The 57,671-nt window shown below is 46.8% G+C and carries 46 protein-coding genes; 30 read left to right on the plus strand and 16 right to left on the minus strand.

Annotated elements, in window-relative coordinates:
• The first annotated feature begins 25 nt into the window (after positions 1-25).
• Positions 26-181 (plus strand): hypothetical protein, encoded by a 156-nt coding sequence (locus KYK27_RS15085; protein WP_199111015.1) that lies wholly within the window; start codon positions 26-28, stop codon positions 179-181.
• A 193-nt stretch (positions 182-374) separates the two neighbouring features.
• On the opposite strand, the gene KYK27_RS15090 is transcribed toward KYK27_RS15085, so the two are convergent.
• Positions 375-1,904, minus strand: coding sequence for an AbgT family transporter (locus tag KYK27_RS15090; RefSeq protein ID WP_199111016.1), 1,530 nt, complete (start codon positions 1,902-1,904; stop codon positions 375-377).
• Positions 1,905-2,059: 155 nt separating this feature from the next.
• On the opposite strand from KYK27_RS15090, the gene KYK27_RS15095 reads away from it, so the two are divergent.
• The 5 genes from KYK27_RS15095 to KYK27_RS15115 all read left to right on the plus strand — a co-directional run bounded on the left by KYK27_RS15095 (position 2,060) and on the right by KYK27_RS15115 (position 6,014).
• Positions 2,060-2,956 (plus strand): LD-carboxypeptidase, encoded by an 897-nt coding sequence (locus KYK27_RS15095; RefSeq protein ID WP_199111018.1) that lies wholly within the window; start codon positions 2,060-2,062, stop codon positions 2,954-2,956.
• A 121-nt stretch (positions 2,957-3,077) separates the two neighbouring features.
• Positions 3,078-3,845, plus strand: coding sequence for a Zn-ribbon-containing protein (locus KYK27_RS15100; RefSeq protein ID WP_199111019.1), 768 nt, complete (start codon positions 3,078-3,080; stop codon positions 3,843-3,845).
• A 90-nt stretch (positions 3,846-3,935) separates the two neighbouring features.
• Entirely contained in the window at positions 3,936-4,901 is a 966-nt protein-coding gene (locus KYK27_RS15105; protein ID WP_199111021.1) for a GyrI-like domain-containing protein, read from the plus strand.
• Between the two features lie 146 nt (positions 4,902-5,047).
• On the plus strand, positions 5,048-5,587 hold the full coding sequence (locus KYK27_RS15110; protein ID WP_199111022.1) for a GNAT family N-acetyltransferase: 540 nt from the start codon (positions 5,048-5,050) through the stop codon (positions 5,585-5,587).
• Positions 5,588-5,633: 46 nt separating this feature from the next.
• Positions 5,634-6,014, plus strand: a complete 381-nt coding sequence (locus tag KYK27_RS15115) for a hypothetical protein (protein ID WP_199111024.1) — start codon at positions 5,634-5,636, stop codon at positions 6,012-6,014.
• A gap of 16 nt (positions 6,015-6,030) precedes the next feature.
• Here the strand turns inward: KYK27_RS15115 and KYK27_RS15120 are convergent, their stop codons facing one another.
• On the minus strand, positions 6,031-6,738 hold the full coding sequence (locus tag KYK27_RS15120) for an endonuclease III domain-containing protein (RefSeq protein WP_199111025.1): 708 nt from the start codon (positions 6,736-6,738) through the stop codon (positions 6,031-6,033).
• A gap of 220 nt (positions 6,739-6,958) precedes the next feature.
• On the opposite strand from KYK27_RS15120, the gene KYK27_RS15125 reads away from it, so the two are divergent.
• Entirely contained in the window at positions 6,959-7,651 is a 693-nt protein-coding gene (locus tag KYK27_RS15125) for an MBL fold metallo-hydrolase (RefSeq protein ID WP_199111027.1), read from the plus strand.
• A gap of 23 nt (positions 7,652-7,674) precedes the next feature.
• Here the strand turns inward: KYK27_RS15125 and KYK27_RS15130 are convergent, their stop codons facing one another.
• On the minus strand, positions 7,675-8,997 hold the full coding sequence (locus KYK27_RS15130; protein WP_199111029.1) for an alkaline phosphatase D family protein: 1,323 nt from the start codon (positions 8,995-8,997) through the stop codon (positions 7,675-7,677).
• 125 nt (positions 8,998-9,122) lie between these two features.
• Here KYK27_RS15130 and KYK27_RS15135 point away from each other — a divergent pair, with 125 nt between their 5' ends.
• The gene (locus KYK27_RS15135) at positions 9,123-9,764 is read left to right on the plus strand and encodes a DUF2238 domain-containing protein (RefSeq protein WP_199111030.1); all 642 of its coding nucleotides are present in this window, start codon (positions 9,123-9,125) and stop codon (positions 9,762-9,764) included.
• 1,062 nt (positions 9,765-10,826) lie between these two features.
• Here KYK27_RS15135 and KYK27_RS18460 read toward each other — a convergent pair.
• The 7 genes from KYK27_RS18460 to KYK27_RS15165 form a co-directional block, all read right to left on the minus strand.
• Positions 10,827-10,958, minus strand: a complete 132-nt coding sequence (locus KYK27_RS18460; protein WP_255532161.1) for a hypothetical protein — start codon at positions 10,956-10,958, stop codon at positions 10,827-10,829.
• Positions 10,959-11,058: 100 nt separating this feature from the next.
• Positions 11,059-11,772: an OmpA family protein gene (locus KYK27_RS15140; protein ID WP_199111032.1), complete on the minus strand. Its 714-nt coding sequence runs from the start codon at positions 11,770-11,772 to the stop codon at positions 11,059-11,061.
• A 310-nt stretch (positions 11,773-12,082) separates the two neighbouring features.
• A complete protein-coding gene (locus tag KYK27_RS15145) occupies positions 12,083-12,826 on the minus strand; it encodes an OmpA family protein (protein ID WP_233150467.1) in 744 nt (247 codons plus the stop codon).
• Between the two features lie 259 nt (positions 12,827-13,085).
• A complete protein-coding gene (gene accD / locus KYK27_RS15150) occupies positions 13,086-13,982 on the minus strand; it encodes an acetyl-CoA carboxylase, carboxyltransferase subunit beta (protein ID WP_199111136.1) in 897 nt (298 codons plus the stop codon).
• 158 nt (positions 13,983-14,140) lie between these two features.
• Positions 14,141-15,199 (minus strand): class I fructose-bisphosphate aldolase, encoded by a 1,059-nt coding sequence (locus KYK27_RS15155; RefSeq protein ID WP_162428567.1) that lies wholly within the window; start codon positions 15,197-15,199, stop codon positions 14,141-14,143.
• A gap of 276 nt (positions 15,200-15,475) precedes the next feature.
• A complete protein-coding gene (locus KYK27_RS15160; protein WP_199111034.1) occupies positions 15,476-16,690 on the minus strand; it encodes an amidohydrolase family protein in 1,215 nt (404 codons plus the stop codon).
• 107 nt (positions 16,691-16,797) lie between these two features.
• Positions 16,798-18,099, minus strand: coding sequence for an amidohydrolase family protein (locus tag KYK27_RS15165; protein WP_199111035.1), 1,302 nt, complete (start codon positions 18,097-18,099; stop codon positions 16,798-16,800).
• A 181-nt stretch (positions 18,100-18,280) separates the two neighbouring features.
• Here KYK27_RS15165 and KYK27_RS15170 point away from each other — a divergent pair, with 181 nt between their 5' ends.
• Complete coding sequence (locus KYK27_RS15170; RefSeq protein ID WP_199111037.1) at positions 18,281-18,964, plus strand: hypothetical protein; 684 nt, start codon at positions 18,281-18,283, stop codon at positions 18,962-18,964.
• A 47-nt stretch (positions 18,965-19,011) separates the two neighbouring features.
• On the opposite strand, the gene KYK27_RS15175 is transcribed toward KYK27_RS15170, so the two are convergent.
• The 3 genes from KYK27_RS15175 to KYK27_RS15185 all read right to left on the minus strand — a co-directional run bounded on the left by KYK27_RS15175 (position 19,012) and on the right by KYK27_RS15185 (position 22,701).
• Positions 19,012-20,031 (minus strand): M28 family peptidase, encoded by a 1,020-nt coding sequence (locus KYK27_RS15175; protein ID WP_199111038.1) that lies wholly within the window; start codon positions 20,029-20,031, stop codon positions 19,012-19,014.
• On the minus strand, positions 20,021-21,511 hold the full coding sequence (cysS, locus tag KYK27_RS15180; RefSeq protein WP_199111041.1) for a cysteine--tRNA ligase: 1,491 nt from the start codon (positions 21,509-21,511) through the stop codon (positions 20,021-20,023). Before cysS ends, KYK27_RS15175 begins: the two co-directional genes overlap by 11 nt.
• A gap of 107 nt (positions 21,512-21,618) precedes the next feature.
• Positions 21,619-22,701, minus strand: a complete 1,083-nt coding sequence (locus KYK27_RS15185; RefSeq protein WP_233150468.1) for an endonuclease/exonuclease/phosphatase family protein — start codon at positions 22,699-22,701, stop codon at positions 21,619-21,621.
• 365 nt (positions 22,702-23,066) lie between these two features.
• Here KYK27_RS15185 and rimP point away from each other — a divergent pair, with 365 nt between their 5' ends.
• From rimP to infB, 3 genes are all read left to right on the plus strand, one after another.
• Positions 23,067-23,540 carry a ribosome maturation factor RimP gene (rimP, locus tag KYK27_RS15190; protein WP_233150469.1) on the plus strand — a complete coding sequence of 158 codons (474 nt, stop codon included), beginning with the start codon at positions 23,067-23,069 and terminating at the stop codon, positions 23,538-23,540.
• A 7-nt stretch (positions 23,541-23,547) separates the two neighbouring features.
• Positions 23,548-24,801, plus strand: a complete 1,254-nt coding sequence (gene nusA, locus KYK27_RS15195; RefSeq protein WP_199111045.1) for a transcription termination factor NusA — start codon at positions 23,548-23,550, stop codon at positions 24,799-24,801.
• A 120-nt stretch (positions 24,802-24,921) separates the two neighbouring features.
• Positions 24,922-27,984, plus strand: coding sequence for a translation initiation factor IF-2 (gene infB, locus KYK27_RS15200; RefSeq protein WP_199111047.1), 3,063 nt, complete (start codon positions 24,922-24,924; stop codon positions 27,982-27,984).
• Positions 27,985-28,061: 77 nt separating this feature from the next.
• On the opposite strand, the gene KYK27_RS15205 is transcribed toward infB, so the two are convergent.
• From KYK27_RS15205 to mscL, 3 genes are all read right to left on the minus strand, one after another.
• Positions 28,062-28,403 (minus strand): hypothetical protein, encoded by a 342-nt coding sequence (locus tag KYK27_RS15205; RefSeq protein ID WP_199111048.1) that lies wholly within the window; start codon positions 28,401-28,403, stop codon positions 28,062-28,064.
• A gap of 96 nt (positions 28,404-28,499) precedes the next feature.
• The gene (locus tag KYK27_RS15210) at positions 28,500-29,459 is read right to left on the minus strand and encodes a DUF3078 domain-containing protein (RefSeq protein WP_199111050.1); all 960 of its coding nucleotides are present in this window, start codon (positions 29,457-29,459) and stop codon (positions 28,500-28,502) included.
• A 35-nt stretch (positions 29,460-29,494) separates the two neighbouring features.
• The gene (gene mscL / locus KYK27_RS15215) at positions 29,495-29,914 is read right to left on the minus strand and encodes a large-conductance mechanosensitive channel protein MscL (RefSeq protein ID WP_199111051.1); all 420 of its coding nucleotides are present in this window, start codon (positions 29,912-29,914) and stop codon (positions 29,495-29,497) included.
• A gap of 175 nt (positions 29,915-30,089) precedes the next feature.
• On the opposite strand from mscL, the gene KYK27_RS15220 reads away from it, so the two are divergent.
• The 18 genes from KYK27_RS15220 to KYK27_RS15305 all read left to right on the plus strand — a co-directional run bounded on the left by KYK27_RS15220 (position 30,090) and on the right by KYK27_RS15305 (position 57,094).
• Positions 30,090-30,872: an enoyl-CoA hydratase/isomerase family protein gene (locus tag KYK27_RS15220; RefSeq protein ID WP_199111053.1), complete on the plus strand. Its 783-nt coding sequence runs from the start codon at positions 30,090-30,092 to the stop codon at positions 30,870-30,872.
• Positions 30,873-30,899: 27 nt separating this feature from the next.
• Positions 30,900-32,399, plus strand: coding sequence for a lipopolysaccharide biosynthesis protein (locus KYK27_RS15225; RefSeq protein WP_199111055.1), 1,500 nt, complete (start codon positions 30,900-30,902; stop codon positions 32,397-32,399).
• A 13-nt stretch (positions 32,400-32,412) separates the two neighbouring features.
• Positions 32,413-32,862, plus strand: coding sequence for a dUTP diphosphatase (gene dut / locus KYK27_RS15230; RefSeq protein WP_199111056.1), 450 nt, complete (start codon positions 32,413-32,415; stop codon positions 32,860-32,862).
• A 114-nt stretch (positions 32,863-32,976) separates the two neighbouring features.
• Positions 32,977-33,984, plus strand: a complete 1,008-nt coding sequence (locus KYK27_RS15235; protein WP_199111058.1) for a sugar nucleotidyltransferase — start codon at positions 32,977-32,979, stop codon at positions 33,982-33,984.
• 7 nt (positions 33,985-33,991) lie between these two features.
• The gene (locus KYK27_RS15240; RefSeq protein ID WP_233150470.1) at positions 33,992-35,752 is read left to right on the plus strand and encodes a tetratricopeptide repeat protein; all 1,761 of its coding nucleotides are present in this window, start codon (positions 33,992-33,994) and stop codon (positions 35,750-35,752) included.
• Positions 35,745-36,488: a DUF4292 domain-containing protein gene (locus KYK27_RS15245; RefSeq protein WP_199111060.1), complete on the plus strand. Its 744-nt coding sequence runs from the start codon at positions 35,745-35,747 to the stop codon at positions 36,486-36,488. Before KYK27_RS15240 ends, KYK27_RS15245 begins: the two co-directional genes overlap by 8 nt.
• Positions 36,489-36,565: 77 nt before the next feature.
• Positions 36,566-37,798, plus strand: coding sequence for a murein hydrolase activator EnvC family protein (locus KYK27_RS15250; protein ID WP_199111061.1), 1,233 nt, complete (start codon positions 36,566-36,568; stop codon positions 37,796-37,798).
• Between the two features lie 662 nt (positions 37,799-38,460).
• Entirely contained in the window at positions 38,461-38,673 is a 213-nt protein-coding gene (locus tag KYK27_RS15255; protein WP_162428550.1) for a twin-arginine translocase TatA/TatE family subunit, read from the plus strand.
• A 20-nt stretch (positions 38,674-38,693) separates the two neighbouring features.
• A complete protein-coding gene (locus KYK27_RS15260; protein WP_199111063.1) occupies positions 38,694-38,912 on the plus strand; it encodes a twin-arginine translocase TatA/TatE family subunit in 219 nt (72 codons plus the stop codon).
• On the plus strand, positions 38,909-40,345 hold the full coding sequence (gatA, locus tag KYK27_RS15265; protein ID WP_199111065.1) for an Asp-tRNA(Asn)/Glu-tRNA(Gln) amidotransferase subunit GatA: 1,437 nt from the start codon (positions 38,909-38,911) through the stop codon (positions 40,343-40,345). The genes KYK27_RS15260 and gatA overlap by 4 nt, the downstream gene beginning before the upstream one ends.
• A 6-nt stretch (positions 40,346-40,351) precedes the next feature.
• On the plus strand, positions 40,352-41,893 hold the full coding sequence (locus KYK27_RS15270) for a lytic transglycosylase domain-containing protein (RefSeq protein WP_199111067.1): 1,542 nt from the start codon (positions 40,352-40,354) through the stop codon (positions 41,891-41,893).
• Positions 41,894-42,102: 209 nt separating this feature from the next.
• On the plus strand, positions 42,103-44,376 hold the full coding sequence (locus KYK27_RS15275) for an NADP-dependent malic enzyme (RefSeq protein ID WP_199111069.1): 2,274 nt from the start codon (positions 42,103-42,105) through the stop codon (positions 44,374-44,376).
• Positions 44,377-44,973, plus strand: a complete 597-nt coding sequence (gene ruvA / locus KYK27_RS15280) for a Holliday junction branch migration protein RuvA (RefSeq protein ID WP_199111070.1) — start codon at positions 44,377-44,379, stop codon at positions 44,971-44,973.
• Positions 44,974-44,985: 12 nt separating this feature from the next.
• Complete coding sequence (gene sprA, locus KYK27_RS15285) at positions 44,986-52,143, plus strand: cell surface protein SprA (RefSeq protein ID WP_246594267.1); 7,158 nt, start codon at positions 44,986-44,988, stop codon at positions 52,141-52,143.
• A gap of 62 nt (positions 52,144-52,205) precedes the next feature.
• On the plus strand, positions 52,206-52,586 hold the full coding sequence (gene gcvH / locus KYK27_RS15290; RefSeq protein WP_199111074.1) for a glycine cleavage system protein GcvH: 381 nt from the start codon (positions 52,206-52,208) through the stop codon (positions 52,584-52,586).
• Positions 52,587-52,602: 16 nt separating this feature from the next.
• Positions 52,603-52,977, plus strand: coding sequence for a VanZ family protein (locus KYK27_RS15295; RefSeq protein WP_246594268.1), 375 nt, complete (start codon positions 52,603-52,605; stop codon positions 52,975-52,977).
• A 41-nt stretch (positions 52,978-53,018) separates the two neighbouring features.
• Positions 53,019-54,293, plus strand: coding sequence for a M28 family metallopeptidase (locus KYK27_RS15300; RefSeq protein ID WP_199111078.1), 1,275 nt, complete (start codon positions 53,019-53,021; stop codon positions 54,291-54,293).
• A 146-nt stretch (positions 54,294-54,439) separates the two neighbouring features.
• Positions 54,440-57,094, plus strand: a complete 2,655-nt coding sequence (locus KYK27_RS15305; RefSeq protein ID WP_199111079.1) for a S8 family serine peptidase — start codon at positions 54,440-54,442, stop codon at positions 57,092-57,094.
• Positions 57,095-57,671: the final 577 nt, after the last annotated feature.

Raw genomic sequence — 57,671 nt, forward strand, 5'->3', positions numbered from 1 at the left:
CTCAAACTATAGACAAACTATAACTATGAGAAAGATTTCAGTCTTTGGGTTGAGCGCCTTTGCTTTGTTGCGGTGCCGTGAGGCAGCCCGAGGCACGAGGGTAGCAGGAAAGCAGCAGCGCGATGCCCGAAGACGGGGCCTCCCGGTCGTGAGGGCACCAAAGCCAACTATAACACTGTAGGTACCTAGAGCTCCCAGGATTGAAGCATATTTGAAAGCAAGGCTTGGTTCAAATAGTAAGTATAGGCAACTATAGGCAAAGCCGTTGGTAAGCTTGTCCCTGTCGCACCAGCAGCGGGGTATACGAAATGACAAAACAAAACCGCCGGAAAGCATGGTGGTTTCCCGGCGGTTTTGTTTTGTCATTTTATTATTTACTTCGGCATATACAACTCGGCTCCCGGGCCAATTGGCAGCCCCAACAATATCCAGATAATGAACATGATGATCCAGCCGATCAGGAAGGTAATGGAGTATGGCAACATGGTGGAGATCACTGTACCGATTCCTGCTTTCTTATCATAGCGCTGTATAAAAGCCACAATTAAGGCGAAGTACGACATCATTGGAGAGATAATGTTGGTAACACTATCGCCGATGCGGTACGCTACCTGCGTAAACTCCGGCGTATAGCCGAGCAGCATGAACATCGGGATGAAAACCGGCGCCATAATAGCCCACTTAGCTGATGCCGAACCCATAACCATATTGATAGAAGCTGCTACCAGGATAAACATGATCATCAGTGGAATACCGCTCAGACCCATTGTTTTAAGCACTTCAGCACCATTAATGGCTAATATAAGCCCCAGGTTTGTCCAGTTAAAGTAGGCCACGAACTGCGCTGCAAAAAACACCAGTACAATATAAGAGCCCAGTGTCTCCATTGACTTGGCCATGCCGCGCATTACATCGCTGTCATTCTTTATAGTTTTAGCACCTATGCCATACGCAATACCAGCCACGCCAGCCAGTATAAAGATAAACGCAACTATACCCGACATGAACGGTGAATGAAGGATCTCACCAGTTTCAGGGTTGCGTAGGTAACCATTTTCCGGAATCAAGCCGCCGAGTATAAAAGCTACCATCAGCAGCACAGCTATGCCAGCGTAAAGTATGCCTCGCTTTTCCTGTGTATTCAGGCGGTCAATACTTTCAGGTTTCTCATCGCCGGTATATTCACCAAGTCTAGGTATAACTACTTTTTCAGTTACCCAGGTACCTAAACCAGCAATCAGGAACGTAGACACGAACATGAAATAATAGTTGGCAGCTGGATTAACCGCATAGTTCGGATCGATGATCCTGGCTGCTTCTGTGGAAAGACCAGCCAGCAACGGATCTATGGTACCGAGTAACAGGTTGGCACTATAACCACCCGATACACCTGCAAATGCCGCAGCCAGACCAGCCAGTGGATGACGGCCAGCCGCCAGGAAAATGATAGCCGCCAGTGGCACCAGCAGCACATATCCAACCTCTGATGCGGTGTTAGACATAACGCCCGCAAATACGATTACAAATGTAAGCAGCCGCTTTGGCGAAGCCAGCACTACTAGGCGCAGTACTGCCCCAATCAGGCCTGTTCCCTCGGCAATACCGATCCCCAGCAACGACACCAGTACCGTACCCAGCGGCGCGAAGCCAGTAAAATTGGTTACCATGCGTGTCAGGATCATGTGCAGCCCTTCGGCAGAGACCAGGTTAACAGGCGCTACCGTTTCGCCGGTACCGGGGTGTACTACGGCCATATCAAAAAGGCTGGCTACCCATGAGAGTATAATTACCAGCAACGCAAAACCTGCAAATAAAGTGGCAGGATGTGGAAGGGCATTTCCGATACGTTCTATCACAGACAGAAACCTGTCGATGCCGGATTTTTTTTCTTGTAGTGCAGGCATAAAATAAGGTGAATGATGTGCGGCCTGCGCAGAAAAAGAAGCTGCTTCCGGCCAGATAGATTTAATTTAGCTCCTGAATTTCCTTAAAAACCCTGACACCTGCAAACTTTCCGGGAAATCCCTAACTTGGCAGCTGCTTATAGTTTACACTTTTTATGATACTACCCCTGCAACCCGGCGACCGCATCGCCATTATTTCTACAGCCCGAAAAATCACCACTCAGGAGCTTGCGCCAGCCATCCGGACATTTGAAAACTGGGGTTTACAGGTGGTTCTGGGCCAAACGATAGATGCTAGCTATAACCAGTTTGCCGGCGACGATGCGCTTCGTTTGCAGGACTTCCAGCAGATGCTCGACGATGAAACTATAAAAGCCATCGTCTGCGCACGCGGCGGTTACGGCACCACCCGCATCATCGACCAGGTAGATTTCTCGAAGTTCCGGAAGCAGCCAAAATGGGTAGTTGGATTCAGCGACGTTACTACCATACACAGCCACATCCATAACCTGGGCATCGAAACTATACACGCCATTATGCCAGTGCTCTTTGGCCGCGAAGAAACGATTGATTCTGTGGAAACCCTGCGTAAAGTGCTCTTTGGCGAAAGCTTAAACTATAGTTCAGCGCCACATGCTTTTAACCGAACCGGCACTGCCCAAGGCCAGTTGGTAGGCGGAAACCTATCCATGCTGCACACGCTTACCGGCACAAAATCCGATATCAGCACCGAAGGTAAGATCCTGTTTCTCGAAGACCTTGACGAATACCTGTACCACATCGACCGCATGCTGGTGCACCTCGACCGCAGCGGCAAACTTCACAACCTGGCCGGGCTTATAGTTGGCGATATGAGCGACATGAAAGACAACACCATTCCCTTTGGCAAAACAGCTTACGAAATTATTTTAGAGCATACCGGCAGGTACAATTACCCTGTCTGCTTCGATTTCCCGGTTGGCCACGAGCCGCTGAATTTAGCCTTGGTGTGCGGAAGAGAAGCTGTGCTGGATGTGAGTGAATCGGGTGCGAAGTTGGAGTATGTTTTATAGTTTGAAAATGCTATATTGAGGTAGAACTATGATGATAAACTATAAAGCCAACTACATACATAGTGCAGATAAGCGTATGTTGTCGTTTATCCGGTAGTTACCTATAAGCAAAAAGTATAAAATGTACGTTCAAGAAGTAGCAATAGACATAAAAACTGAAGCCAATAAGGATGAACTTGTTGACGAGTTCAATTTGCTTATGTCTCACTTCCGCAGTAACGGACAGACTCAAGGTAAAATAGAATCCCAGTTTATCGACCACAACAGGATAGTTTGCTTGCCTTTCTCTCATGAAAAGAATTCTCTGAACAGTGAGTTTCATAACTTTTATGTCAATAGGCAGATTGAGAAGTTAGAAAACATCTGTGGATCAGAACTTCAGGTAAGAACAGTAGGCAAAACCTATGAAAGCTACCAAGGTACTTGTAAGTGTGAAAAGCCGAGGCTTTACATTCTTATCACTAACTACATTACAATTCAATCACCAATAACCTGTGGTACTTGTAACCAAGCAGTTCCATTATACAGACTTCCCAAGTACTCTGACTTTGGGTATATGCCTATCTTGAGTTGGGAGTCGAACTACCAGAGCTGTGATACCTTACAAATGAATTGTGAAGTTGGAGAGCGTTGGGCCTTAAACCAAATGCAGGAATTGAGCTCCCAACTTTCTAAGCAAGGGCTGGAGATTTGTAAAAGAGTAGAAGAGTTAACAGGTATTACAACTTATTATTACCTATTCAACTACAGGAAAATAAAAGGAGACGAATTATCTAAACCATGCCCAAAGTGTGGCAAGCAATGGAATTTAAATAAACCGTTGCATGGGTTCTATGACTTTAAATGTGATACTTGCAAATTAGTGTCAACAGTAACTTCAAACACTTAAAAATACCAGCAGGTAACAAGGTGCAGCATTTATGCTCGGCTCCGCCTCGCCCATCAGCTGCACAAGACGTTAGCTGTTATGGAAAAGTAAATGAATAGCACGATCAGATTGAAAAAAGAACAGTCTTTAAACGAATATTTTTTCAGAATCAACAGAGCCATTGATTATATTAAATCCAATCTCGACGAAGATTTATCACTCGATAAACTGGCAGAGGTTTCGAACTTCTCAAAATTTCACTTCCATCGCATTTTCAAGGCCTTAACAGGCACTACATTAAATAACTTTATCAAAAACGCCCGGGTACAAAGGGCTATGTTTTACCTAATCAATAATCCTTGTACCCCTATTTCAGATATTGCCTATCAAAGCGGCTTTGCTACTGAAACTTCATTCTTTAGGAGTTTTAAAGAAGTGCATGGTATTACTGCTACTGAGTTTAGAGACAGCCACCAAAAAGAAAATAGCAAGAATTGTAAGCAAGACAGCAACATAGGTAGTCTGGAAAAAGAAACACAACAGTACCTTGCCTCCAAAATTTATAACCTAAAAACTATGAGTATGGACAATGGCAAAGCTATTGAAGTAGAAGTGAAAGAATTATCTGAATTACATGTGGTGTATGTAAGGAATCTCAATATCCGCCTGCATGATAGCGAAACATTTGGAAAAATGTTCGACGCACTGATGAGGTGGGCAGCTCCAAGGGGGCTGGTCAATTTCCCTGAAACTAAAGCGTTAACTGTTTATAGAAGTAATCCTAACTTGGAAGGTATGATTCAGGCGGATGTTTGCCTGACAGTGCCGGAAGAGACTGAAGGTGAAGGTTTCATCGGGAGAACGACCCTATCAGGTGGTATGTATGCGGTCGTGCATAAAGAAGCAACGATGGCCGAATGTTTTTCAACATGGGATTATATTTTTGAAGATTGGTTTCCAGCTAATGGGTATCAACCAGATAATAGAAATTTTTACATAAACCACTTGAATGAGGCGGAGAAGCATCCACAAAAGCTGCATATATTTGATATGTGCATACCTGTAAAACCATTATAACCACGACAAGTAACAAGGTATAAAAAGGAGCAGCTGAAACATGTAAAGCTGGCTTTAGTCCTATTTAGACTCAATATTAGGTTTAAAGGGTTTTGCAAATAAAGCTGCCTTTTTTATACAGGACTTAACTCCGCCACAATCTAACTATGCCCAACTATAGATCATTCGAAACAGAGCGTCTCTTGCTTATACCAAGCACCGAAGACGATGCTGCTTTTGTGCTGGAACTGCTGAACACACCCAAATGGCTGCAATATATTGGCGACCGGAAAGTGCATACCCTGGAAGCTGCAAAGGAGTACATCAGGAACAGGATGCTGCCGCAGTATGCAAAGTTAGGCTACGGCAACTATACGGTTACCCGGAAAGATGATGGGGCAAAACTCGGTAATTGTGGCCTTTACGACCGCGAAGGGTTGGAAGGAATAGATATTGGGTTTGCGTTTTTGCCCGAACACGAAGGCAAAGGTTATGCCCGGGAGGCTGCCACAGAAGTTAAGCGCGCTGCCATAGAAGTTTTTGGTCTGAACCGCATCGGTGCCATTACAGTTAAAGAGAATACCTCGTCGCAGAAGCTACTGGAGAAGCTCGGCTTACGATTCCTGAAAACGGTACAGTTGCCCAACAGCGATGAGGAACTGCTATACTATGAACTTATAGTTACACCTGCTCCAGTTATAGTTTAGAATTCCGGAACGTCCTACTACCAAACCATTCAATCTGTAAACCACTATGCTGAAATACTTTTTACTCTGGTTTCCGATGATCGTGCTGGCTGTAATAAACGGAACGGCACGCGACCTTTGGTATAAGAACTATGTGGGCGAATTAGCTGGCCGGCAGATCTCAACTATAACACTCCTTTTGCTTTTTGCAGTTTACATCTGGTTTGTAATTAAAACGTATCCACCAGCTACTTCGGAGCAAGCCCTAACTACAGGAATCCTCTGGCTTGTTTTAACACTTATCTTCGAGTTTGGGATGGGATATATGACAGGGAAAACGTGGGCACAGATGCTGGAAGACTACAACCTTATGCAGGGTCGCATCTGGGTATTGATTCCGATCTGGGTTGGCACTGCACCTTACCTGTTCTATAAGGTCCTGAGATAGAAACTATAGTTTACCGTTACGCTGCTTTGTCAATTCCCTTAAACCGCACATCCTGGTAATAATTGCAGATGTTATGCAGCACGCATTCTTCGCATTTAGGCGCAAAAAATGTACAGACGCGTTGCCCGTGGCGCAGCATGTGCACATGGAAGTTGAATAGCTCTACCGGATCTTCGGGGAGCATGTGCAGCAGCAGGTCATGGGCTTTGTTGGCGGTGACTTTGGCTCCTATCAGCCCCACCCGCTGGCTTATCCGGAACACGTGCGTATCTACGGGCATTACCGGTTTATAAAAGTTAAAAAGCAATAGCAAAGTGGCAGTTTTGGGTCCTACTCCGGGCAGCTTGGTCAGCCAGTCCATCGCTTCATCTACAGGCAGGTCTTCCAGGAAATCGATACTGAACTCGCCGCGTTCTTCTTTTATAATCCGCAGTGTTTGCTGTATCTGCGGAACCTTCTGGCCGGGGTAGCGGGTGGTTTGTATGGCGTCGGCCAGCTCTTCAAAATCAGCGTTCATCACACCTTCCCAGTCCCCGAAACGCTCCAGCATGGTATAAAAAGCCTTTTCCTCGTCTTTGTGGTTGGTGCGGTGCGAGAGCATCGTGGAGATCAGCTCGTGCATGTGGTCGCGGCGCTTCTCCAGTTTCAGGCGCTTGTAGGCCTTGTTCAGGAGCTCGTGTGTGAGCAGTGTTTTTTCTTCCGGCGGTAGTTCGTGTGCGTCCATGAGCAACTATAGTTTTGCACATTTTCTTACGCACTTATAGTTGATCAGTTAATCTCAAATCTGCTTCTTTGCCTTAAAACATTTGCTCATAGCCTGTAACTATAGTTTATAATGCGATCTGCGCCCACACCAGTCTTGAACTTTTAATACAACTATTTGCAGATTTGTACGCTATATGCTTTAGGCATTTTGGCAGGATTGCTTCACGAACAGACTTTGTATGCAGATAAAATTTTTAGGAACCGGCGGCGCATTTGATGTAAATTACCTGAACTCGGCAGCATTGCTTAAGTTCAGAGAGAGGAATATTCTAATCGACTGCGGCTTTACTGTTTTCCCGGCATTAATCCATAAAAATCTGATAAACAGGGTAGAATATATTCTGCTCACACACCTGCACAACGACCATATCGGAAGCCTGCCAACCTTACTGCTTTATAAAAGCATAATAGAGAAAAGCCCGCGCCCTGTTATTATTTACCCCTCCGAGCATCTGAAAAAACAACTGTATGCCATACTGGAGCCGCAGGTAAAAAACCCTGACAAGTACGCTAAGTTTGTGCCACTGGATCAATTTAAAGGCATAACCGCCATCGACACTTTTGGCCAGCACTCCGAAGGCATGCAAACCTATGCATATGTGTTTGATGAGGACGAAGACCGCATTGCTTATTCGGGAGATTTAGGAAAACCAGAAACACTTTTTGAAAGGCTGGATAAACTTCCTCCGCTACGCACCTGCGTGTTTCATGAGCTAACATTTAACGCCGAAAATACTGGGCACACCTACTATAAAAAGCTACTGCCTTACCTTAAAAACTACGATGTATTTGGTTACCACTGCGACCCTACACAAAGCCCATCAGACAACCCGATCCGGCTCGTGTTTTACCAACCAAACCTAATGGCCTAAACTATAGTTAGCTTATAGTTTGGTTACTTCAGTTCAGCTGCTTTTATTTCTTTCTGCCAAATCTCATCGCCTTTCGCGTTGTAGATGGTCACTTTAAAAGCACGGTCTGTTGCCGGCCCCGAAACGCTTACCAATCCAAAATTATGCTCACGCACCAGCGTGCCCGGTACGCGTAAGGTATTCCGCTCATTCTTCGGGTCAGACACACCGGCGGTAAGTGGCGAAATAGTAAAGTCGTAAAGCGGGTAAGTGCCTTCACGTTCCAGTTTGGTTAGCTCCGTAAAGTGGCGGTCGCCATCCATAAATATCACCCCTTTGATTTTGGCTTTCGCGATAGCATCCAGCAGCTTCTGGCGCTCCTGCGGGTGATTGCTATAGTTCTCCTTCTCTTCGGCCGGGTTCAGCACCTGCCCACCTACACAAATCACTTTAAACGTTGCCGAGCTGCTGTGCAATGCATCAATCAGCCAGTTAAGCTGCTCTTCGCCCAGGTAAGCCTTGTCGGTAGTCCGGGAATTCGGGCTTTTAAACCAGCGGTCGTCCGTCAGGAAAAACTGCACATCGTTCCACTGAAAGGTCCCGGTTATACCTTCATTCTCGAAAATATAGTTCGGGTTAGCCCAGAAAGTTTTAAAAGCATCCAGTGTCAGGTTTTTACCCCAGAAGCTGCGGTCAGAATTATTCGGGCCATAGTCGTGGTCGTCCCAGATGGCATAGTTGTGCATGGAGCCCAGCAGTGGCTGCAGCTCAGGTACAGAGCGCGTATGTGTGTAACGGTATTGAATGCCCGTTTTAGTGTTCCAGTCCGGCTCGCGCAGGTAGGTATTATCGCCAATCCAGAGCATAAAGTCCGGCTTCTTCTGGTGTATCGATGTCAGGATCTCGAAACTGGTACTGCCGTATGGTTTTCCGGGACGGTCGTATGGTGTATCGTTCACATAAAAACAGCTGCCCACAGCAAAGGTAAAATCAGGAGCATCTTTGCGGTGTTGCCATAGTTCCTGAGTCTTAAACTCGAGCGGGTAGTTACGTTTTACCTTTTTGTTGTTGATGTATAGTTCGTAACTATAGTTTTTGCCCGGTTCTACTTTATCAGCTACCAGGTGCGTGGCGTTTGCATTGTCAGCTATCGTCTTAACTTCAGATGTGGTGTAAACTTCGCCCGGTTTATCTTTAGCCCAGTACTTTATCTTTACTTTTGCCGGCGCTTTGGTTTGTACCCATAGTTTAACTTCGCGCATATCGGAGTAACCCACCATCGGGCCAGCCTGCAAATATTTTTCCTGGGCTACAGCGGTAAGGCTCCAGCACACAAAGTAAAGCACTGCCAGTAATCGTAATCTCATAGTTCGGACGTTTAGAGCAACTATAGTTTGCCTGTAAGTTAATACCCAAAGATACGCGCCGTGCATCAATTTTGTAAAAACACAGGTATTAGTTTTAAATATAAAGCAGAGTCTTTAATTAAGCGATGACCATAACTACCAGGCAAACTATCGTTCAAAAGCCTTTCCGGAGGCAGCCGCTGCACATGGCATACATAAGTATGTTCCTGCTTTTCTGGCTTTACTCTGCCCTCTCCACTCCTGATCTTACCAACTGGCTTACCGAGAATATTCTTACTTTATCGTTGCTGATTTTCCTGGTGGCTTTCTATAATATTTTCCGGTTTTCAGATACCAGCTATAGTTTGATATTCCTGTTTCTGCTGTTGCACGTATTTGGCAGCCAGTACCAGTACACCGAAAACCCGTTAGGAGAATGGCTTCAGCACCAGTTTAACCAGTCCCGCAACAACTACGACCGCATGGTACACTTTGGATTTGGTTTGCTGCTCACTTACCCCATCCACGAAGTTTTGCTACGCGGTTTTAAACTGAATCGCTTTTTAAGTTACCTGCTACCAATAGAGTTAGTATTATCGTTAGGGGCGTTCTATGAGTTAATCGAGTGGGCTGTTGCTGATTTGCTTTACCACGGCACAGAACAAGGCATGGATTTCCTGGGGATGCAAGGCGATATCTGGGATGCACAGAAAGATATTGGGTTAGGTTTCTTAGGAAGTATTGTTGCGATCAGTGTTACGGTACTGGTTCGTAAGGTTAGAAAATAGATGTTTATCATCTCGAACTATAAAATCATGATTTGCTGACCTGGCAGTGTGCGTAGCTCCTGCTAGTGTCTGGGCTATAGTTCAATTTTGTTATTTCGAACATTCTTGAGACGCGAGTCGAAAAGAGCCAGCGCAGCTGTGAGAAATCTATCTCAGCTTATAGTTGAAGTCTTTTGCAATTCGAATCAAGTATTCGTTTCATAACTGCTTATAATCCTGGGAGCTCTACAAACCTACAGTTTTATAGTTAGCTTTGGTGCCCTCACGGCCGGGAGGCCCCGTCTTTGGGCATCGCGCGGTGTACATTTGCTTTGCTCCTGCGTCGCAATGCTTTCAGCACCGCAAATCTACAAGGCGCTCAACCCAAAGACTGTGATCAGTTCGATAGCAGAAACTATAGTTTAAGTAGCTGCTATAGTTGCATTGCTTTATCGGGGCGATAGTTCCGTAGGGACAGATAAACCTGTCCTGCTCGTGGTGTGTAACTATCGCAAACCCAGATTTCTCCTTCGTCGAAATGACAATTAGAGTAGTAGTAGATATGTCCCCCTTTGAAGGGGGAAAGGGGGATGACAAACGGAAACTATAGAACTATAGTTCAAGCTATAGTAATAGCATAGATTCCCCTCTCGGGAGGGGCAGGGGTGGGTTGATACCGCAACTATGAATTATAACTCCAACTATAGCGGTAGCCTAAAGCTCCCTGCCTAAGATAAGGAGGGGATAAAGGGGTGGTTGGACTTCGCCAACTATAAAACTATAGCCAAAGCTACTACTCTTGCCTGCCCCCTGCCGGGCCAGTTGAGTTACAAACTCAACCCCATAGTTAGACACGGGTTGCAAACCCGCGCCAGCGGAGAAGAAGGGCCTATAGAACTATATCAAAATCCCAATCCTGGAAACCCTTCAATCCAGAAAATCCTGATTCAGACAAAACTCCCTCTCCTTTTTTAGGAGAGGGCCAGGGTGAGGTAAAACCTCCAAATCCTGATTCACACAAAACGGCAACAAAAAAGGAGAAGCTTGTGCTTCTCCTTTTCCCAACTACTATTTGGTAGCTGATTACTTAACAACCGGATGAGCAACCAGCGCTTGCTGGCTAAGTTGTTTGTTGCTTTGGCTCATGCGCTCACAGGCACTGAACACAAGCGAAATGGCCGCACTCAGAAAAGCCATTTTTAAGTATAGTCTCATAAAAAATTACTGAAAATAAGGGGAAACGGGTGGCGAAAAAAACAGCCGCACCTGAAAGTGCGGCTGAAAAAATCACCAAAATTACACTTTAATCAAACTATTATAGTTCGCCACGCTCAGCGGCTTTCTTCATTTTCTCGTTTGCGAAAATGGCAATCTCTACACGGCGGTTCTGCTGGCGACCTGCTGCAGTGCTGTTATCAGCAATTGGCTGGTCAAAGGCATATCCCTGGGTTGTCATACGGTTGCGGCTTACACCCTGGCCGGATAAATAGCTGGCTACAGACTCGGCACGACGTTCAGATAAACGCTGATTCAGATCACGTGTACCAGTGTTATCCGTATGGCCTTCAATCAGGATGTTAGTATCTTCGTACTTTTTAAGGGTAGCAGCCAGTTGCGAAATCTCTGTTTGTGCATTAGACTGTAACGCATCCGAGTTAGTCGCAAACAGGATACCAGAGTTAAACGTGATCTTGATACCTTCACCAACGCGCTCAACTTTAGCATTTTCAAGGTCTCTCTGCAACTCAGCGGCTTGCTTGTCCATGTGGCGTCCAATAAGTGCACCTGTTGTACCACCTACCGCAGCACCAATAATAGCGCCTGCTGCAGTGTTACCGGTAGCTCTACCAATTACACCACCAACTACGGCACCACCAGCGGCACCAATAATACCGCCTTTAGCGGTTTTGTTCATTCCTTTTTTTTCAGTAGTTGTTGTTCCGCTTGTGCTGCCTGTTTTACTGGCACATGACGAAAACAATAAACTAAAAATCACCAAAATGGATAAATAAATTCTGATACTTTTCATATGCATTTGTGTTTAATTCTACATTAGCGAATCGTTAGATTCTGAGGTTCATACTTCATATTTTCAAAAATGTTCGGGTTTTGCACCCGCTTTCTGCGCTTTCAACAATGCTCAGCCCTGGCACCTATCACCTATCCCACTGAGGCTGACTACTTTATATAGCTTATATAGTATACTCTAACGGCTAAAATATTTCACAGGTTTTTTAAAAAGCGTAACATTAGTTATACGCGTGCCCGGAGATCTAACTAAAAAGCGCCTGCCAACCGAAGCTGACAGGCGCTTTAAAAGCTAACTATAGTTTATAGTGTTACTTTATCTGACCGCTCTCAGCAGCTTTTTTCATTTCTTCGTTCGCGATGATAATGATCTCTACACGACGGTTCTGGCTACGGCCTGCAACTGTACTGTTGTCAGCGATCGGCTGATCGTAGCTATATCCTTTGGCCTGTAAACGCGATCCGTCAACACCTACGCTTTTAGCATAGTTTAACACAGACTGCGCACGACGCTCAGATAACTTCTGGTTCAGTTCGTAGCTACCGGTATTGTCAGTGTGGCCTTCAATAATCACGTTAGTGCCTTCGTACTCTTTTAAAGTCTGGGCAAGTTTAGCAATGTCCTGCTTGGCAGATGCGCTCAGCTCGGCAGAGTTAGTTGCGAACAGGATACCAGAATCGAAATTGATACGGATAGCCTCACCTACACGCTCTACGTTTGCATTTTCCATGCTCTTCTCAAGCTCTTCAGCCTGCTTGTCCATACGGCGGCCAATAACGGCACCTGTAGCACCACCTACCGCAGCACCAATAATAGCACCGGCAGCAGTGTTACCCATTTTGTTACCGATAACGCCACCAATAACAGCACCAGAGCCAGCACCTATAATACCGCCTTTGGTAGTTTTATTCATTCCTTTTTTTTCTGTAGTACCTGTTTGCGAGGTTTCTGTAGTTGTACCTGAGTTATCAGCTGTCGGACGTGTGCTCTGGCAAGACGTGAACAGCATAGCTGCAGCTAGAAACGAGGTTAATGATAATTTTAAAGCTTTCATGTTTCTTAAAATTGGTAAAGATTAGGTTTACGGTAACTGTACTGTTTATGATAAATTATTTAATTGGCTTTCGCTGCAAAGGCTTATTGCAATTCGAGTGCCAGCTTTACACAAACGATCAAATCCTTAAAACTATACAAGCAATCACAAAAAAATATTTAGTTTTTAGAATATATAAATCTCACATTACCACTATTGTCAATAAAAAAGCCTGCCATTACAATAAATGGCAGGCTTTAAAACTTTATATTTTAAGCACTTAAGATGCTTTGGTAGTTTTGCGTGTTTTAGCCGGAGCAGGGTTGGCTTCCTTCACATAAATCATGCTTAGCAGGTCTGTCAGTTGCTGCTTCAGCTCCTTACGGTCAACTATAAAATCAAGGAAACCGTGCTCCAGTACGAATTCTGCACTCTGGAAACCTTTTGGCAGGTCTTTGCCTATAGTTTCTTTAATTACACGCGGACCGGCAAACCCGATAAGCGCACCCGGCTCAGCAATATTAAAATCGCCCAGCATGGCATAAGATGCTGTTACACCACCCGTAGTCGGGTCTGTCAGCATCGAAATATAAGGCAGGCCTTCTTCTGACAGCAACGCCAGTTTAGCAGATGTTTTAGCCATCTGCATCAGCGAGAAACCAGCTTCCATCATACGCGCACCACCAGATTTAGAAATCATCATAAACGGCGTGCGTGTTTTGCGAGCATGGTCAATAGCGCGGGCAATCTTCTCTCCTACCACCGATCCCATAGAACCACCAATAAAATTGAAGTCCATACAGGCAATCGTAATTTCCTGTCCGTTCATTTTGCCATACGCGCTGCGCACCGCATCTTTCAGACCAGTAGATTTTTGAGTGGCAACTATACGGTTCGGGTAAGGCTTGGAATCCACAAAGTCCAGCGGGTCGCCTGATGTCAGGTCCGTATCCAGTTCTGTAAATTCGTTGTTATCAAAAAGTATAGCAAAGTATTCTTTAGAACCGATGCGCTCGTGGTGATTACACTTAACGCAGGTATTTAAGTTTTTTCGGTGCTCTGCCATGCTGGTTACAGCTTTGCAGCTAGGGCACTTATACCATAACCCGTCCGGTGTTTCTTTCTTCTCTTCAGTAGGAGTATGAATTCCTTTTTCTACTCTTTTAAACCAAGGCATCATAGTTTAAAGCGTGCACTGGGCACATAAAATGTGATAACTATACTTGCAGCCAACCGGCCGGCGTTTCAAAAAATATGGCCTGCCTTTCAGGCTCCGGAGAGCTCAAAAAAAGGCAGGCCACAAAAATATGTAATTATCAGCAGTTCTGCTACAAATTACGCTAATGTAATCTCGTTGCTCAGGTATACGTCCTGGATAGCGTTCAGTAACTCCACGCCAACTTTCATATCCTTCTGGAATGCTTTACGACCTGAGATAAGGCCCATACCGCCCGCACGCTTGTTAATTACAGCTGTACGCACTGCATCTGCCAAGTCAGACTCACCCTTAGATTCGCCACCTGAGTTGATCAGACCGGCACGGCCCATATAGCAGTTTGCTACCTGGTAACGCGCTAAATCAATCGGGTTGTCAGTAGTAAGTTTATCATACATCGCCTTATGCGACTTTGCAAAGTTGATAGCCGTAAAGCCACCGTTGTTCTCAGGAAGCTTCTGCTTGATGATGTCGGCTTGTATTGTTACGCCAAGGTGGTTTGCCTGTGCAGTAATGTCGGCAGCTACGTGGTAATCTACACCATCTTTTTTGAAGGCGTTGTTACGCGCATAGCACCAAAGTATAGTTGCCATACCTAACTGGTGTGCTCTTTCAAAAGCCTCAGCTACTTCAATGATCTGGCGCGAAGACTCTTCTGAACCGAAATAGATAGTTGCTCCAACGGCTGCAGCACCTAAGTTCCAGGCCTCATCCACAGAACCGAACATGATCTGGTCGAACTTGTTAGGGTAAGTCAGCAGCTCGTTGTGGTTGATCTTAACAATGAACGGAATTCTGTGTGCGTATTTTCTTGACATCATGGCTAGGTTACCGAATGTTGTGGCAACTGCGTTGCAACCACCTTCCATAGCCAGCTTAATGATGTTTTCAGGGTCAAAATAAATAGGGTTTGGTGCGAACGATGCACCGGCAGTGTGCTCTATGCCCTGGTCAACCGGCAGGATAGACAGGTAACCTGTGCCACCTAAACGGCCATGGTCGAATAGTTGCTGTAAGCTGCGCAGCACCTGTGGGCTACGGTTAGACTGAGCAAAAATTCTGTCCACGAAGTCCGGGCCCGGCGCGTGCAGCTGCTCTTTAGAAATAGTTTTGCTTTCATACTGAAGTAGGTTTTCTCCTTCAGAACCAAGTAAAGAAACGATGTTATCGTAATTCATTTTGTCTTTAATATTTTGTGATAGAGACACTTTAGATTTGGTGATACAAATATAGCAAGGTATATATACTTTCAATATTCTTTCGGACCGTAATCTGTTTCTGACAGTAAACTCCGGGATGAGAAACTTTTATAACACAGGAAAGCCCGACTGAACACCCAACACTTACTTGGTAAGCAGAAAAAGGTTACTATAAAAAAAATCAGTGCCCGCTAAAATTTCAGCAGGCACTGATCACAGTTAACTATAGTTCCGAAATCTATAGTTGCAGACTTTCTACATACACGCTTCGCTTACTACTTTACCATCCACCAGTACAGTACAAACATGCGATGTGTACTCAAACGGATCTCCGTCAAATAGCACGATGTCGGCATCTTTCCCTTTTTCCAGAGAGCCAATACGTTTGTCCTGCCCTATTATTTTAGACGGAACTATAGTTAGCGCGGCAAGTGCCTGCTCTGGTTTCATGCCATTGGCCACGGCTACACTTGCCTCGAACAGCAGCACGCGCGCCCGTGGCACATAAGCTTCAAAGCCACTTTGTATGGCCACCGGAATGCCGGCTTTTGCAAGTATAGCTGCTGTTTCGAAAGATATATTTTTGTTCTCGCCATATGCCCGCGCCATTGTTGGGTGAACTATAACCGGAACACCGGCTGCTTTTATCTCATCAACCAACAGGTATGCTTCCGAAGCACCGTCGAGTACCATATCCAGGTTAAATTCTTTGGCCAGGCGCAGCGCTGCCATTATGTCCTGCGCTTTATTGGCTGTAACCAGGGCTTTGTATTTTCCGCTCAGCACAGCTCTCAGGGCTTCCAGTTTAAGGTTGCGGTCAGGCCGCTTCGATGCATCCTTGTTACCCATCTTTTTAGCGTAAACCTGCGCTGCCTGCAACTCTGCCCGGAGCATGGCAATACCTTTTGCCGTAGTTTTTGGTGAGCTATAGTTTTCGGCTACCTGGTTACCCAGTGTAAAGGCCACCATACTGGTAGTATCGAGCAGGTTATTAAAGCCACTGGCAGATGTTTTTAAAGCCATAAGCTGACCGCTGGCCAGTGCACCGGGAGCATGCCCCGTGTTTATAGTTGTAACACCATGACTGCGCACCCATCCGATCAGTTCCTCGTTTGGGTTGTACGCATCTATAGCGCGAAGCTCAGGCTGCACGGGTGATGTTTTCTCGAGTTGTTGCTGGTCGGCAGGCACGTTGTAAATACCGGCTAACCCAACCGATGTGTGGGCATCTACAAAACCAGGCGTTACCACCTTGGCACTATAGGTTTTATAGTTCTGCGGCACCTGCAGGTTTGCTCCTACCGCTTCAATTTTGCCATCTTTTATTAGCACAACACCATTTTTAATAGGCGTGCCCGCCATGGTATAAACGGTTTCGCCTTTAACAGCTATCTGCGCCTGCACCTGTCTGGCACCAACTATAGCCAGACCCGCAACTATAGCTGCAACTACTTGTATATGTTTTTTCATATTGATTTTTCTTTTTGATGAAAGACTATTTGACAAAGGACAAAAGACAAAAATCTCATCTCTTAAAGAGTCTTATGTCTTTTGTCAAAAAAATCTTTCGTCTGAAATTAATGCGTGTGATAATGAACATCGGTCTGGTAGGTGTTGTAGCCGCCGGTCGCAAACTTCTTGTCTTCCGGGTTGCTGATATCGAAGCGTTTTTTACCTTCTACCCAGGTTTGTTCTATAGTTGTGTACACACTGAACGGCTCACCATTCAGAACTATAAAATCCGCATCCTTTCCTTTTTCCAGAGAGCCAACGCGGTTATCCAGTTCCAGCATTTTGGCACCGGCTATAGTTAAGGCTTCCAGGGCTTTCTCGCGGCTCATACCGGCACGCACACCCTGTGCAGCACTTCGCATAAACAGCCTCGAATCCGTAATGCCATCATCGGTATGGAAAGCCGTGAGTACACCGGCTTTTTCTAAAACAGCTCCGTTACTATTCCGCACTTCTACCGCTTCCGATTTACCACCCGGAGAGTCCAGGGTAATGATTGAAGCAGGAACACCGGACTTGGCAATTTCGTCAACCGCTTTCCAGGCTTCGCTCACGTGGTGGAGTACCATCTTAAAGCCAAATTCCTTCTGTAACCTGAGGGCGGTCAGCACATCGTCGTAGCGGTGCGTATGGAAATGCACGATACGCTTACCCTCCAGTATTTCTACCAGCGGATCGAGATTTGCTTTGCGTTCGGGCATTTTATCGGCTTTGCCTTTCGCCGCTTTTATCTTGCTTTGGTATTGCTGCGCATCCAGGAAAAGCTGCCTCGCCATAGCTGCCGATTTGGCACGGGTGCCCGGGAAGGGAGCTGGGCGCATCGGGTTTGTTCCGTTAGCCATTTTCATACCGCCACAAATGCCGTTGGTCACATCCTCACAAAAAGTGAGGTCGCTGATGGTATTGCCTTCGCGCATTTTAAGGTACACTGTCTGGCCACTCATCAGGTGTCCAGAGCCCGGCATTACGTTTACAGTAGTTATGCCGCCGGCCAGGGCACGCTTGAACGAATCGCTGATCGGGTTAATGCCATCTATTATGCGCACATCGGGCTGCAACGGAGCTGAAGCGTCGCCGCCAGCGCCTTCGCCTAAGTGTGAGTGCGTGTCGACTAAGCCCGGCATCAGCACTTTTCCGGCCATGTCAAATTCGGTGGCTCCTTTAGGTATTTTCACATCGCTGGCAGCACCAACTGCTGTTATTTTGCCATGCTGCACTACCAGCACGCCATTTTCGATCGGCTTGCCAGCTATAGGCAGGATGCGGGCATTTTTAAAAACATGCGGTTGTTGCTGGGCAAAGGCGTTGCCAGCCAGCAGAAAGCCGGACAGGCCAAGTGCTGCGAGCAACAGGTTATTCTTTTTCATCAGGGTTAAGTTGAAGTATAGATCAGGTTAGTTTTTGCACCATTAACTTAAACATTTAAACCTGCATTTGAAAATATTTATCAGCCGGCACTCAACTATAGCTGTGCCCAACCTCCCTGCCTTATAAACATCCAAACAACCCCATAACCGTTAATATTAGTACACCAGCTATCTTACCACTATGAGAACAATAAAGAACTTTGCACACCACAAACTCCCTCCCTTATTAGCTATAGTTGCGCTCGCTTTTATAGTTAATGCCTGCGCTTCCTCTACCCAGCTTACCGGCTCCTGGAAAAACCCTGAGGCATCCGGAAAAACCTATCATAACATTGTAGTCGCGGCCCTCACCGAAAATATACTTGCCCGGCAGGAAGTAGAAAAAGACATGCAGACCCAACTACAGCAGCGTGGTATAAAATCGACCAGGAGCATTGATATCTTCCCACCCATGAGAGGAGGCGAAAAAGGCCCCGATGTAAACCTGTTGCTGGAGAAAATGCGCGGAGAAGACTACGATGCGGTGCTGACAGTTGCGCTGGTTGACAAGGAAACAGAAACGCGTTATGTACCTGGCAATGTGGGTTACCGCCCGGTAACCTATTTCTCGTGGTATGGTAACTTCCGGGGATACTACACACACTGGTACCCTATCCTGTATGAGCCCGGCTATTATACCGAAGACAAGATCTATTACCTTGAAACAAACCTGTACGGGGTAGATAATGACGCCTTAGTCTGGTCTGCCCAGTCGCATTCGCATAGCCCGTCGAGTATGCGCAAGGCTGCCGAAAAATTGGCTGAGATAACTATAAACCAACTCGCCAAAGACAACCTGATAAAGCCAAAACCTACAGCGCAATAAAAAAGGGACGCTCGTAAAGCGTCCCTTTATAGTTTATGTTGGTCCTTCTATTCGTTATACACCACGTGCAGCACCGTTTGCCCTACCGCTTTCAGTGTTTTAGGACTTATGATAGCCATGCTGTCGGAGTGACGGTGGTGGTAATCTCCAAAAAAGTCCCCGTCTATGCTGCTCATGTTATACTCTACAATATCGATCATCGGAATCTTAGCGATGGCGTTGATGTAAGCGTGATCATCGGTAATAGCAGGGGCATTTACATATTTAAAATAATCAGAGTAGCCCAACTGGTTGCCTGCTTTCCATACTTTATCAACTACATTTTTAGCATACTGCATGGATGTTCCTTCGCGGGCAAACCGTGCATTTTCAGCACCCACCATATCCAGCAGAATACCATACTTAGCAGTATAGTTCGGGGTATGTTTGTTGCGGCTCCAGTATTGCGAACCTAAGCACCAGGAATCTTCTACATAAGGCAATTCACTATCATCTGGCTGGCCATAGTCTTCGCCGTCAAAAAAGAACAGGTCTACACCTACATCAGGTTTTTGCTGCGCTCCATTTATAGTTCTGGCAATTTCTAACAGTACCGCTACCCCGCTTCCGCCATCGTTGGCGCCATCGATCGGTTTCTTCTGGTTGTTGGTATCCTTATCTGCATACGGACGTGTATCCCAGTGAGCGGCCAGCATAATGCGCGTTCCGGCTTCCGGGTTATAAGAGGCAATGATGTTGCGCAGGTTCAGCATGGTACCATCGTACGCACGCATCTGGAACTCCTGCACTTTCACGTCCGCACCATACCCTTTTAACTTACTGATGATCCAGTCGCCGGTAACTTTATGTGGTTGCGTGTTAGGAACTCTCGGACCAAAGGCTACCTGCTTTGCTACAAATTTATAAGCGGAATCGGCATTAAAGGCCGGAGCCTTTACGCCAGCAGGTTCGTTTTCTGTTTCAGCTACTGTTGTTTCTTGCTGCGCGCTTTTCTCTGATGAGTCGCAACTATAAAGTGCCAGCGCACCACAGAAAAGGATAGCTATCAGGTTCAATTTATTCTTCATAAGCCCAGTCTATACCGGTTTTTAAGTCTTTAATTACAATGCCCTGCTTTTTAAGTTCTGCACGGATAGCATCTACTTTATCGTACGCCTTAGACTCCTTCGCTTCTTTGTAGAAGGTGAGCACCAGGTTCAGCATTTCTTCCTGGTCGCCGAGCGGTTCTTCTTTCATACCAAGAATATCCAGCAACAGGGTTCTATAGGTTTCTTTTATGGTATCAAATGTTCCACGTGTGAGACTACCGATCTGCAGCTGCCCTAAGTACAGGCTGTTTATCTTTTTAAGCAGGTTAAAGAGCGAAGCTATAGTTCGCGCCGTGTTCATGTCATCGTCCAGGCCACGGAAGCAGTCTTCGGTCAGTTTCAGCAGTTCTTCGTTCAGCTTCTCGTCTGGCGTTGCCGCTTCTTCCGGATATTGCATCTTATCCAGCACACGCAGACCGTTCATCAGCTTGGTATAGCCTTTTCGGGCAGCCTGTAATGCTTCGTTGCTAAAGTCTAAGGTGCTTCTATAGTGCGCCTGCAAAATAAAGAAGCGGATCGTCATCGGGCTGTAAGCCTGCTCCAGCATCTCGTGATTGCCGCTGAAGAGCTCGCTAAGGTTTATGAAGTTACCCAGCGATTTGCCCATCTTCTGCCCGTTCACCGTGATCATGTTGTTATGAACCCAGTACTTGGCACCGTCGCTGTGGTCGCAGCTGGCCTGGTTCTGCGCGATCTCGCATTCGTGGTGCGGGAACATAAGGTCCAGTCCGCCACCGTGTATATCAAAGTTCCCGCCCAGGTATTTCCGGCTCATAGCCGAGCACTCCAAATGCCATCCCGGGAAGCCTTCGCTCCACGGCGAAGGCCAGCGCATGATATGCGACGGCGAAGCTTTTTTCCAGAGCGCAAAATCCAGCGGAGAACGCTTTTCATCGTGCCCCTCTGTTTCGCGGGTGTTGCTCAACAGGTCTTCTATAATTCTACCCGACAGCTTGCCATAGTTATGGTCCTTGTTGTAAGCCGGCACATCAAAGTATACCGAGCCATTCACTTCGTAAGCAAAGCCATTTTCCAGAATCTCCTTTATCATCTCTATCTGCTCGATGATGTGGCCCGACGCGCGTGGCTCGATATCCGGAGAAAGCGTGTTCAGTTTTTCGAGGTCGCGGTGGTACACATTGGTATAGTGCTGCACCACTTCCATGGGTTCTATCTGCTGCGCTTTGGCAATTTTCTGGATCTTATCTTCCCCTTCGTCGGCATCGTTCTGCAGGTGGCCAACGTCGGTAATGTTGCGCACAAAACGCACCTTATATTTCAGGTATTTCAGGTAGCGGTACAGCACATCGAAGGTAACTGCGCTACGGGCGTGGCCTAAATGTGGCTCGCCGTAAACGGTTGGTCCGCACAGGTACATGCCCACAAACGGAGCGTGCAGTGGTTCAAATACTTCCTTCTTGCGTGTAAGCGTATTATAAATATTCAGTTTCTGTTGCATAGTATAAGTATAGGCGCCAGTGGCACCGCACTTTATAGTTTGATCAGCCTGTTTTGGCCACTTATTTATAGTTCAAAATTAAAAAGAATGCCTTCCAAGTCCTAACGCTACTCCTCTTCCAGCACATATTTGGCCGAAATAGGGAAGTGATCAGATAAGCCCATCTCGTAGTGTGTTGTAAAGTCGTAGGCCCGTAGCCCTTCGCTGTAAAACTGGTTATCGATGCGTAAAAAAGGCAATGGGCCATTATACGTGGCCCCTACTCCGTTCCCTGCTTCCACAAAAGCGTTCTGCAAATTTCGGGCTAACTGGTTATAAGTGTAACTCGATGGTATATCGTTAAGGTCTCCACAAACTATAACCGGGTGCGGCGACTCTTTGATATGCTCCAGCAGTTTTTCTACCTGGTGTCCGCGGGCTATAAATCCTTTCTTCAAACGACGCGCCAGGTTACGGCCTTCTTTCTTAAAGCTTGCTTCGTCGCCGATGGCTGAATACGTATTTTCTATGTCCTGCGACTTTATACTCATCGATTGCAGGTGGGCCGTATAAATGCGGATCGTATCTCCTTTCAGATTGATATCTGCCCAGATGGCGCGGTTATGGTTCGACTCTCCAAACCGGATCACGCCTTTATCAACTATAGGATAACGGGTAAAGATCACTATGCCAATATCAGCCTTGTTACGGTCTACAAACGACACTGAAAAATAACGGAACTTATCGTAGCGGTTACCAATGCGGCTGACAGTATTATACGTATCAGATCCCCGGTTACTATAAAATTCCTGCAGGCAATACACATCGGCAGGGTGCGTGGCCACCCAGTCTATCATCTCGCTCGATGCTTCGCGCTCTACGCCATCTTTATCAGTATAAGCATTAAAAACGTGCACATTAAAACTGAGCACCTGCAGTGTCTTAGCGCCTTCAGGCACTTCAGTATTAAAGTTGAGTGCCACCAGGCGATTATAATATCCCCAGCCAAGTATAATTACCAGCAGCGGCAGTACTACAAACCACGACCGCTTTATGAGCCAGTAAAACAGGAAAAGCACATTCAGAACAAGCGCCCCCGGCAACGATAAAGCAATAAAAGCAGCCGGCCAGAACTCGTGTGGCGGAACCCGCAGGCATAGTACACCCAGTAACACCCAGAACACGACCAGAATGTTTAAAATGAGCCACAAACGGCGCCTTATTTTTTTGAATGTACCTGACACGAAACAAACATACAAAGAAACGTTTGATGTATACTATGGCCGAACCAGAAAATGCCATAGCCCCGGCACCAAATCAGAACTTTAGCAACCCCCTCAGAACTATAATAAAATCACGGCTGTTACTTATTCAACATCTGCTCTGTCCGGCAACAACCCGGTTACTACCTGCTTGTATAGTTACACCTTCATAACATAGCCGGAAACTATAAATTAATACAGCCATTAGCGGACTGTATTGTATATATAATGTTTTTGTTGTAAATTTGTGAAATTATTTCGCAGGAGATGAGGGGACACGAAGTCCCCTTCTTTATTTCTTATACTTGTAAACAATGGTACTAAGCGCAACAGCTATACGCGAGATGGCGGAAGCAAGCCTTCCGGATAGCGACCTGTTTCTGGTTGATGTAACCGTTTCAGATTCACAGGTTCGCCCTAAAGTAACTGTGCTGGCCGATGGAGAGCAGGGTATTACGATAGACCAGTGTGCTACGCTTAGCCGCCGCATCAGCAAGAAGATTGAAGAGAAGTATGGTGAAGAGCTGAGCTATACGATTGAAGTAAGTTCGCCGGGTGTTGATTTCCCGCTGACACAGCCGAAACAGTTTACCCGTAATATAGGTCGTAACCTGAAACTGAAGCTGCAGGATGGCACCGAGAAAACCGGCAAACTGGAAGAAGTAACCGAGATAGGAATAAACCTGACGGAAGAAATAAAACAAAAAGGCAAAAAGGCAACGTATGAGCCTGTGCAAATACCTTTCGGGGACATTGTAAAAGCAAATGTTGTAATATCATTTAAATAAAAAGATAATGAACAGTTCAGTCCTGATCGAGTCGTTCGCTGAATTCGCGAAATTCAAGAACATAGACCGCCCGACCATGATGCGCATCCTGGAGGACGTATTCCGCACCATGATCCGTAAAAAGTGGGGCACCGACGAGAACTTTGATATCATCCTGAACGTGGAGAAAGGTGACCTGGAGATCTGGCGTAACCGCGAAATCGTGGACGACAACTCTGAGGACATCTGGGATCATGATAAGATCGCCTTATCGGATGCACAGAAGATAGAGCCTGACTTTGAGGTTGGTGAAGAAGTATCGGAAGAGATACAACTGGAAGACTTTGGTCGCCGCGCTGTACTTACAGCCCGCCAGACGCTGATCCAGCGCATCAAAGACATGGAGAAGGAGTTACTGTTCCAGAAATATAAAGACCTTGTAGGCGAGATTATATCTGGTGAAGTTTACCAGGTTTGGAACCGCGAAGTGTTATTACTGGATCAGGAAGAGAACGAACTGCTGATACCGAAGAACGAACAGATACCAAAAGACCGTTACCGTAAAGGTGATGTAGTGCGTGCTGTTGTTCAGCGTGTTGAGATTGTGAACGGTAATCCAAAGATCATCCTTTCACGTACATCTCCTGCATTCCTGGAGCGTTTATTTGAGAACGAAGTACCGGAAATATTCGATGGCCTGATCGCTATCAAAAAAATTGTTCGTGAGCCGGGCGAGCGTGCCAAAGTAGCCGTAGAATCTTTTGACGACCGTATTGACCCGGTTGGTGCCTGCGTAGGTATGAAGGGTTCGCGTATACATAGTATAGTGCGTGAGCTTGAGAACGAAAACATTGACGTAATCAACTATACCGATAACCTGGAACTATACATTCAGCGTGCGCTTAGCCCGGCTAAGATCACCAGCATGAAAATAGACAACGAGAATGGTAGAGTTTCTGTATTCTTAAAGCCTGACCAGGTATCGTTAGCGATCGGTAAAGGTGGCCAGAACATTAAGCTTGCCAGCCGTCTTGTTGATATGGAGATCGACGTATTCAGAGAGTCTGAAGTGTACGAAGAAGACATCAGCCTGGAAGAATTTACAGATGAGATCGAAGACTGGGTAATTGCAGAATTGCGCCGCATCGGTCTGGATACAGCGAAGAGTGTGCTGGCAGTTACGAAAGAAGACCTGCTGCGCAGAACAGAGCTGGAAGAAGAAACTATCGACGACGTGCTGGCTATCCTGCGCGAAGAGTTGGAAGAAGAAGACAATCAATAGTTGTACGTTGTGCCCCATTCGCTTAATTTTGAAAGAAATTACCGAAGGGGCACACCGCATTACCTGCTTAAGGGCAACTAGTAATTTACATTAAGAATAAAGACAGCATATTAGAACAAAATGGCAGAAGAACAAACAAGGAGGCTTAAACAGGTTGCAACTACTTTGAACATTGGTACATCTACCATTGTGGACTACCTCTCTGCTAAAGGTTTTGACGTGGAAAACAGACCCACTACCAAAATCACGGCAGAGCAGTTCAGTATGCTGGCTAAAGAGTTCGCATCCTCTATGAAAGATAAAATAGAGGCGGAAGAACTGAATATAGGCAAGAAACCACAATCAAACCAGGTTGTAGAATCGGAAGGCCACCATCATGAAGTAAAGAAAACTGCAGAACCTGAGCAGGAGATCTTTATTAAGACGGTGCACCAGCCGAAAGGCGAAACCGCTGAGCCAAAAGCACCTGAAGCTCCGGCACCAGCTGCGCCAGCGCCAGCACCTGCTCCGGAACCTAAATTGCCAGGTATAAAAGTATTAGGCAAGATAGAACTGGATGCAAAAGGAAACCCGGTACCAAAGCAGGCTCCAAAGCCAGCACCGGCACCGGCAGCTCCTGCCCCAGCACCAGCTGCTGAGAAACCAGCCCCGGCCCCTGCGCCAGTGGCAGAGAAACCAGCAGCTCCGGCACCAGAAGAAAAACCTGTTGCCCCTGTAAAACCAGTTGAAAAGCCAGCTCCCGCAGCTGAAAAACCAGCAACGCCAGCGCCAGCGCAACCGGCGCCTCCTGTTGCTGAAAAGCCTGCGGCACCTGCAACACCAACACCTGCTGCCCCTGTGAAGCCTGCAGCAGAAGCCAAAGCACCTGAGCCAACGCCAGCTGCAACCGGAAAACCTTCGGAACAAGAACAAGGACCAATAGAAACAATTACAGCAAAAGCCGATCAGTTAAAAGGCCTTACTGTACTGGGCAAGATCGAATTACCAGACAGCTCACGCAGAAAAGGGACTAAACCTGTAGCCTCTTCCGATGATAGGAAGGGCGGCAAAAAGAAAAAGCGCAAGCGCATTATAGTACCTACTGAAGGTGGTGGCCAACAGCCAAACCAACAGCAGAGCATCCAGAACCAGAACCAACGTCCTGTTACGCCGGCAGGTGGCAACCGACCTCACGGAGGTGGCGCACCGCATCACGGCGGACCACGACCTGGAGGTGGTGGTGGCAGAAACCAACCGCGTACTCCGTTTACTCCACGTCCTGAAAAGGCTGAAGTTACGGATAAGGAAATCCAGGAGCAGATCAAAGCGACACTTGCCAAACTTAGTGGTGGTAAGAGTGGCGGTGGTAACCGTGCCAAGTATCGTCGTGAGAAACGTTCGGCTATAGCTGATGCTACGGAAGAACGCAGAATGATGGAAGCGGCAGAGTCTAAGACACTGCGCGTAACTGAATTCGTATCTGCAAACGACCTTGCCTCACTGATGAACGTGAGCGTGAACGACGTTATCAAAGTGTGTATGCAGCTTGGTATGTTCGTTTCTATTAACCAGCGACTGGATGCTGAAGCAATCACCATTATTGCTGATGAGTTCGGCTATTCAATTGACTTCATTACAAGTGAAGACGAGCAGGCACTGGAGCAACTGGAAGAAGATGCTGTAGAAGACCTGGAAGAACGCGCTCCGATCGTTACGATCATGGGTCACGTTGACCACGGTAAAACATCCCTGCTTGACTACATCCGTGATGCAAACGTTACCTCTGGTGAAGCCGGTGGTATTACCCAGCACATTGGTGCCTACAAGGTTAAAACGGAAAGTGGCCGTACAGTTACATTCCTGGATACACCTGGTCACGAAGCCTTTACAGCGATGCGTGCACGTGGTGCCAAAGTAACTGACGTTGTTATTATTGTAGTAGCTGCCGATGACTCGGTGATGCCTCAGACAAAAGAAGCGATCAACCACGCACAGGCTGCCGGTGTACCGATCATCATTGCACTTAACAAAATAGATAAACCAGCCGCCAACCCTGACAAAGTTCGTGAGGAATTAGCGCAGCTGAACATACTGGTAGAAGAATGGGGCGGTAAATACCAGTCTCAGGAAGTATCTGCCAAAACCGGTCAGGGTATAAACGACCTGCTGGAAAAGGTATTGCTGGAAGCAGAATTACTTGAACTGAAAGCCAACAAGAACAGAAACGCAGTAGGTACAGTAATTGAAGCTGCTCTGGATAAAGGCCGTGGTTATGTAGCAACTATGCTTGTACAGACAGGTACCTTAAAAGTGGGTGATATTGTATTGGCAGGTTCGCACTACGGTAGAGTAAAAGCAATGACCGACCACCGTGGTCGTAAAATGAAAGAAGCAGGCCCGTCTACCCCGGTACAGTTACTGGGTCTTGATGGAGCTCCGCAGGCCGGTGATAAGTTCCTGGTAATGGAATCTGAGCGTGAGGCACGTGAAATTGCATCGAACCGTTCGCAGGTACAGCGTGAGCAAAGCTTACGTACCCGTAAACACATTACACTGGATGAGATCGGACGTCGTCTGGCGATCGGTACCTTCAAAGAGCTTAACGTAATTGTGAAAGGTGACGTGGATGGTTCGGTTGAAGCACTTTCTGACTCCTTACTGAAATTATCTACGCCTGAGGTTCAGGTAAGCATTATCAACAAAGGGGTGGGTGCCATTTCTGAGTCTGATGTGTTGCTGGCCTCTGCATCTGATGCGATCATTATTGGTTTCCAGGTTCGTCCGTCGCAGAACGCGCGTAAACTGGCAGAGCAGGAACAGATCGACGTACGTCTGTACTCTATCATCTACGATGCGATAAACGAAGTGAAGGATGCCATGGAAGGTATGCTTGCTCCTACCCTGAAAGAAGAGATCACAGGTAACGCAGAAGTGCGTGACGTGTTCAAAATCACGAAGGTGGGTACTATTGCGGGTTGTATGGTTACAGATGGTACTATACAGCGTAACAACAAAGTACGTTTAGTACGTGATGGTATAGTAGTACTGGATGGTGAGATTCTGGCGCTGAAGCGTTTCAAAGACGATGTATCGGAAGTGAGACAAGGCTTTGAGTGCGGTATCAGCCTGAAGAACTATAATGACATACAGGAAGGTGATATTATAGAAGCTTACACTGAGAAAGAAGTGAAGCGTACCCTATAAGTACAGCTTTAAGCATAAAAAGAGAAAGCCCGTGGTATACCAGGGGCTTTCTCTTTTTATGGTTGCTATAAAAAAAATTATCGTCTGTTGCGGGCAAGCATGCGCTTATCGCGGCGGTGCTTTTTGTGCATTTTCTTTTCTTCCTTTAATATAGCTTTCATCTTTTTGCTGTTCTTGATGCGCTTCTTATCAAAGTTCGATTTTCTGCCTCTGTCTTCATAAGAGTTATAGCGTTTATCCAGACCAGCAGCCCGCTGTCCTACTTCATCTGTAGATGCACCTTTAGACTGCGTTTTATTTGTTCCCCAGAATTCATCTTTAGAGCTCGACCCCATTGTGTTAGGAGAAGATTGTGCAGATGCCTCTGAAAGTACAAATAAAAAGCTAAGGCAAAATATCGAAAGGAGTAGTTTTTTCATGCTGTTAGCGTTTTAGTAGTAAGGATATAACGGTGACGAATCTAAAAGTTATATATTTTTTATTTAGGAACAGCAAAAAAATGCACAAAAGTTCGATCAGTCGAATTTATATGTGAGGCCAATGCCCAGGCTTTGCTTTAACTGAACACGCGGCCCACGCGCATCTGTTACCCCATCGTCATTATCATCTATGTTAATAAGAATGTCGTCGTCGTAAACCATGTGCACAAAAAGGCTGGCCGATAAAAAGCTGTTCACTTTAAAGTCAAGCAGGTTCTCCCAGTTAATATCAAGGTTTGTAGGGTTGTGCAGGTAATTGGAGAAAAGGTCGATCTTAGATTGGAAGATCACATTCTGCAGGATCTCATTTTTGTAACGCACATTCACAAATCCCCCGAATTCTTTCCTGAAGTTTTCGCCGGTACCAACTATAGGATTACCAAGCACATCGGTGGCGGCTCGCTCAACGCCAAAAGCACCCTGGTCAGCTAATTCCTGGTCTTTTACAATTGTGAACTTACCGGTTATAGGCGAAATGAAAATGGATAATTTGTCGTTTGGCTTATAGTCCATACCCAGAGAGGCAAGCACAAATGCCGGCGACAGGAAATTAGACAGCAACGTATCGCGGGAGTTGGTGTAGGTTGGCGTTAACTGGCTCCTGAAGTTCAGCTGCACTGTGTAAAACCAGTCTGTAGAGGCAGCACGGCCATATTTCAGGTTTAGCTCTAGCTTGTCATCGCTTTTGCGCACACGCTGATTTTCCAGTTTTACGGTACCGTAGGTTACATCCAGGGTATTGTTCCAGGTATTTTTGCCTTTTTTATAGTTACCGAACAGGTTGGTGATACCTAACACTGAAACGGAGCTCTGTCCGCCGGCTGCCCAGTTGGTAAGGCTTACCTGGCTGAAGTTTATAGTTCCGGTTCCGCCAAAATCCCAGTCCTGCTGTGCGGTGGCAGCAGAGTCGGTTAAGGTTTCCTGGGCAAAAGCTGTTTTACTGAATGAAAAGAAAATAAAGAGACTGACAATACTTAAAAGTAAAGTTTTATGCATGATTATAGGTTAGGGTGAAACAACACACAGCCGCTTTAAACATCAGACTGCTTTTTAAGGATATCGCGTATTTCGGTAAGCAACACTTCTTCTTTGTTAGCAGGCGGAGCGGGAGCTGCGGCCTCTTTTTCGCGGAGGCGGATAATAGTACGTACCAATAAAAAAATGGCGAACGCAATTATCAAAAAGTTTACCACCGCCTGCAGGAACAACCCATAGTTAATGGCTACTGCCGGGGCAATTTCTTTTCCGTTCTCAATAACTGCATCCTTTAAAACCAGCTTAAGCGCACTGAAATCAACATGGCTGATAAGCAACCCCAGCGGGGGCATGATCACGTCATCAACCAACGATTTTGTGATACCGCCAAAGGCTGCACCTATTACCACACCCACAGCAAGGTCTATCACATTTCCTTTAACTGCAAACTTTTTAAACTCAGCAAGAAACCCCATTCCCGTTTTAATAAAGATCGAAAAGCTCAAATATAATATAAAAATGCTTTTTGCTCCGTATCCAGACCTGCTTATAGCTGTGCCGTATACTTGGCGGTTGCAAGTCCGTTAAATTAAATCAAATCACTATATTTGTGGTTTAAACAAGGAAATTCAAAAAGAGCTGAAAATATCTATGGATACGTACGAAAACCTGCTGCTGAACTTACAGGAAGGCATCCTGACCATAACTATAAACAGGGCTGATAAGATGAATGCGCTGAATATAGACACTGTCCGGGAAATTAAAGCAGCCATGCAGCAAGTTTATGATGATGCAGCTATAAGAGGTGTGATCATAACAGGTGCAGGTGCCAAAGCCTTTGTAGCTGGTGCCGACATAGCCGAAATTGCAGAACTGAGCGAGGTAAATGCCCGCAACTTTGCTGAGCGTGGCCAGGAGATTTTCAGCATGATAGAACAGTGCAACAAGCCTGTAATTGCTGCTGTAAACGGCTTTGCGCTGGGCGGCGGTTGCGAACTGGCTATGGCCTGCCATATGCGCGTAGCTACAACCAGTGCAAAATTCGGCCAGCCGGAAGTTAATTTAGGTTTGATACCAGGCTATGGCGGAACACAGCGTTTGCCGCTTTTAATTGGTAGAGGCAAAGCTATGGAAATGATGATGACCGGCGATATGATCACGGCCGATGAAGCAAAAGCCCTTGGCCTTGTAAACCACGTAGTAGCTCCGGAAGAACTTTTTACAACCTGCGAAGCTATCCTTCAGAAAATAATGGGCAAAGCACCACTGGCTATCGGGCTGGTAATAGAGTGCATAAATGCCGTTTTTGATAAAGAAGAGAACGGTTTCCAGACGGAGGCAAACTCTTTTGCCCGTTGCTGCGCATCCGAAGACTTTATTGAAGGTACCAACGCCTTTCTTGAAAAACGCAAGCCAGCCTTTAAAGGCCTATAGTCTATTACCCCGACCTAATAACATAACATGAGTATAGCCAAGAAATTGGTCGGGCAAACGGCTGCCTATGGTTTAAGTAGTATAGTTGGCCGCATGCTCAACTATATGCTTGTACCTATTTACACCGATGCATTCCTGCCTCCGGAATTCGGTGTAATGTCGTACCTGTATGCATTTGTTGGCTTTTTTAACGTGCTCTATACCTATGGTATGGAAACGGCTTTTTTCAGGTTTGCCAACAAGCTCGGCGCCGACCAGCACAAACTATACAACCAGGTACTAAGCATTATCCTGAGCACAAGCGTAATACTTACAGGTATTATCATGCTGCTCTCCGGTACTATTGCCGACTATAAGGATTACTCTGCCCAGGAACAGAACTATATTATCTGGCTGGCAGTTATTCTTGCCATCGATGCTATAGTTGCCGTACCATTTGCCTGGCTCCGGCTACAGAACAAAGCTGTTAAGTTTGCCTCTGTTAAAATGGCAAACATTGTCATTACCATCGTTGCAAACCTGTTTTTCCTGTGGTTTTGCCGCGAGATCTATAACGGAACATTTCTGCAGGGCCTGCGCCCTTTTATAACTACTGTTTATGATCCTGATTTCGGTATCGGGTACATCTTTATCATTAACCTGGTTGCTAACGCGTTGCTGATCCCGATGCTCTGGAAAGAGTTGCGCATATTCAGATTCGAACTGAACGCAGACATATTGCGCCCGATGCTGGTATATGCCTACCCTTTAATGCTGATGGGAATGGCGGGCATGGTGAATGAAATGATTGACCGTATTCTGCTGGAGGATTGGTTACCCGAGGGCTTTTACCCTACCCACAGTAACGAGGCTATAGTTGGTATCTACAGTGCCTGTTACAAGCTCTCTATTTTTATGACGCTCGTGATACAGGCCTTCCGGTACGCTGCCGAACCGTTCTTCTTCTCGCAGGCCGAAGACAAAAACTCGCCACAGACCTTTGCGCTCATCATGAAATGGTTTGTGATTGCGTGTGCTTTTATTTTCCTGTTCATATCTGTTTTCCGCGACGACTTTGGCTACATTTTCCTACGCAGACCTGAGTACCGTGAAGGATTGATGGTGGTCCCTGTTCTGCTATTGGCAAACCTGTTCCTGGGTGTATACTATAACCTATCGGTGTGGTTTAAGCTTACTGATAAAACTAAGTATGGCACTTACATCAGCTTTGGTGGCGCGGCTTTAACTATAGTTGGCAACCTTTTGCTGATACCCGTGTTGGGTTATATGGGATCGGCTATTGCAACGCTGATTTGTTACTTTAGCATGGCGCTGGCCAGTTACCTGCTGGGCAACCGCCACTACCCTATTCCCTACCCTGTTAAAACAATGGCCGGTTACATTCTACTGGCTGCTGCCTTTGTCTGGGTAACTATAGTTATTGATATCGAGAACTGGTGGGCACGACACGCCTTTCATTTAGCTATATGTATTGTTTTTTTAGCTATTGTATGGCTATTCGAGCGTCGTCGCCTGCTTAAACTATAAATCTTTACAAAAGATGAACAACAAGAACCTGGCGGTTAACGTCATTAATCAATCGAAGCATGCGTTGCCACATTACCAGACCGAACATTCGGCTGGCATGGACCTACGCGCCAACCTGGAAGCACCAGTTACGTTAAAGCCGCTGCAGCGCGCCCTTATTCCAACCGGCTTGTTTATAGAATTACCGGAAGGCCACGAAGCCCAGATTCGCCCACGTAGCGGGCTGGCATACAAACACGGCATTTCTATCGTTAATTCTCCGGGAACTATAGATGCGGATTACCGTGGTGAAATAAAAGTATTGCTCGTAAATCTCTCGGACCAGGATTTTGTGGTGGAAGATGGCGAGCGTGTAGCCCAGATGATCGTAGCTAAATATGAGCGCGTAGCATGGCAGGAAACCGAAGCCTTATCTGACACCGAGCGCGGTGCCGGCGGCTACGGCAGCACAGGAACCAAGTAAATACGGATTTATAGTTAGCCGTAAGACCAAACTATAAACCAGCAATTAAAAAGCTGCTGCACAAAGCGGTGGCACTATCTATAACTTATATTTTAATCAAACTATAACATAGCTATGAGGATAATTATACCGATGGCAGGCATGGGCAAACGCATGCGCCCACATACGCTTACTGTACCTAAACCACTTATACCAATTGCAGGCAAACCAATCGTTCAGCGTCTTGTTGAAGATATCGCCAAAGTTTGCCACGAGCCTATCGAGGAAGTAGCTTTTATTATCGGTCATTTTGGTGAGGCTGTTGAAAACGACCTGAAAGAGATCGCGACCAAAATTGGCGCTAAAGGAACTATAGTTTACCAGGAAGAAGCCCTCGGAACAGCCCACGCCATTATGTGTGCGAAAGATTCCCTGGATGGGAAAGTAGTGGTTGCCTTTGCTGACACGCTGTTTAAAGCAGATTTTAAGCTGGATACAAATGCAGATGGCACCATCTGGGTACAGCGCGTAGAAGACCCCCGTCCGTTTGGGGTGGTAAAGCTAAACCAGGATGGCCAGATCACTGATTTCGTAGAAAAGCCGCAGGAGTTTGTTTCGGATATGGCCATTATCGGCATCTATTACTTTAGAGACGGTGCTTACCTGCGTAGCGAACTGCAGTATTTGCTGGATAACAACATCATGGACAAAGGCGAGTACCAGCTAACCAACGCCCTGGAAAACATGAAGAACAAAGGCACTAAGTTTGTGCCAGCGGTGATTTCTGAATGGTTGGATTGCGGAAATAAAAACGCAACTGTTTATACTAATCAGCGCTATTTAGAGTATATAAAGAATGAGCAGGGCCTGGTAGCTTCTTCAGCTAAACTGGTTAACGCTGTGGTTATTCCGCCGGTATATATTGGGGAGAACGTAGTGATAGAAAATTCTGTAGTGGGACCGCATGCATCTATCGGCAACAACAGCAGTTTAACTAATTCTATCGTAAGCAACTCTATCGTACAGGAGAATACTTCGATCAAAAACGGAAACATAACAAACTCAATGCTAGGCAATTTTGTTTCCTACGAAAGAAGCCAGTCGGACCTGAGCCTTGGCGACTACAATACGCTTTTAGAATAGAATTATCATGATACAGTTCAGAAATTTCGTTCTGGCTACGTGCTGCTTCGCTTTTATGGCGACCGGTGCTGCCAATGCCCAGATGGGCAAAAAAAGAGGCAAAGCACAGAAGGCAACTGCCGCAGAAGTTCCGGCCCCGGTGGCCCCTTCTGAGCAGGAGCAGCAGATAAGCGAGATGTTATTTCTGGATGGGGTGAAATTTTTTATGCTGGAGGACTATAACAAAGCCCTCCAGCTTTTTCAGAAAGCCTATACTTTAACGCCCAATAATGCGGCTATTAACTATAAGCTGGCTGAAACTTACATGGTGCTCAAAAACCCTAAAGCAGCTACGCCTTTCGCGCAGGCCGCTATAGCTAAGGAGCCTAAAAACGCCTATTATTACGTCCTGCTTGCCCAGCTATACACCGAGCAGAAACAATTTACCGAAGCTGCCCAGGCCTACAATGACCTGATGCGCAACGTTCCGAACTCAGACCAATATCTCTTCCAGTTAGCTGACCTTTATTTATCGCAGGCTAAATACAGCGATGCGTTAAAGACCTATGAGCGCATAGAGAAACAGTTCGGCCCGATGGAACAGCTCAGCGTAAACCGTCAGCAGATCTACCTTCGCCAGAAAAATGTACCCAAAGCTATAGAAGAAGGTGAAAAGCTGTTGGCAAACAGTCCAAGTGATGTGCGGTACTTTTTAGCGCAGGCCGAACTATACAATGCCAACCAGCAAACCGATAAGGCTATAGTTACCCTGCAGAAGGCTTTGCGCATGGAGCCCAATAACCCCTACGCGCACCTGATGCTCTCAGATCTGCACCGCCAGAAGGGAGACCGTGAGCAATCTGAAAAAGAAGTTAAAAAAGCCTTTGCCAGCCCCGAACTCGATATTGACACCAAAGTCCGTATTCTGGTTGACCTGATCCGCCAGCTACCAAACCGTGAAATTGAAGACGTATCGCTGGAGTTGGTTGATCTGACGATACAAAGCCACCCTGAAGAAGCGAAAGCTTATGCTGTTGCCGGCGACCTGCAAACTATAGTTGGCAAAAAAGCTGAAGCCCGCAACAACTACATTAAAGCCGTTAAGCTCGACGATTCTCATTTCAAGATATGGCAGCAAATTGTGTTGCTGGATGCGGAACTGAATGAATCGGCGGCGCTGGTAGAACACTCTAATGAAGCCCTGGAGCTTTTCCCGAACCAGGCCATTTTCTGGTTTTACAACGGTACGGGCCACCTGATAGAAAAGAGCTATGACAAAGCTGTAAAAGCGTTGGAGCATGGCAAAAAACTGTCTCTTGCCGAACCAGAACTGGTGGCACAGTTTAACATGCAGCTGGGCGATGGGTATAACTCGCTGAAAAACTATAAGAAATCAGACGAATCGTATGAGGCGGTGCTGGAGTATGATGCCAACAACGAGCACGTACTGAACAACTATAGTTACTTTTTATCGCTGAGAAACGAAAACCTGCCAAAAGCAAAAGAAATGGCCTCGCGCCTGGTACAGCAATTCCCGAACAACCCGACCTACCTGGATACTTATGCCTGGGTGCTGTACAAAGCCGGAGACTACAAAGAAGCATTAAAATACCTGGAACAAGCCATTGCCATATCAGATGATGCAACTATAGTGGAGCATTACGGCGATGTATTGTTTAAGCTTGGCAAAAAAGAAGAAGCCTTATCGCAGTGGCAGCGCGCCAAAATAAAAGGCGAAGCCTCCGCCTTCATCGATAAAAAGATAAAAGACAAAAAGCTTTATGAATAAGATCCTTCTGTATGGACTGGTTAGTATGTTGATACTGGCCGGTTGCAAAAAAGAAGTTGTGCCTGCCGCCGCCGAAACTGTTACTGAAACGGTTGGCCGGGTATCTGTACAGAACATCGAATTTAATTACCTGACAGCCAAAGGGCAGCTTAAACTTGACGAAGCCGGAGAATCTGTATCCTCCGCTTATTCCCTTCGCATAAAGAAAGACAGCGTTATCTGGATGTCGGTGCAACCTGGCTTAGGCATAGAGGCGGCCCGCTTAAAAGTAACCCAGGATTCTGTTTTCATGATCAACCGCCTGCACCGCGAATACCTGGCTACAGACTATAGTTACCTGAGCGAGAAGTTTAAAATAGACATGAACTATGATGTGCTGCAGGCCATACTTTTAGGCAATTACCAGCCACTGGGCCAGGAAAAAATTATGGAAGCCGAGCAACTGCAACACATACAGCAACTACGCACCAACCTGCTCTTCGATTATTTTATAGGCCGCGAGAGCCAGAAACTGCAGCAACTGAACGTGAAAGATCAGCAGACCGATAACACCATAACCGTACAATATAACAACTTTAAGCAGGTGGGGCAGGTCGCTTTTGCACACGAACTGGTAGCTGAAGCCATGAAGTCGGGGAAGCCGGCAACTTTTACATTAAACCACAGCAAAGTAACCACCACCAACGATATTCTGGACTTCCCTTTATCGGTTCCTGCAGACTACAAAAAACTATAGGTTAATAAATTGCCGGGGCAGTTGGTACTTGCCCCATAGTTTTACCATATTTGTAAATTCAGAGAATCCTATAGTTCATGAAGGCCCTTTACAAATTAATCCTTCTCTTGCTTATAGTTGCTACGCCTTTTGCTGCCGATGCGCAGAAACAAAAATCAAAGGCACAACTGGAGCGGGAAAAGAAGGAGAACCTCAACCGTATTAAAGAAGCAAACAGAATTCTGAAGCAAACCAAAGCACAGAAGGAAGCCAGCATTGGGCAGCTGAACGCTATCAAAGAAAAGATAACTGTACAAAAAGGGGTTATCACCAACATCTCCCGCGAAATAAATTATATAGAGTCTGATGTTCAGGAAACCGAAGGTATAGTTGGCTCACTGCAGGCTGACCTCGAAAAACTGAAAGCTGAATATGCCGATATGATCTATGCGGCATCCAAATCATCGAGCAACTATAACAAACTGATGTTCCTGTTTGCTTCAGATAACTTTAACCAGTTGGTGATGCGCATGCGCTATTTAAACCAGTACTCTGAAGCGCGGCAGAAGCAGGTAGAACAGATAAATAAAGTACAGGCTGTTTTAACAGGACAATTAACCATACTGGAGCAAAAGAAACGTGAGAAGAAAAACCTGCTCACCATACAGCTCACCGAAACCAAGAACCTGCAGAACCTTAAATCGCAACAGGACAGCGTAATAAGCCGCCTGGGCAAGCAGGAACAAAACCTGCAGCGCGAGGTAGCGCAACGCCAGCAGGCTGTTAAAAAACTGGATAACCTGATCGCTGATATTGTGCGCGAAGAAATTGCCCGGGCAGCCAGAGCCGCGCGGGCAGCAGGCAACAAAACAAGTGGCAGCAACAAGGTAACACTTACCCCGGAAACAGCGCTCATTTCATCTTCTTTTGCAGGTAACAAAGGCAGACTGGCCTGGCCGGTAGAGCGTGGTTTTATTTCGGAAAGATTTGGCCGTCATAATCACCCGGTACTTAAAGGCGTGGTAGTCGAAAATCGCGGTATCGATATCCAGACATCGCAGGGAGCAACAGCGCGGGCAATTTTTGAAGGCAAAGTAGTTACGGTAGCCAGCGTACCCGGCATGAACAACATTGTGATGGTACAGCATGGGGAGTACTTTACTGTGTATGCCAAGCTAAAAACCGTGAGTGTGCAAACCGGCGAGACCGTAAAGCTGAAACAAAGCATCGGAACTGTTTACACCGATTCGGATGGCACCTCGGAGCTGCAGTTCCAGGTTTGGAAAAACAGCGAGACGCTTAACCCGCAATCCTGGATCAGCCCGAAGTAAAGGGCACCTTTAAAAACAAAAGCCCCAACTATAGTTTATAGTTGGGGCTTTTGTTTTATAGCTATCGTTAGAAACAGGATTGCCCTAAAATAAAAAAACACCCTACAGTGCAGGGTGCCTTTCCAAGCTATGAAAACAAACTTAATTTTATATATCTAAGCCGAGATAAGATAAATCTTAAAACTGCCAGAAATACCATACGAAGATACAACTTACCCAATACTTCTGCAAATCTGCCTGCCATTCCCCTCTTCGAAAATACCTGAAAGTGAGACGCATGAAGTAAAACCGGAGCGATTCTCACGGTTGCATGGAGTAAGTGCCTCTATACGTTAATTTACATTTCAATTCCGATGCCAGAAATGTTAAAACAGGCTAACTAGCTGAATAGCAATAGAAATATACGAATAGCCAAATATAAAGATTCCCAAATACGGAAAATATTTTACCAGATTGGGAAAAACATTTCATTAACATGCTGATAATAGGCTAATAACGTTGCTGAAAAAAAATTTAAAAATATTTTTTTCTTCCTGCCCGAAACCATAAAAAGCTGATTAGCGGGACAAAGACGAGACATAATAAACTAATCTGCTTCGTTGTGAGTTTATTTAAAATATAAACTTTAATTTTGTGAGAATTTACCTTTAAATCATAATACTATGAGTATTACAACTGTTTTCTGCTTTTTAGGAAGTCTGGGCGGCACTGAAATCGTCCTGATCATGCTTGCCATCCTTTTATTCTTCGGCGCAAAGCGTATTCCTGAATTAGCGCGTGGCCTTGGGAAGGGTATCCGTGAGTTTAAGGATGCAACGAAAGAGATCAAAAATGATGTGGAAGGTTCTATAAAAGACGAGCCAGCACAGAAGTAATTTTATTTAACCGTTAAGTTATGAACTTAGCAACCATTCTACTCTTCCTGGGAGACCTGGGGGGAGGAGAGATGATGGTCATTATGATGGCTATCTTACTACTGTTTGGAGCTGATAAAATTCCGAGTATGGCCCGCGGCCTTGGTCGTGGCATTCGTGAATTTAAAGATGCTACCAACGAAATCAAACACGAGCTGGAACGTTCCATAGAGGACGATAACAAACCTAAGAAAGTTTGAGACCATACAACTCCCTACGCGACATACGCACGGATATTGCCAGCGGGCAGGTTACGTGCAAACAATTAGTTACGCATTACCTTCACAACATTAAGGAGAAAGCGTCGCTTAATGCCTTTTTAGAAGTTTTTGACGAAGAAGCCCTTGCGCAGGCAGCTATAGTTGACCAGAAACTGGCCAACGGTACTGCCGGCAAACTGGCGGGTATGGTAATTGGCGTGAAAGACGTAATTGCTTACCAGGGCCATAGTTTGCAGGCTTCGAGCCAGATTCTGAACGGGTTTAAATCATTGTATACTGCTACTGCCTTAGAGCGCCTCATAGCCGAGGATGCTATTATTATAGGCCGTCAGAACTGCGATGAGTTTGCCATGGGAGCCTCAAACGAGAATTCATCTTTCGGACCTGTACTAAACGCCGATGATACTACCCGGGTTCCGGGTGGTTCTTCAGGCGGTTCCTCTGTTTCGGTACAGGCTGATATGTGCCTTGCTGCTATCGGTTCTGATACCGGTGGGTCTGTGCGCCAGCCTGCTTCGTTCTGCGGCGTGGTTGGTTTAAAGCCTACGTATTCCCGTATTTCCCGCTACGGCCTTATTGCCTATGCTTCTTCTTTCGACCAGATTGGTCTGTTTACCAAAAGCGTGGAAGATGCTGCTTTATTGCTGGAAGTAATGGCCGGACCGGATGAGTACGACAGCACTGCCAGCCATCAGCCGGTTCCAAACTATAGCACTTTGCTGCAGTCTGATAAAAAGTACAAGATCGGTTACATCCGCGACTGCTTCGAGAGCGAAGGCCTGGATGCGGAAGTAAAAGATGCCATACTTGGCGTAAAAGACCTTCTTGTAACAGAGGGCCATGAAGTGGAAGCCGTGGAATTCCCATACCTGGACTACATGGTGCCAACTTACTACATTTTAACTACCGCCGAAGCCAGCTCGAATCTGGGCCGCTACGATGGTGTAAAATATGGTTACCGCAGCCCCAATATTTCTGACCTTACCTCGTTGTACAAAAAAACCAGATCCGAAGGGTTTGGCAAAGAAGTACAGCGCCGTATTATGCTGGGCACCTTTGTGCTGAGCGCCGATTATTATGATGCTTATTACACAAAGGCTCAGAAAGTTAGAAGGCTGATAAAGGAGAAGACCGACGAGTTGCTTCAGAAATATGATTTCCTTATATTGCCTACAGCTCCGACTACAGCCTTTAAAATCGGGGAGAATACAGCTAATCCGTTAGCAATGTATCTGGCTGATATTTTTACAGTGCAAGCTTCTTTGGCTGGTGTTCCGGCAATATCAATTCCGGTTAGCCGCGACACCAACGGCCTTTCCATCGGGTTGCAATTAATGACCCGCTCATTCGATGAGGCAGCTTTGCTGGCTTTCTCGAATTACATACTGGATAAGATTCCCGTTGAAGCATAAATAAAAATGACGTATTCTAAACTCTTTACCGTAGTTGCGGCTATAGTTGGCAGCATCTGGGCGAACTACGCCCTTGCCGTTCCAACCAGCTTCAAATATGATCTCCAAACTATAAACGACACCTTACTGGCGTTGGGTGACACTACTGAGCTTTCGCCGGAAGAACTGGCGTTACTGGTAGAGTATATCCCAAACGAGCCAAACGAGGTAATACAGGACCGTTTAAGTTGTATAGAGTCTGAAATACCGCTTACGTTCAACCCGTTTGTACGGAACTTCATCGATTACTTTACCATTCGCAACCGCAAGTACAGCCGCACGATGCTGTCGCGCCAGAATGTGTACTTCCCTCTTTTCGAGAAATACCTGAAAAAGTACGACATGCCGGAAGAAATGAAGTACCTGGCTATAGTTGAGTCGGGGCTTAATCCGAAGGCGGCTTCGTGGGCAAAGGCAGTTGGGTTGTGGCAGTTTATACCTACAACCGGCAAAGAGTATGGCCTGGACCAGAGCAACTATATTGATGAGCGCATGGACCCGGAGAAAGCCACAGATGCTGCCTGCCGTTTCCTGAAGCGCCTGCACAAAACCTACGGCGACTGGGAGCTTGCCATGGCTGCCTACAACTGCGGACCGGGTAACGTAAACAAAGCCATTCGCAGAGCCGGTGGTGGCCAGAAAACATTCTGGGAAATTTTCCCTTACCTACCAAAAGAAACACGTAGCTACGTACCGTCCATGACGGCCGTGATTTATACCATGAACTATGCGCCGCAGCATAATATCTTTACTGATTCGGTATTGTATGCGCACGATGTTGAAACCATAACTATAAACCAGGCCATTGACCTGGAAAAGCTGGCAGAGGAAATGCATCTCGATTCTAAAACTCTGCTTGCCCTTAACCCGGAGATTAAGAAGAGTGTATTGCCGGCAAATACCCGCAACTATAAACTGCGCGTACCAGCCGAGCGTTCTCAACTTATTGCCTCTGCCGCTGATCTCAGCTGCATGATCGCCGCTGCCTCGCCGGTTGCTCCGGAGCCGAAACCTATTCAGGAACGTGAGCCGGCTCAGGCACCTGTGTTATTAGCATCAACAACTCCGGCCCCTGCTCCCGCTGCTACCACCCTAACCGATACCACAGAAAAGAAATTCTACACGGTACAGCGTGGCGACAACCTTTCCTCTATAGCTACAAAACATAATGTAACGGTAGAGCAACTGAAAGACTGGAACAACCTGCGTAAGTCAACTATAATGGCGAACCAGAAACTGACGGTTTACCAGCCAAAAATGACAGAAGCTATTGCTATGGTCACTCCTGCCGAAGAAGCAGAAGCAAAACCTATAGTTGCCCAAAAAGCTGCAAAGCCAGCACTTAAAATTTCGGAGAAACAGCAGGAGGTTGTGCACCAGGTACAGCCCGGCGATACCCTATGGACTATCTCTCAGAAGTACAACGGCATTAGTGTAGAGCAGATAAAGAAACTGAACAAATTAAAGTCGAACCAGATAAAGCCTGGCCAGAAACTTATACTTGGCTAACTTTTAGTAACTATAAAGTAACAGCACCTTCCTCGCCGGGAGGTGCTGTTTTTATTATATTACAGTTAGAATCAATGTGTTTTAACATACATACCCGTATCTTTGGCTCCGGTTTTTTTGATAAGCAACAAATTCTTTTCAAATTGGCTTTTTACAAGCAACAGACATAACAGAGGCCCATTGCCTCTACCTATAAATTTCGATTACCTATGATTAAAGTTAACAAGCAGGATGCCCTGAACTACCACATGGAGGGTAAGCCTGGCAAGATTGAAGTAATACCAACCAAAATGGTAAGCACCCAGCATGACCTGGCCCTTGCTTACTCGCCTGGCGTTGCCGAGCCCTGCAAAGAAATAGCCGCTGATAAAGAGAATGTGTATAAATATACTGCCAAGGGCAACCTGGTAGGTGTTATCTCGAATGGTACAGCTGTGCTTGGCCTGGGCAATATCGGTCCGGATGCCTCTAAGCCGGTAATGGAAGGGAAAGGCGTACTTTTCAAGAAGTTTGCAGGCATTGATGTTTTTGACATTGAAATAGATTGCACCGACCCTGCCGAGTTTGTACGCATCGTAAAGTCACTGGAACCTACGTTTGGCGGCATTAACCTGGAAGATATTAAAGCACCGGAAAGCTTTAAGATAGAGAATGCTCTTAAAGAGCAGATGAATATTCCGCTCATGCATGACGACCAGCACGGTACCGCTATTATCTCTTCTGCAGCGCTGTTAAATGCCCTGGAGCTTGCCGGCAAAAGGATAGACGAGATAAGAATGGTGGTAAATGGAGCTGGTGCTGCTGCCATTGCCTGTGCCAAGCTCTATGTAGCCCTGGGTGTGAAGATGGACAACATCGTGATGTTCGACAAAGGAGGTATTATTCGCCCGGAACGTAACGACCTGGATATTTACAGAGCTCAGTTTGTAACGCTGCGCAAGATAAACACCCTGGAAGATGCCATGCGCGATGCCGATGTGTTTGTTGGCTTGTCAGCTGGTAATGTACTGAACCCGGATTTTGTGAAGCTGATGGCTCCAAACCCGATCATTTTTGCGCTGGCTAACCCCGATCCGGAAATACCTTATGATGTGGCGATGGCAACCCGCGAAGACCTGATTATGGCAACCGGCCGCTCCGACCATCCGAACCAGGTAAATAACGTACTTGGTTTCCCTTACATTTTCAGGGGAGCGCTGGATGTTCGTGCTACTGAGATAAACGAAGCAATGAAACTGGCCGCCGTACACGCGCTGGCTAAACTGGCAAAAGACCCTGTTCCGGACATCGTGCATAAAGCGTATGGCGATAACACGATTTCTTTCGGCAGATTTTACCTGATACCTAAACCACTGGACCCACGCCTTATAACCACAGTTTCGCCGGCCGTGGCCAGGGCAGCCATGGAAAGCGGTGTAGCTAAATACCCGATTACGAACTGGGAAGGGTACGAGCAGGAACTACAGGAGCGCATTGGGATTGACCAGAAGTTAATGACCCGCATTAACAACCAGGCCAAAAAAGATCCGAAACGTGTACTGTTTGCAGAGGCCGACAACTATAAAATCCTGAAGGCAGCTCAAACAGTTAAAGAACAGTTAATCGCTGAGCCTATATTATTAGGTAACCGGGTACGTATTCAGGAAATCATTCACGAAAACCACATCGATCTGCAGGGTGTTACAATCATTGACCCATTTGAAGAAGATGCCAAGCGTGAAGAGTTTGCCCAGATACTTTACAAAAAGCGTCAGCGCAAAGGCCTTACCTTGTTCGACTGCCGCCGCCTGGTTCGCGACAGAATTTATTTTGGTAGCCTGATGCTGGAAACCGGCGAAGTAGATGCCTTAATTTCCGGCCTTACCCGTGATTACTCCAGAACTATACTACCAGCCATACAGGTAATTGGTGTAGAAGAAGGCGTAAACAAAGTAGCAGGTATGTACATCATCCTGAACAAAAAAGAGCCTTATTTCTTTGCCGATACTACCGTAAACGTAAACCCGACTGCCGACGAACTGGTAGACATTATTGGCCTGACAGCAAGAACTGTTCGCTTCTTCGATACAGAGCCACGCATGGCCGTGTTATCGTATTCTAACTTCGGATCTGTGCAGGGCGATATTCCTAACAAAGGATCTGAGGCGGTTCGTAAAGCAAAGCAGCGCTACCCGGACCTGTTGATTGATGGCGAAATGCAGGCCAACACTGCGCTGAACCGCAACCTGTTACGCGAGCACTATCCATTCAGCACATTAGCTGAAAAAGGTGCCAACACACTGGTGTTCCCAACGCTTACTTCCGGTAACATTGCTTACAAGTTATTACAGGAAGTTGGTGGTGCCGAAGCTATTGGTCCGGTACTGATGGGTATGCGTAAACCCGTTCATATTCTGCAACTTGGCAGTTCTATCAGAGAAATTGTAAACATGGTAGCCATTGCTGTCGTAGATGCACAGAACTATAATAACAAACATATATAGATGATAGCCTATATCGATGGCAAGTTAACCTATAAAGATCCCACCTATGTTATTATTGACGTAGGTGGGATAGGGTATCAGATCAAGATATCGTTGGGTACGTATTCTGCTTTGCCGGAGGGCGAACGTTGCCGGTTGCATACTTACCTGCATATCAAGGAAGATGCCCATACGTTGTATGGTTTCATGACCGCTGCCGAGAAAGAGACTTTCCTGCATCTTATCTCTATTTCAGGAGTGGGCCCCAACACAGGTCTGATGATCTTATCGTCGCTATCAGTGGAGGAAGTGCAGCAGGCTATAGTTCGGGAAGATGTGCGTACAATACAGCATGTAAAAGGCATTGGTGCCAAAACTGCCCAGCGCATTATACTGGAGTTAAAAGATAAAATGAAGAAGGAAGTGTTGCTATCTGACGCGGGTCTATCGCCTGCAGGAACAGCACACAATACCAGCAGAGCCGAAGCGTTATCTGCATTAGTTACATTAGGCTTTGCCAAGAATGTAGCAGAGAAAACCCTGGACTCAATTATTAAACGCGAAGGTAGCAACCTGAGTGTAGAAGAGCTTATAAAATTTGCTTTAAAATCGTCTTAGAATTATACCCGTTTGATCTGGAAAAGTAAACAGAGCAACCTGTTCCTTGCATCGGTTGTTACTATAACTATGCTGGCCTGGTGGTCGCAGGCGGAAGCGCTGCGTTCTCCCGGCTGGCATAACTATAATAATATCACAACTTTACTTTCACAGGATACTATAAAACAGGATACAGCTTACATTCCAAGCCGACGTCCAACTTTTACGCCATCTGACAGGCGCAGCAACCCATTTAGTTCGCAGCAGTTCTCTTCTCCCCTGCTCCTGGGTCAGCCCGGAAATATCAAGCTAAACGTAGAGTACGACGACAGCCTGCAACTATACAACATCAACGAAACGATAGGCGACAGCATTCAGTACCGCACGCCCTCCTCGATGACGCTGAAGCAGTTTTCGGAGCTGCAGCAACGACAGGCGATACGCGATTACTGGCGTACTAAATCCGGTGGTTTAGATGGCGAAGACTTAACGAGCAGCCGCAGGTTAGTACCTAAGATCTATATCAGCCCGGTTTTCGACCGTATTTTCGGGGGCAACTTTGTTGATATACAGCCAAACGGTAATATCTCGCTTAAATTCGGCGCCCGCTTTAACCGTAACCAGAACCCAACTATACCGCTTCGTCAGCAACGCACCGGCGACTTTGAATTCGATCAGAACATCTCGCTTAACCTCGTGGGTAAGGTAGGTGAGAAACTGGCCATTAACTTTAACTGGGACAACAACGCCAACTTCGACTTCGAGAACAACATGAAGCTGGATTACACCGGCTACGAGGAAGAGATCATTAGGAAAGTAGAAGCCGGTAACGTAAGTCTGCCGCTCAACAACTCCCTGATAACGGGTGCACAAAACCTGTTCGGGGTTAAAACACAACTACAGTTTGGTCGCCTGGGTGTTACTGCTATTGCCTCTAACGTGCGTGGCCGTAACGATGAAGTGATCATACAGAACGGAGCCCAGAACCAACCCTTTGAGATCCGGATTGACCAGTACGACAAAGACCGCCACTATTTCCTGTCTCACTTTTTCCGGGACCGCTACGACAAGTCATTGGCTAACCTGCCGTTGGTAAACTCCGGTATCGTTATCCGAAGGCTGGAACTATATGTAACCAACAACAACCGCTCTACCGAGAACCTGCGCAACATGGTCGCCTACATGGACTTAGGCGAGCCAGACCCTTTCCGCAACCAGTTTGAGCGCATTACTACAGCCCCGGCCAGCAATGCCGTAAACTCACTGTATAGTGTAGTAGCCAATAACCGCAGCAATGGTCAGATAGATGAGTTTTTACGGGGACAGGGTCTGCAGAAAGGCGTAGATTTTGAACACGTACGTGCCCGCAGGCTGGACCCGCGCGAGTATAAGTTCAACCCGCAGCTTGGTTACATCTCGCTTAACACGGCGCTTTTACCAGACCAGGTACTGGGCGTAGCTTTTGAGTATACCTACAACGGCAAGACCTATAAGGTAGGTGAGTTGATGGAAGATTACCAGAACCTGCAGGACCAGGATGTGATTCATATGAAGTTGCTGAAGGCGACCAATCCATCGCTGGAATACCCGACCTGGGACCTGATGATGAAGAACGTCTATAGTTTGGATGCGACACAGGTGAACCGCGAAAATTTCCAGCTGCGTATAGTTTACAAAGACGACCAGAGCGGTGTTGATATTTCTGCACTTACAGACCAGAGCCCGATACAGGGTGTGCCGTTGGTAGAAGTTTTTAACCTGGACAACGTTAACACCAACAACGACAGACCAAACGACGGTAACTTCGACTTTTTACCAGGCATAACGATTGATCCTGAAACCGGACGCATCTACTTCCCGGAGGTAGAGCCTTTCGGCGATTACCTGCGCGATAAGCTACAAGGCGACCCGGAGCTGGCTGAAAAATACGTGTTTGAAGAACTATACAACCAGACACAGACCGATGCGCAGCAAAACAACTCCAAAGCCAAATTCTTCCTGACAGGTCGTTTACAGGCTACTTCCGCAGATGAGATTACGCTTCCCGGTTTCAGAATTGCGGAAGGCTCGGTTGTTGTTTACTCCGGTGGTACGCGCTTAACCGAAGGTACCGATTACCAGGTTTTCTATGACCTTGGCCGCATCAAAATACTAAACCCAAGCTACATTAGTTCTGCCAGCGATCTGCGCGTGACGTACGAGAAAGCCGAACTACTAAACATACAGCCACGCGCCCTCTTAGGAGCCCGCTTCGATTACCGCCTGACCGATGACATTAACCTGGGCGCTACCGTGCTCCACCTGAGCGAGCAGCCTTACATTAACCGTGTAAGCATCGGCGATGAGCCAAGCAACAACACCATTTACGGTCTGGATATTAACCTGCAGAAAGAGTCCAGGTTCCTGACCAAGATGACCGATGCACTGCCGTTGCTGCAAACCAAAGCTCCCTCCAGCATTACCTTCAGTGGTGAGTTTGCGCAGTTGGTACCGGCCGCTACCAAATCGCCGGCCAACGAAGACGGCACTTCTTACATTGATGATTTTGAAGGAGCAGAGACGCCTTATAGTTTGGGCGGATTCAGCAATAACGGCTGGCGCCTTGCCTCCACTCCTGCCCCGCTTGTGCCCGGCGAAGGGCTGGCCTATAGTTACAACCGCGCAAAACTGGCCTGGTACACTATAGATCAGATCTTTTACCGCGATGCCGATGGCCTGAAACCTGACAACATTACCGATGAAGAGCTGAAGAACCATTATGTGCGTGGTATTAGCCGTAACGAAGTATTCCCGAACCGCGACCCCGAAGTATCTAACAGCTTTGAGTACACGTTTGACCTGGCCTATTACCCACGCGAACGCGGGCAGTACAACTATAACCCAAGCCTGACATCGCAAGGGTTACTATCCGGTGACCCACGTAACAACTGGGGTGGTATCAGCCGCGAAATAACCTTTGATACCGACTTTGACAACGCCAACATAGAATACATCGAGTTCTGGCTGATGGACCCGTTCATTACGGGGCAATATGGCCGTAAAGATGCACAGGGTAACCCGATCGCCAATAACACAGGTGGAGAGCTGGTTCTGAACTTAGGTAGCGTATCCGAAGACATTCTGCGCGACAACCAGTATGCATTTGAGAACGGTCTGCCAACTACAGCAAACAGCCTGCAGAATGTAACTTCAACTATATGGGGCCGCATAACCACACAACAGTTCCTGACAGATGCCTTTACAGGTATACCGGGTGGTCGCCAGTTCCAGGATATTGGTTTGGATGGATTGAACGATGCAGCTGAAGCTGACTTCTTCAGAAGCTCATTCCTGAACCAGATACCGGGTACGCCACCGCAGATTGTAGTGGATGACCCGTCGGCTGATAACTTCCTGCACCACCTCGACCCTATTTACGATCAGCAGAACGCAGGGGTACTGGCCCGTTACAAGAACTATAATGGCATGGATGGCAACTCCCCGGAGAACAGCCAGTTTGCCAACTATGCATTCCCTGACAAAGAAGACCTGAACCGCGACAACGTGATAAGCGACGTGGAGCAGTACTACGAATACAAGATAAACCTGCAACCGGGCCAGCTGAATGTAGGTCAGAACTATATTGTAGACCAGGTAACGCAAACCAGAAACGGTGATGAAGTATCGTGGTATCAGTTCCGTATTCCGGTGCGCCGCCCTACAGGCAATGTAGGTAACATCAGCGGTTTTAAGTCTATCCGGTTTATGCGTATGTACATGACCCAGTTCCAGGACCCGGTTGTGTTGCGTATGGTGCAGTTCCAGTTTGTGGCGAACCAGTGGCGTGCGTTCCAACAACCGATTACCGAAGGCCGCCCTTGTTTAACCTGTACCGACGATGCCCGCTCTTTCACGATCTCAACAGTGAACATTGAAGAGAATGGCGAAGCAAGCGCAGGTATCATGCCTTACAGAGTACCACCGGGCATTGAGCGACTTCGCGATTATGCCTCAACAAACAACCGCCGCCAGAATGAGCAATCGCTGCAGCTGTGCGTGGAAGATCTGAAAGATTCGTTCTCTAAGGCAGTTTATAAAAACGTGTCGATTGACATGCTGATCTATAAGCGCCTTAAAATGTACATACACGCTCAAACGCAGGACCCGAATACACAAAGCGGCGATGTACAGGCGTTTGTACGACTAGGTACAGACTTTACACAAAACTACTATGAGTATGTAGTGCCACTAACGATAACCCCGCAGGGCAGCTCTACTACCAACGAGATCTGGCCACAGGAGAATATGGTAGACATCTCGCTGGAAGAACTGGTGAATGCTAAAGTGGCCCGTAACCGTATTGCCGGCTATAATAAAACCATCCCATACGAAGTACAACTCGGCAATGGCAAGATCATCCGTATAGTTGGTAACCCTGATTTCAGCGAAGTGCAGGGCGTAATGATCGGTATGCGGAACCCTACCAGACCGGGATCTGATGCAAGGCCACATTCGTTGTGTATGTGGGTAGATGAACTGCGTGTAACAGACTTTAAAAACAGCTCGGGCTGGGCGGCTAATGCAAGAGTTAACACCAAGCTTGCTGACTTTGCTAACGTTACGGCTACAGGTGCTTATACTACCGTAGGTTTCGGGGGCTTGCAGCAGAAAATAGCGCAGCGTGCCCGCGAGAACACAGCCCTGTTTGATGTAAGCGCCAATATAGTTGCTGATAAATTCCTTCCGGAGAAATCAGGCATCAAGATCCCGGTATCAGTGCAGTATGGCACCCTGAACAGCGAACCACAGTTCGACCCACTGGATAAAGACGTACCGCTGGAGGAATCCCTGTCCAGGTTTGAATCGAAAGACGCCCGTGATGAATACCGCAAAGAAGTAACCACCCGCGAGACCCGGAAAAGCTTCAGTTTGCTGAATGTTCGGAAAGAGCGCACTGACCCGAACGACAAAGTACGTCCTTACGATATCGAGAATATCTCGCTGAGCTATGCGTATGCCGAGCGCCTGTTCACAGACATTGAAACGGACCGCGATTTCACGAAGACCTATACTGGGGGCATTGCTTATACTTACAACAATACCACCGCTAAGAACTATGCGCCGTTCGAGAAAAGCCAGGCACTGAAATCACCGTACTTGCGCCTGATCAAGGACCTGAACTTTACGCCGCTGCCAAACAGTTTTGCTTTCCGCGCTGACCTGGACCGCCGTTACAATGAAACGTTCCTGCAGCGCCGCGACCCTGTTACCGGACTTACTACTACCCGCGGTATCGAGCCAACGTTCCAGAAGTATTTCTACTTCAACAGGATCTATGACATGAAATGGGACATCAGTAAGAGCCTGTCGCTGGACTATACGGCTACTAATCGCGCTGTGGTAGACGAGCCTGATGACCGCATCAATAATGAAATAGACTCACTGCAGTATAAGAATGATATCATCTGGAAGAACCTGAGCCGTGGTGGACGAACCACTAACTTTAACCAGACCATAGCGGCCAACTATAAACTGCCGCTCGATAAACTCCCACTGGTAGACTGGATCGGTGCCGAGACGCGCTATTCCACCACGTATATCTGGACGGCAGGCTCTACAGCGCTGAACAACGATGCTGATTTCAGGTTAGGCAACACGGCTGAGAATAACAGAGAATTTACCGTTAACGGCCGCCTTGATCTGGTTAAACTATACAACAAGGTGAAGTTCCTAAAGAGTGCCAACACGCCTGCTGCGCCAGTGCCTGTACGCGCTGCTAATGATACAACTGCCAAATCAGGTCCGAATAATAAAGTGGTGAATTCGATTGCCAGGTTCCTGATGATGACGCGCTCTGTAAACTTTACTTACCTGCAGAACAAAGGCACCATGTTACCGGGCTACCTGCCAAGCACTAAGTTCCTGGGTTTTGAAGAAGGCTTTGATGCACCGGGTCTGCCGTTTATAGTTGGCAAGCAATACGACCTGGACGAACTATACCGCCGTGCAGCAAGCAATGGCTGGTACACCGACAGCAGCCAGTACCTGAACACACCGCTTAGCGCTATAGTTACTGAATCGTTTACGGCACGTGCCAACCTGGAACCGTTTAAGACATTCAATATTCAGGTAGATGTAACGCGCAATATGTCGGAGATAAACGAGGTGTTCTACCGCAAGGAGTTTGACGATTTTGGCAACCTTAGTGACGAAGCGCAACGCCAGAACCCGATCACGACAGGCGCTTTCAGTACATCGTTTATGGCGCTGGGTACCTTGTTTGAGTCTGGCGAGGCTGGTGTTTCTGAAGCGTTTGAAAACTATATCCGTTACCGTTACGCCATACAGGATAAGCTGTCTGCTGCTAATCCGGCCGCCGGTGCCGAGGGCTACACCCTGAACTCGCAGGATGTGTTGATGAATGCCTTCCTGTATGCGTACCAGGGCCGTAATGTAGATGACTACAAAGCAGAATCGAAGAGCCCGTTCAGCAGGTTGCCGATACCGAACTGGCGCGTTGACTATAACGGTTTATCTAACCTGCCGTTCTTTCAGCAGTGGTTTAGCCAGGTTAACTTAACGCATGCCTACAACTCCACTTACAACATAACCAACTTTACCACATCGCTGGCCTACGAAACAGAACCGAACGGCTTCCCGACGCAGGTAAACGAATTTGGCCAGATCGTACCATACTATATAGTTACGCAGCTTACCGTGGCCGAAAGACTTGCTCCGTTGCTGGGTGTAAACTTCCGTACCAAAACAAACCTGACTGGCCGCCTGGAATATAAAGTAGAACGTAACCTGTCGCTTAACCTGACCAATGCACAGATTACCGAAACCAACGTGAAAGATTATGTGATTGGCCTGGGTTATGCCACTTCAAACTTCCGGATTCCGATACGCATCGGAGGCCAGCGGAAGGTATTGGAGAATGAACTGAACATGCGCCTCGATTTTTCGGTAAGAGATAACCAGACCGTGCAGCGTGCTATTGCCCGCGACGACCAGGGCGTGGAAAGCAGCCAGAACCAGATCACGAATGGAACGCGGCAGTTACAGCTTCGCCCAACTGTAGATTACCTGATAAGCGAGCGTGTAAACATCCAGTTCTATGTATTGCGTACCGTATCGGACCCTAAAATATCGACCTCTTTCCGGAATAGTGTAACCGAAGGCGGTATTCAACTTAGAGTTAGTTTGCAATAAAATTTTAGCATAACGAAAAACACTGTATTTTTGAGCCAGTCATTAACTAACAGATAGAAGCAATGAATTTACCTGAGAACCTGAAGTATACAAAAGACCACGAGTGGGTACGCATCGAAGGTGATGTAGCTATAGTTGGCATCACTGATTTTGCACAAAGCGAGCTTGGCGATATCGTTTATGTAGACATCGACACAGTTGACAAGCAGATCAGCAGAGAAGATGTATTTGGTACTGTTGAGGCCGTTAAAACGGTATCTGACCTGTTCAGCCCACTGAGCGGTACAGTGCAGGAGTTTAACAATAAACTTGAAGACAGCCCTGAGCTTGTAAACTCTGACCCGTATGGTGATGGCTGGATCATTAAAATGTCGATTGAAAACACAGCTGAGCTTGAGGATCTGCTAACAGCTGCTGCTTACCGCGAGCTGATCGGCCAGTAATTACACCTTACAAGGTTTGATACTACGCTACAACTTTTTTACCATAATGTGGGCAGCAGTAATTTTACTTACCACGCTGCTGCCCTCATCTTCCATGCCTTCGGTTTCCATCTGGGACCTTTTTTCTTTTGATTCTTTTGCGCATGCCAGCATGTTTGCGGTACTGTGCTTCCTGATGATCGTGGGCCTCACCAAGCAATACACCTTCCCGAAACTTAAGCACTTCTCAATCCGGGTATCCTTATTTATTTGTTCGATGTTTGGCATTGCCATCGAGATACTACAGTTTAGCGTGGTGCCAGGCCGCAGCGCTGAAATGATGGATATTGTAAGCAACAGCATAGGCTGCCTGATCGGTATAGTTGTCTTCCGCTGGATCTATACCTGGTAAAATAAACCTGTATTTTGGCTGAGCCTTTTTATATTTAAGGTATGAAGCCATTTTTCCTGATACTTATAGTTTGCCTGAGTGCCCTGCCTTTGCAGGCGCAGGATATGCCGCGTGTACGCCAGACGCTCGATACACTGACAAGCCCTTACTTTCATGGCCGTGGGTATATTTTTGACGGCGACGCCAAAGCTGCCAACTATATCCGCGACAGGTACGAAGCAGCTGGCTTAAAACCTATAGCCGGTTCTTATTTCCAGGAGTTTACCATGCCTGTTAACCGGGTAACTCAAACCCCGCAACTTATAGTTGATGGAACTACCCTTGCGCCCGGAACTGATTTTGTAGCCAGCGCCCAAACAGCCAGCGGTAAAGGAAAAGTAACTATAGTTTTCCTCGATACGCTGGTGTTTACAGATGCCAGGGCAGCCCAGAAATTCTTCTCGCAGGACCTTCGTAAAAAAGCACTGGTCTATCCTCAGAAATTCAGGAAGCAACTATGGGAATTACCGGAACCTTACCCCCAGAAAGTTCTGAGCGCGAAACTACATATCATACTTCAGCCCAAAGGCCTGCTCACTACCGTAGCCACTACTCCTGCCCCGGTGCCCATGCTGGAAGTAAAAGAAAGTGCATGGCCAGCCAAAGCGCGTAAAGTAAAGTTTAATATCACCACAGAGTTTTCGCCAGCGCACCAGGCCCGAAATGTCATAGCTTTTATTCCCGGCACTGCTCAGCCGGACTCGTTTATAGTTTACACAGCGCATTACGATCACCTTGGCGGGCAAGGCAAAGGCATTTACTTTCCGGGGGCGAACGATAATGCCAGCGGTACGACCATGTTGTTGGAACTGGCTGAACACTATAGCAAACCTGAGAATAGACCAACCTATAGCATCGCGTTTATGGCTTTTGCTGCCGAAGAGGCCGGATTGCTGGGCTCCTCCTATTACACCAACCATCCACTCTTCCCGCTGCAGAACATCCGTTTTCTGGTTAACCTGGATCTGCTAGGTACCGGCGACGAGGGCATGATGGTAGTAAACGGGAGTATCCATCCGAAAGAATTTGTACTACTGCAAACTATAAACAAGCAGCATAATTACCTTCCGCAACTAAAAATGCGTGGTCGGGCGGCTAATTCCGATCATTTCCCATTTTCGGAGAAAGGGGTTCCGGCATTCTTCTTTTACACCCTGGGCGGAACCACATTTTACCACAACACCGAAGACCAGGCAGCGCAACTTCCGCTTACTAAGTTTAAAGAAGTTTTCAGGCTGATAACGGATTTTACCAGCGCATTGCAGGCAACGAAGTAAATCAGCAAACTATAAATCTGTTGTTGCAACACTAAGTTTATAGCCTTCTAAACCAGCTTAAAATTGTAAAATTGGTTGCCAATAGCTACATTGTATACCTCAATTTAAAGAAGTAATCTGGTTGTAACAGTTTTTACGAAGTGCCTGTGAAGAAGCGTTGGAAATGCCCGTTTAATGTGCTGCAGTGGGTAACATGTGTTGGCTTGCTGCTGTGCAGTATACAGGTTACAGCCCAGCAACAGGCGCCCCGGAAAACCGAAGCTGCAAAACTGAAAAGGATAGCCCCCGGGCTGGAGCAGAGCATCGGTAAAACTGGCAGCAAAACAGTGCGGGTGCAGGTTAAAAATAAAGCGCAGTTTCTGACCTGGCTCACCGAAAACAACTATAACGGTAACGTTACCCAAACCACACCCTCCGCGCAGATACTCACACTCAGTAATGTTTCAGCAAAAACGCTGCAGCAGTTAGCTAATTCGGGCCTGGTTACTTACATCGACAAACCAAACCGACAGGCCAGGGAAGAAATAGAGCTGAAAGACGCTGACTTTGCGGTAAACAACATCTATGCTATCCGGAGTTTGTACCCGCTCCTGAATGGCAGCAACATGACTGCTTCAGTAAAAGAAGGTGCTTTTAACCCCAACGACATTGACCTGAAAGGCCGCGCCCTTTCCCCTGAATCTTTCGGAACCACTTTTACCCCGCATGCCACTACCATGGCTACCATTATAGCTGGTGCCGGTAATTCGGGCCCGAAAGGCAGAGGCATAGCAGACCATGCCTGGCTTGCTTCTTCTGATTTCGCGGAGCTTTTCCCGGATAACAGCAAGTCATTACTAAGCAAAGGCATCAGCTTACAGAACCACTCGTACGGTGTTGGCGTGGAGAATTACTATGGCCTGGAATCTGCTGCATATGACCGGGAGATCTATCAAAACCCTACCTTACTGCACGTTTTCTCGTCTGGCAACAGCGGCGACAAGGCCGATGAAGTGGGAAACTATGTGGGCATGGCCGGCTTTGCTAACCTAACCGGACAGTTTAAAACATCTAAAAATACACTGAGCGTAGGCGCCATCGAACCGACCGGAAAAGTAGGTTTTCTCAGCTCTAAAGGTCCTGCTTACGATGGCCGTGTAAAACCTGAGTTGGTTGCTTTCGGCAAAGGCGGTACTTCAGAGGCGGCAGCTGTAGTATCTGGGGTGGCCTTGCTGGTGCAGCAGGCTTACAAAGAGATGCATGGCGGCTTACCCACCGCAGCACTTGTAAAAGCGGCCCTGATAAACAGCGCTGATGATGCCGGCAGGCCGGAAGTTGATTTCGAAACCGGGTTCGGGAACACAGATGCTTTTGGCGCTATTAAAACGATACAGGAAAACAGGTTTATAGTTGGGGAAGTAACCAATAAGGCCACGCAGCAGCACACGATCAGTGTTCCGGCAGGGACTCAGAAGTTAAAAGTAACCCTAGTGTGGCATGAGGTAGAAGGCAGCCCGGAAGCAGCAAAAGCCCTCATCAACGACCTCGACCTGACCCTTACAACTGTAAACGGTGCGGTTCTGAAGCCTTGGGTACTGAGCAGTTTCCCGCACCCCGACTCGTTGCAATTACCAGCCAAACGCCGTGAAGACCATCTGAACAATGTGGAACAGGTAACTATAGATTTACCAGCTGCCGGCACCTACCAGGTAAAGGTATTTGGCTATGATGTGCCGCAGGGTCCGCAGAACTATAGTTTGGTGTATGAATTTGAGACAGGCCCTGAGTGGGTTTATCCAACTATAGGAGTAAACCTGCAGGCGGCAAGTGTTAACCGCCTACGCTGGAAGAGTACACTACCAGGTGAAAAAGGAAAGCTGGAATATAAATTACAAAACAGTACAGAGTGGAAACTCATAGCTGATAATATTGATCTGGCAGCAACCTACTTTGACTGGAACGCTCCTGATGTTATAACCAAGGCACAGTTACGGCTAACAACACCGACTACAACTACACTGTCCGGCGACTTTTTACTGACCAAACAGCTAAAACTAAAAGTGGGCTATAACTGCGACGACCAGGTAATGTTGCATTGGGCTAAACTAGCAAATGCGGAACAGTACCAGTTGTACCAGGTTGGCAGCACGCACCTGGAGCCTTTCCTGGTGACAGCCGATACCCTGGCCTTGCTGAACAAGAGCCAATTGCAGGGTTTGCCCGGGTTCGTGAACGTTGCTCCTTTTATAGACGGCACCCAGGCTGAGACCAGCGAAACGGTTGCCTTTAACCAGATGGGCATCGGCTGCTATATCAAGATGTTCCTTCCTTACCAGTTCGTTACCGATTCCGTGGATTTGCAACTGGAGCTGAGCACGCGTTACCAGGTTACTTCTGTAACGCTGGAACGCCTTGTTAGAGGCAACTATACAGCGGTACAAACTATAGCGCCTGTTACGCAATTAGCTTATAAATTACACGATACCTCTCCTGTTTTAGGCAAGAACATGTATCGGGTAAAGGTTACTACAGCAGATAACAAGTTTTACTATAGTCAGCCGGAAGAAGTGCTATATGCAGATGCCGGCTTTGTGCAGGCCTACCCCAACCCTATACCATCAGGCGAAATCTTGTCGGTTGCCGTTGCCAGCGATGTAGCCATCGTACAGTTATATGATCAGTTAGGAAAGCTGGTGTATGAGTCTGAGGAGTATGGTGTGATAAAGCAGATTTCTACTGCAGGCCTTAAAGGTAGTTTGTATATTATGCGCCTTAAGACTGAAACGGGTAATTATGTTATCGGCAAGGTTTTAGTTTTATAGTTGCTCTTTTCATCCCGAATGAAGCCGAGAAGACTTCTGTGTTATAGTTTCTCTTTTGTCATTTCGACGTTAGGAGAAATCTGAGTGCTATAGTTTGCTGCTCAACAATTCGAACCAAGCCTTTTCTTTCAAATAATCTCTACTCCTGGGAGCTCTACATATATACTGTTCTATTGTTGGCTTTGGTGCCCTCATGGCCGGGAGGCCCCGTCTTCGGGCATCGCGCGGTGTACATTTCTTTTGCTCGTGCCTCACAATACCTTCGGTACCAGAAATCTACAAGGCGCTCAACCCAAAGACTGAGATGTTTCGCATAGTTACCAACATCTATAGTTTTAACCGATAAGCTTCGAGATTGATTGGGATAATAGTTCCGAAGGGACAGGTAAACCTGTCCTGCTCGTAACGTGAACTATAAAACTATAGCTTAAACTATAGCTATAGCCGGAATTCCCCTCTCGGTAGGGGTAGAGGTGGTTGGACCGCAGCAACTATAAGACAATAGCCACCGTCACTACTTTTGCCTGCCCCCTACAGGGCCAGTTCCAGTTGAGTCAGGAGACTCAACACCATCGTA

This window comes from Pontibacter populi (genome assembly GCF_019336435.1).
Classification (GTDB): Bacteria; Bacteroidota; Bacteroidia; order Cytophagales; family Hymenobacteraceae; genus Pontibacter; species Pontibacter humidus.

Excerpts from the sequence above, each read along its gene's own strand:
- nusA (WP_199111045.1), top strand. The coding sequence starts at position 23,548 with ATGAACAGTTCAGTCCTGATCGAGTCGTTCGCTGAATTCGCGAAATTC.
- infB (WP_199111047.1), top strand. The coding sequence starts at position 24,922 with ATGGCAGAAGAACAAACAAGGAGGCTTAAACAGGTTGCAACTACTTTG.
- KYK27_RS15275 (WP_199111069.1), top strand. The coding sequence starts at position 42,103 with ATGATTAAAGTTAACAAGCAGGATGCCCTGAACTACCACATGGAGGGT.
- cysS (WP_199111041.1), bottom strand. The coding sequence starts at position 21,511 with ATGCAACAGAAACTGAATATTTATAATACGCTTACACGCAAGAAGGAA.
- KYK27_RS15225 (WP_199111055.1), top strand. The coding sequence starts at position 30,900 with ATGAGTATAGCCAAGAAATTGGTCGGGCAAACGGCTGCCTATGGTTTA.
- KYK27_RS15115 (WP_199111024.1), top strand. The coding sequence starts at position 5,634 with ATGCTGAAATACTTTTTACTCTGGTTTCCGATGATCGTGCTGGCTGTA.
- mscL (WP_199111051.1), bottom strand. The coding sequence starts at position 29,914 with ATGGGGTTTCTTGCTGAGTTTAAAAAGTTTGCAGTTAAAGGAAATGTG.
- KYK27_RS15175 (WP_199111038.1), bottom strand. The coding sequence starts at position 20,031 with ATGAAGAATAAATTGAACCTGATAGCTATCCTTTTCTGTGGTGCGCTG.
- KYK27_RS15205 (WP_199111048.1), bottom strand. The coding sequence starts at position 28,403 with ATGAAAAAACTACTCCTTTCGATATTTTGCCTTAGCTTTTTATTTGTA.
- KYK27_RS15155 (WP_162428567.1), bottom strand. The coding sequence starts at position 15,199 with ATGAATTACGATAACATCGTTTCTTTACTTGGTTCTGAAGGAGAAAAC.
- KYK27_RS15095 (WP_199111018.1), top strand. The coding sequence starts at position 2,060 with ATGATACTACCCCTGCAACCCGGCGACCGCATCGCCATTATTTCTACA.
- KYK27_RS15255 (WP_162428550.1), top strand. The coding sequence starts at position 38,461 with ATGAGTATTACAACTGTTTTCTGCTTTTTAGGAAGTCTGGGCGGCACT.
- KYK27_RS15145 (WP_233150467.1), bottom strand. The coding sequence starts at position 12,826 with ATGAAAGCTTTAAAATTATCATTAACCTCGTTTCTAGCTGCAGCTATG.
- KYK27_RS15245 (WP_199111060.1), top strand. The coding sequence starts at position 35,745 with ATGAATAAGATCCTTCTGTATGGACTGGTTAGTATGTTGATACTGGCC.
- KYK27_RS15140 (WP_199111032.1), bottom strand. The coding sequence starts at position 11,772 with ATGAAAAGTATCAGAATTTATTTATCCATTTTGGTGATTTTTAGTTTA.
- KYK27_RS15130 (WP_199111029.1), bottom strand. The coding sequence starts at position 8,997 with ATGAGATTACGATTACTGGCAGTGCTTTACTTTGTGTGCTGGAGCCTT.
- KYK27_RS15165 (WP_199111035.1), bottom strand. The coding sequence starts at position 18,099 with ATGAAAAAGAATAACCTGTTGCTCGCAGCACTTGGCCTGTCCGGCTTT.
- KYK27_RS15210 (WP_199111050.1), bottom strand. The coding sequence starts at position 29,459 with ATGCATAAAACTTTACTTTTAAGTATTGTCAGTCTCTTTATTTTCTTT.
- KYK27_RS15240 (WP_233150470.1), top strand. The coding sequence starts at position 33,992 with ATGATACAGTTCAGAAATTTCGTTCTGGCTACGTGCTGCTTCGCTTTT.
- KYK27_RS15270 (WP_199111067.1), top strand. The coding sequence starts at position 40,352 with ATGACGTATTCTAAACTCTTTACCGTAGTTGCGGCTATAGTTGGCAGC.
- KYK27_RS15110 (WP_199111022.1), top strand. The coding sequence starts at position 5,048 with ATGCCCAACTATAGATCATTCGAAACAGAGCGTCTCTTGCTTATACCA.
- KYK27_RS15120 (WP_199111025.1), bottom strand. The coding sequence starts at position 6,738 with ATGGACGCACACGAACTACCGCCGGAAGAAAAAACACTGCTCACACAC.
- gcvH (WP_199111074.1), top strand. The coding sequence starts at position 52,206 with ATGAATTTACCTGAGAACCTGAAGTATACAAAAGACCACGAGTGGGTA.
- KYK27_RS15220 (WP_199111053.1), top strand. The coding sequence starts at position 30,090 with ATGGATACGTACGAAAACCTGCTGCTGAACTTACAGGAAGGCATCCTG.
- accD (WP_199111136.1), bottom strand. The coding sequence starts at position 13,982 with ATGCCTTGGTTTAAAAGAGTAGAAAAAGGAATTCATACTCCTACTGAA.
- KYK27_RS15125 (WP_199111027.1), top strand. The coding sequence starts at position 6,959 with ATGCAGATAAAATTTTTAGGAACCGGCGGCGCATTTGATGTAAATTAC.
- KYK27_RS15235 (WP_199111058.1), top strand. The coding sequence starts at position 32,977 with ATGAGGATAATTATACCGATGGCAGGCATGGGCAAACGCATGCGCCCA.
- KYK27_RS18460 (WP_255532161.1), bottom strand. The coding sequence starts at position 10,958 with ATGAGACTATACTTAAAAATGGCTTTTCTGAGTGCGGCCATTTCGCTT.
- KYK27_RS15300 (WP_199111078.1), top strand. The coding sequence starts at position 53,019 with ATGAAGCCATTTTTCCTGATACTTATAGTTTGCCTGAGTGCCCTGCCT.
- KYK27_RS15090 (WP_199111016.1), bottom strand. The coding sequence starts at position 1,904 with ATGCCTGCACTACAAGAAAAAAAATCCGGCATCGACAGGTTTCTGTCT.
- rimP (WP_233150469.1), top strand. The coding sequence starts at position 23,067 with ATGGTACTAAGCGCAACAGCTATACGCGAGATGGCGGAAGCAAGCCTT.
- KYK27_RS15085 (WP_199111015.1), top strand. The coding sequence starts at position 26 with ATGAGAAAGATTTCAGTCTTTGGGTTGAGCGCCTTTGCTTTGTTGCGG.
- KYK27_RS15100 (WP_199111019.1), top strand. The coding sequence starts at position 3,078 with ATGTACGTTCAAGAAGTAGCAATAGACATAAAAACTGAAGCCAATAAG.
- KYK27_RS15260 (WP_199111063.1), top strand. The coding sequence starts at position 38,694 with ATGAACTTAGCAACCATTCTACTCTTCCTGGGAGACCTGGGGGGAGGA.
- dut (WP_199111056.1), top strand. The coding sequence starts at position 32,413 with ATGAACAACAAGAACCTGGCGGTTAACGTCATTAATCAATCGAAGCAT.
- KYK27_RS15135 (WP_199111030.1), top strand. The coding sequence starts at position 9,123 with ATGACCATAACTACCAGGCAAACTATCGTTCAAAAGCCTTTCCGGAGG.
- KYK27_RS15105 (WP_199111021.1), top strand. The coding sequence starts at position 3,936 with ATGAATAGCACGATCAGATTGAAAAAAGAACAGTCTTTAAACGAATAT.
- KYK27_RS15250 (WP_199111061.1), top strand. The coding sequence starts at position 36,566 with ATGAAGGCCCTTTACAAATTAATCCTTCTCTTGCTTATAGTTGCTACG.
- ruvA (WP_199111070.1), top strand. The coding sequence starts at position 44,377 with ATGATAGCCTATATCGATGGCAAGTTAACCTATAAAGATCCCACCTAT.
- KYK27_RS15160 (WP_199111034.1), bottom strand. The coding sequence starts at position 16,690 with ATGAAAAAACATATACAAGTAGTTGCAGCTATAGTTGCGGGTCTGGCT.
- KYK27_RS15170 (WP_199111037.1), top strand. The coding sequence starts at position 18,281 with ATGAGAACAATAAAGAACTTTGCACACCACAAACTCCCTCCCTTATTA.